This window comes from Burkholderia aenigmatica, assembly GCF_902499175.1.
Taxonomy (GTDB): Bacteria; Pseudomonadota; Gammaproteobacteria; order Burkholderiales; family Burkholderiaceae; genus Burkholderia; species Burkholderia aenigmatica.
Genome location: NZ_CABVQC010000032.1, coordinates 1 through 57,671 on the forward strand (window position 1 = coordinate 1; position 57,671 = coordinate 57,671).

Sequence of the window (57,671 nt, forward strand, 5' to 3'; positions counted from 1 at the left end):
CCCGGCCGCCCGCGCGGCGCCTGCCGCGCCGGCCGACAGGGCCGCCGCGGCGTGCGTCGAAGTGGCGCAAAGCCGGCTTCGGTCAACCGGCCGGGCCGGTTGAACGTTTTACAATGACGGTTGTTCCACGACGTGAGTCTTCATGCGCACTTTCCTTTCCCTCGGCCGCACGCTCGCGCTGGCCGCCGCCGTGCTGGCGCCCGCCGCACACGCGAATAACGTAATTATCCTCAATTCGGCCGAAGCGACGCTTTCCCTGATTGACCAGCAGACCCGCCAGGTCGTCGGCACGATGCCGACCGGCAAGGAACCGCACCACCTGATGGCGACGCCCGACAATTCGTCGCTGATCGTTGCAAATTCGGTCTCGAACAGCCTGATGTTCCTCGATCCGAAGACGGGCAAGCTGCAGCGCACCGTCGAAGGGATCGACGATCCTTACCAGCTCGGCTTCTCGCCCGACCGCAAGTGGTTCGCGGCCGCCGGCCTGCGCCTCGACCGCGTCGACATCTACGGCTACGACGGCCGCGACCTGAAGCTCGTGAAGCGCGTGCCGCTGGAAGTGATGCCGAGCCACCTCGCGTTCACGAAGGACAGCAAGACGCTGCTCGTGTCGCTGCAGGTCTCCGGCGAGATCGCGGCGATCGACCTGCCGACGCAGACGGTCAAGTGGAAGATGAAGGTCGGCAAGGTGCCGGCCGGCCTGTGGCTCACGCCGGACGATAAATACCTGCTCGTCGGCATGACCGGCGCGGATTACGTCGCGGTGGTCGACTGGCGCAACCAGAAGGTCGTCAAGCAGATCTACACCGGCAAGGGCGCGCACAACTTCCGCTCGCTCGCCGACGGCACGCACGTCGCGGTGACGAACCGGGTCGCGAACACGATCAGCATCATCGACGAGAACACGCTCACCAACGTCGGCGACATCACCGGCCTGCTGCCGGGCCCGGACGACATGGAGCTGTCCGCCGACAAGAAGACGCTGTGGGTGACGTTCCGCTTCGCGAAGAAGGTCGGGATCATCGACCTGGCGTCGCGCAAGCTGGTGCAGACGATCGCCGTCGGCCGCTCGCCGCACGGCATCTATTTCTACGACCGCGCGCCGTGGCGCGCCGCGAACGGCGCGTGACGGGCGGGGGAGAGCGATGCTGCACCTGATCGATGCATTCGTATCGGATATCCAGACCTGGCTGTACGTCGACGTCGTGCAGCCGCTCCTCTTCAAGTTCAACCTGATGGACTATGACGAGGACACCTACGACGCGCTGTACTGGGTGATCGTCGGTGCGCTGCAGATGGTGCTGATGTTCGTGCTGCTGCGCCCGCTCGAGGCGCTGCTGCCCGTCGAGCGCTGGACGAGCCGCCGGGCCGTGCGGGTCGACGTGATCTACACGGCGATCGCGAAGCTCGGCATCTACTCGCTGTTCTTCTTCTTCGCGCTGCAGCCGCTGTTCGACAACTTCCAGGCGTGGCTGCGCCTGCACGGCGTCGCGAACCTCAACCTCGACTACCTGTGGCCGGGCGTGACTTCGAAGCCGATCGTCGCGTTCGCGATCTATCTCGTCGTGCTCGATTTCGCCGGCTACTGGTATCACCGCTGGCAGCACAAGTTCGGTATCTGGTGGGAGCTGCACGCCGTACATCACAGCCAGCGCCAGATGTCGTTGTGGTGCGACGACCGCAACCACGTGCTCGACGACGTGATCCAGTCGTGCTTCTTCGCGGCGATCGCGCTCGTGATCGGCGTGACGCCGTCGCAGTTCGTCGTGCTGACCGCGTTCACCAACTTCATGCAGAGCATTCAGCACACGAATGCGCGGCTGCCGTTCGGCTGGCTCGGCGAGCGCCTGCTCGTGAGCCCGATCTTCCACCGGCGCCACCACGCGGTCGGTTATGGCCACGAAGGCACGAAGTACGGCTGCAACTTCGGCGTGCTGTTCCCGTGGTGGGACATGATGTTCGGCACCGCGTCGTGGAACCGCACGGTCGAGCCGACCGGCATCCGCGACCAGGTCGAGGGCGTGTCCTACGGCGAAGGCTTCTGGGCGCAGCACGGCCTCGCGTTCGTGCGGATCTTCCGGCGCCTGTTCCCCGCCAAGCGCGGCGCGGCATCGGCCTGATCCGGCCATTCCCACGTTGAGCGGCTCCCTCACGCGGCCCGCATGTGCTTTGGCGCATGCGGGCCGCGTGGTTTATCCTTTCCCCGTTTTTCTCCGTCGATACAGGCTCGCATGAACGACTTGCTGCGTTCCTTCGTCCGGGCATTGGCGAGCGCACTGCATCCGCGCATGCTGTGGCTCACCCTGATGCCGTTTCTCGTCTCGGCCGTCCTGTGGGGCGTCGTGCTGTGGTTCTCGTGGCAATCGCTGCTGGACCTCGCTCGCGGCGCGCTCGACGGCTTCGTGCTGACCGCCATGCTGTACCGCGCGTTCGACGCGATCGGCATGTCGCAGCTGCATGCAGTCGTCGCGCCGTTCGTGGTCGTGTCGCTCGCGATCCCGTTGATCGTGCTGACCGTGCTGCTGCTGATCGCGACGATTTCGATGCCGGTCGTGATCAAGCACCTGTCGAACCGGCAGTTCGCGGCGCTCGAGTCGAAGCGCGGCGGCACCTTCTTCGGCAGCGTGTTCAATTCGCTGGGGGCGGCGATCGCAGGTGTGATCGTGCTCGTCGTCACCATTCCGCTGTGGCTGATTCCGCCGTTCTTCGCGCTGCTGCCGCCCGTGATCTGGGGCTGGCTCACGTATCGCGTGATGACCTACGACGCGCTTGCCCAGCACGCGAGCCGCGACGAGCGCCGGGCGCTGATCCGCCAGCACCGCTGGCCGCTGATCGGCATCGGCGTCGCGACCGGGCTGCTCGGCACCGTGCCGACCTTCGTGTGGGTATCGTCGGTCTGGATGATGGTGCTGTTTCCGTTCGTCGCGGCGGCCATGATCTGGGTTTACGCTTTCATCCTCGTCTTCTCGGCGCTGTGGTTCGGGCATTACTGCCTGCGCGCGCTGGAGGACCTGCGTGCGAGTTCGCGCGCCACCGCAATCGACATGGGGCAGGCATGAGCATCGGCATCATCATCATCGGCGACGAAATCCTTTCGGGCCGCCGGCAGGACAAGCATCTGGCGAAGGTCATCGAGCTGCTCGGCGCGCGCGGCCTTGCGCTCGACTGGGCCGAATACGTCGGCGACGATCCGGCACGCATTACCGCGACCCTCGCGCGCGCGATCGCATCCGGCGACGTCGTGTTCTCGACGGGCGGGATCGGCGCGACCCCGGACGACCACACGCGCCAGTGCGCGGCCGCCGCGCTCGGCGTGACGCTCGAGCTGCATCCGGACGCGAAGGTGCTGATTTCGGAGCGGATCCGCGAAACGCACACCGATCCGGCCACGCCGGTCGATTTCGAGTCGCCGGAGAACCAGCACCGCTTCAATATGGGCGTGTTCCCGGTGGGCGCGACGATCATCCCGAACGGCTACAACCGGATTCCCGGTTTCTCGGTCGGCGACCTGCACTTCGTGCCGGGCTTCCCGGTGATGGCGTGGCCGATGATCGAATGGGTGCTCGATACGAAGTACGCGCACCTGCATCACGCGACGCCGCATGCGGAGCGCTCGCTGTACGTGTTCGAGCTGCCGGAATCGACGCTCACGCCGCTGATGGAGCGCATCGAGCGCGATTTCCCGGGCGTGCGCGTGTTCAGCTTGCCGAGCGTCGGCGATGCGGAGCGCGGCGGGATCTACGCACGCCGTCACATCGACCTCGGCGTGAAGGGCGAGCCGGAAGCGGTCGCGGCCGCGTACGTGAAGCTGCGCGAAGGCGTGCACCTGCTCGGCGGCGACGTCGTCGAACCCGATACGCCGCGCGCTTGAGCGGCCCGCCAGGCGGCCGTACAAAAGCCACGGGCCGCGCAACGCGGCCCGTCATCGGCATGTCATCGCCCGGCTCGACGATGAGGTTGTCGTCACCGGCGGGAGCGGCGTGCCGTCAGGCGCCGATCCACGGCAGTTTCCGGAAGCACCAGCCTTCGACCGTCTTGCGATGGCCTTCGGCGTCCTTCGCGCCCTCGAAGCCTTCGAGCAGGTCGAACGCCTTCGTGAAGCCGGCCTGCGTGGAGGCCACTGCGGCGAGCTTTGAGCGCGCGGCACTGCGGCACAGGAACAGGATGGGCGTATCGGCCGGGAGGGCCGCCTTCAGTTCGTTGACGAATTCGGCGTTCGGCACGCCGCCCGGGTAGCGCGTCCATTCGAGGTGCAGGTACTGGCCATCGCCGACGAGCGGGCGGCCGATCCAGTCGAGTTCCGCGCGGGTGCGCACGTCGACGAGGCGCGCCGACGGATCGAGCTGCAGCAGTTCGAAGGCCTCGGCGGGCAGCAGCGCCCCGGCGTAGTTGAGCGCGCCTTGTGCGCGGCGTTCGTCGGCCTTCGCGTAAAGCTGGTCGAGCGTACTCATGGCAGGGAGTCTCCTATCGGTCAAACGAACATTCTAGCGCGGCGTCGCGGCACGGATGTCCGTGTGGGGTACGGTGCGCGCACCGTACACGCGTTCACCAAAAGAGTGCAGAATGGCGCGCATGCACCAGAATGATTCTGCGGGCGCGGCGCATTGCGATGATTGCACCATCGCGGTGCCTCTGGCCGGCGGGCGGTGCGAAGCCGGGCCCCGGAATTGCGCAGCACAGCCCCGTCGCGACGAGCGCTGGCGCGATTCGCGCCAATCTTGCGCATAGGTGGCACGGAAGCTGCTTTATAGGATTCGGTCGAATCGGGGCGCGCTGCGCCAAAGCAAGACCCCGGTCAGCTCGATAAACGAGGCGGTTCCCAGTCCGCCGGAATTGTTCAATCAGGAGAAGAGGTTATGAGTAAAACCGTCGCCGACGTCATGCAGCTCGTGAAGGACGAGGACGTCAAGTTTGTCGATTTCCGCTTCACGGATACGCGCGGCAAGGAACAGCACGTGTCGGTGCCGGTTTCGGCGTTTGACGAAGACAAGTTCGAAAGCGGCCATGCATTCGACGGCTCGTCGATCGCCGGCTGGAAGGGCATCGAGGCGTCGGACATGCTGCTCATGCCGGACCCGAACGCTGCCTTCATCGACCCGTTCTATGAAGAGTCGACCCTGGTGCTGACCTGCGACGTGGTCGAGCCGGCCGACGGCAAGGGCTACGAGCGCGACCCGCGTTCGCTCGCGAAGCGCGCGGAAGCGTACCTGAAGAGCACGGGCATCGGCGACACGGCTTTCTTCGGTCCGGAACCGGAATTCTTCATTTTCGACTCGGTCCAGTGGAGCACGGACATGTCGGGTTGCTTCGTGAAGATCAACTCGGAAGAAGCACCGTGGTCGTCGGCCAAGGAATTCGAAGGCGGCAACACGGGCCACCGTCCGGGCACGAAGGGCGGCTACTTCCCGGTCGCACCGGTCGACACGTTCCAGGACATGCGTTCGGAAATGTGCCTGCTGCTCGAACAGCTCGGCATCCCGGTCGAAGTGCACCACCACGAAGTGGCGGGCCAGGGCCAGAACGAAATCGGCACGAAGTTCTCGACGCTGGTCGAGCGCGCCGACTGGACGCAATGGTCGAAGTACATCATCCACAACGTCGCGCACTCGTACGGCAAGACGGCGACGTTCATGCCGAAGCCGATCGTCGGCGACAACGGTTCGGGCATGCACGTTCACCAGTCGATCTGGAAGGACGGCCAGAACCTGTTCGCGGGTAACGGCTACGCCGGCCTGTCGGAACTGGCGCTGTTCTACATCGGCGGCATCATCAAGCACGCCCGTGCACTGAACGCGATCACGAACCCGACGACGAACTCGTACAAGCGTCTGGTCCCGCACTTCGAAGCACCGGTCAAGCTCGCTTACTCGGCGCGCAACCGTTCGGCATCGATCCGCATTCCGCACGTGTCGAACCCGAAGGGCCGCCGTATCGAAACGCGCTTCCCGGATCCGATGGCGAACCCGTACCTGTTGTTCTCGGCACTGATGATGGCAGGCCTCGACGGGATCCAGAACAAGATCCATCCGGGCGAAGCCGCGGACAAGAACCTGTACGACCTGCCGCCGGAAGAGGATGCAAAGATCCCGACCGTCTGCGCAGGCCTCGACCAGGCACTGGAAGCGCTCGACAAGGATCGCGAGTTCCTGACCCGTGGCGGCGTGTTCACGGACAGCATGCTCGACGCGTACCTTGCGCTGAAGGAGCAGGAGCTGGCGAAGTTCCGCATGACGACGCACCCGATCGAGTTCGAGATGTACTACTCGCTGTAATCGGCGATGGCGCTTCGATTCAGCGCCGTCATGCCGGTTCGTTCCCGTCGCGCGGCCTGCGGCGGGAACCGCGGAGTCTGAAAGGGGCGGCGTCCAGCCGTCCCTTTTTTGTTCCGACGAATTTCCTTTTCCGACCCGTTGAGGCGCGACAAGCACGCAGATGGTTCTGAAGAATCTGATCAAGGCGAAAACGGGGCAGCCCGAGCGACAGACGGACGACGAGCGGCTCGCGCGCTCGGGCCTGCTGGCGGGGCTGGAAGCGCTGCCGACGGTCGTGATCGTGCTCGACCGCAAGACGCTGCGGATCGCGTTCGCGAACCCGTCCGCGGAGGCGATGCTCGACATCTCGCGCCGGCAGCTCGCGCAGCGGCCGTGGGGCGAGATTTTTCCGAACGCGAACGAGCTGGCCTCGACGATCACCGCGATCGGCGAGGAACGCTTTCACGCGACGCACCTCGATACCGTGCTCGACCGGCCCGGCCGCGAACCGCTGCATGTGCATGCAATTGTCGGCTTCCTCGAGACCGCGCCCGATTTCGTGCTCGTCGAGCTGTTCGAGAACGAGCGGCAGTCGCGCACCGATCGCGAGGAGCGCATTCACGACCTGACCGCGGTCAACAAGCAACTGATCCGCAACCTCGCGCACGAGATCAAGAATCCGCTCGGCGGGATTCGCGGCGCAGCCCAGCTGCTCGAATTCGAGCTCGGCGAGCGCGAGCGTGGCGAGTTGCGCGAATACACGCAGGTGATCATCAAGGAGTCCGACCGCCTGCAGACGCTCGTCGACCGGTTGCTGGAGCCGCATCGGCATCCGCACATCGTCGGCGACGTGAACATTCATGAAGTATGCGAACGCGTGCGCGCGGTGATGCTCGCGGAATTCCCGCGCGGGCTCACGATCGAGCGCGACTACGACGTGAGCGTGCCGGACCTGCGCGGCGACAAGGAGCAACTGATCCAGGCGCTGCTCAACATCGTGCGCAACGCCGCGCAGGCGCTGCGCGACCGGATCGCGCAGGGCGACGCGAAGATCGAACTGCGCACGCGCATCGCGCGCAAGGTGACGATCGCAAAGCGCCTGTACCGGCTGGCACTGGACTTGCACGTGATCGACAACGGGCCCGGCATTCCGGAAGAAATCCGCGATCGGATCTTCTACCCGCTCGTGTCCGGGCGCGATGACGGCAGCGGCCTCGGCCTGACACTGGCGCAGACGTTCGTGCAGCAGCACGACGGGATGATCGAGGTCGAAAGCCGGCCCGGACGTACCGAATTTCAGATCCTGCTGCCGCTCGACCATTGAGCGGCGGCATGACGATTCACCAGATTTACCAATATCTGACCGACCTATGAAGCCGATCTGGATAGTAGACGACGACCAATCGATCCGCTGGGTGCTTGAAAAGGCGCTCGCCCGGGACAGCTTCGCGACGAAGAGCTTCGCGAACGTGCGTGACGCGCTGGCCGCGCTCGACCACGAGACGCCGCAGGTGCTCGTATCCGATATCCGGATGCCGGGCGGCTCGGGCCTCGAGTTGCTGCAGGCGATGCACGAGCGCCTGCCGGGCCTGCCCGTCATCATCATGACGGCGTTCTCCGATCTCGACAGCGCCGTCGCGGCGTTCCAGGGCGGCGCGTTCGAGTATCTCGCGAAGCCGTTCGACGTCGACAAGGCGGTCGAGCTGATCCGTCGCGCGGTGGAGGAAAGCCTGCGCGGCGGCGCGCCGCAGGACGAGCGCGTGGCCGAGGCGCCCGAGATGCTCGGCCAGGCACCGGCGATGCAGGACATGTTCCGCGCGATCGGCCGCCTGTCGCACTCGGCCGCGACCGTGCTGATCACCGGCGAATCGGGCACCGGCAAGGAGCTCGTCGCGCGTGCGCTGCACCGCCACAGCCCGCGCGCGAACGGGCCGTTCATCGCGCTGAACACCGCGGCGATTCCGAAGGACCTGCTCGAATCCGAGCTGTTCGGCCATGAGCGCGGCGCGTTCACCGGCGCGCAGACCACACGGCAGGGCCGCTTCGAGCAGGCCGAGAACGGCACGCTGTTCCTCGACGAAATCGGCGACATGCCGTTCGACCTGCAGACGCGCCTGTTGCGCGTGCTGTCGGATGGGCAGTTCTACCGTGTCGGCGGGCACAACCCGCTGCGCGCGAACGTGCGCGTGATCGCCGCGACGCACCAGAATCTCGAATCGCGTGTACGGCAGGGGCTGTTCCGCGAGGATCTTTACCACCGGCTCAACGTGATCCGGCTGCGCCTGCCGCCGCTGCGCGAACGCAGCGAGGACATCGCGCTGCTCACGCGCCACTTCCTGCAGAAGAGCGCGCGCGATCTCGGCGTCGAGCCGAAGCGCGTGTCCGACGAAGCGCTGGCTTATCTCACGTCGCTGGCATTTCCCGGCAACGTGCGCCAGCTCGAGAACCTCGCGAACTGGCTGACCGTGATGGCGCCCGCGCAGACGGTCGAGATCAAGGACATGCCGCCCGATCTCGTGCCGGCCGGCGCGCCGGTGGTTGCGATGGGCGACGGTGTCGATGCGCACGGCAGCGGTGGCGACACGGCGCTCGGTGCAGCACCGGTGGTGTCGGCGCCTGTCGCGGCCGCGCCGAACGGCGGTGTGCCGGCCGGCTATCCGCTGTGGGAGCACGGCCTGCGCACCGAGGTTGCACGGCTGTTGCGCGAGAACTCGGCCGACGTGATGGACGAGCTCGCACGCCGCTTCGAGGCGGCCGTGATCCGCGAGGCGCTCGACTTCACGCGCGGCCGCAAGGTCGAGGCCGCGGAGCGGCTCGGCATCGGCCGCAACACGATCACGCGCAAGATCCAGGAACTCCATCTGGAGCCCTGAGCACGATTTGCGGCATGCGCGGGCATCGCGCATGCCGCGATCGGACATAATCGCGGTTTGCATGCCGTTTGCCATTCCGCCTATCCGCAATGTCCGATTCTTTCCGCTGGCCCGCCGGGGCCGACCCGTTCCGTTTCCTCGAAGCGCTCGACAGCAAGCGCGCCCGCACGTGGGTCGACGAGCAGAATGCGCGCACACGTGCCGCGCTGCGTGACGACGACGCGTATCGCGCGCTGACGGCGCGCCTCGCCAAAGCGTACCTGCCGCGCGAACGCCCGGTGATTCCGACCCGCTGGCGCGACTGGGCCTACGACCTGTGGCAGGACGATCTCCATCCGAAGGGGCTGTGGCGCCGCACGCGCTGGGACGACTGGCGCGCGGGCAAACCGGCGTGGGAAACGCTGCTCGACGTCGACGCGCTTGGTGCGGAAGAGGCCGAGTCGTGGGTGTTCGAGCAGGACGCGATCCTGTATCCGGACGGCGATCGCGCGCTGCTGTCGCTGTCGCCGGGCGGTGCCGACGCGGTCGTCGTGCGCGAATTCGATCTCGTCGAACGGCGTTTCGTCGACGGCGGCTTCACGATCGACGAGCCGGGGCATCACACGGTCGGCTGGATCGATCGCGATACCGTCTACGTGAGCTGGGATCGCGGCGAGGCGCATGCGACCGCGGCCGGTTATCCGTATGAAGCGCGGCGCTGGGTGCGTGGCACGGCGCTCGCCGATGCGCCCGTCGTCTTCCGAGGCGAACCCGACGACATCAGCGCGGGCGCGGGATTCGATCCGATCGACAACCGCCACGTCGCGTGGCGCAGCGTCGACTTTTTCGACGCGCATGCGTACCGGCTGACCGACGCGGGCGAGTGGGCGCGCTACGACGTGCCGACCCATGTCGAGGTCTGGTTCTGGGAAGGCTGGCTCGTGCTGGAGCCGCGTCTCGACTGGGATTGCGATGGCGTGCGCCATGCGGGCGGCTCGCTGCTCGCGATTCGCGAGCAGGCGTTCCTGGCCGGGTCGCGCGAACTCACGACGCTGTTCGCGCCGCAACCGTCGACGTCCGCGTGCACGTGGACCCACACGCGCACGACGCTGATCGCGAGCTGGCTCGACGACGTGCACAACCGCACGATGCTGTGGCAGCCGAGCCAGGCCGACGACGGCACGTGGACGTGGGCGGCTCGACCGTTCGAGTGGCCGGGGCCGGCCGATGCGCAGATCGACGTCGAGCCCGTCGAATCGACGCTGAACGACGAGATTTACGTGGACGTCGATACCTATCTCGATCCGCCCGAATGTTGGCTGGCCGATCTTGCCGATCGCGCGGACGATGCGCCATCGCGCCGCGTGCTGCTCGACCGGCCGCCGGTGCAGTTCGACGCGGCCGGGCTCGTCGTGCGCCGCGCGAGCGCGCGCTCGCAAGACGGCACGATGGTGCCGTACACGCTGATCGGGCCGCGCGATGCACTCGACGTGGCCGATGGTGCCGCGCGTGTCGCGCGGCCGTGCCTGCTGTCGGGCTATGGCGGTTTTGCGATCCCGAACCTGCCGGGCTACAGCGATGCGTTCGGTATCGGGTGGCTCGAGCGCGGCGGCGTGATGGCGTTCGCGCACATCCGCGGCGGCGGCGAGTTCGGGCCGCGCTGGCACGTCGATGCGCAGCGCGAACATCGCCAGCGTTCGTTCGACGATTTCATCGCGGTGGCCGAGGATCTGGCCGCGACCGGCGTCACGACCGCCGCGCAGCTCGGCATCGAAGGCGGCAGCAACGGCGGGCTGCTGGTCGCGGCGTGCATGGTGCAGCGCCCGGAGTTGTTCGGCGCGGTGCTCTGCCGCGTACCGCTGCTCGACATGCGGCGCTATCCGAAGCTGCACGCGGGCGCCGCGTGGCTCGACGAATACGGCGACCCGGACGATCCGCACGAAGGCGCGGCGCTGGCCGCGTACTCGCCGTATCACCGTGTGCGCGAAGGCGTCGCGTTTCCGCCGCTACTGCTGACGACGTCGACGCGCGACGACCGTGTGCATCCCGCGCATGCGCGCAAGATGGCCGCGCGCATGCATGCGCTCGGTCATGAACGGGTGTGGTACTGGGAGAACACCGATGGCGGCCACGGCAGCGCCGACGATCTGGAGCGCGCGGAAGCCGACGCGGCGGAATTCGGGTTCCTGTGGGCCCATCTCGGGCCGGCGCCCGCGCGGCGCTGAGCGCGCGCGGGCTGTCCGATCAGCCGACGACCGCGACGACGGGCGTGTGGTCGGACGGCTGTTCCCACGTGCGCGGCGTGCGATCGACTTCGCACGACGTGCACGTCTCGGCGAGTGCCGGCGACAGCAGCACGTGGTCGATGCGCAGCCCCGCGTTGCGACGGAACGCCATCATCCGGTAGTCCCACCACGTGAAGGTCTTCTCCGGCTGTTCGAAGCGGCGGAACGCATCGACGAAGCCGAGTTCGATCAGTTGCGCGAAGTGCGCGCGCTCCTGCGGCGACACGAGATTCTGGCCTTCCCATTTCGCGGGGTCGTGCACGTCGCGGTCTTCCGGCGCGATGTTGTAGTCGCCGAGCAGCGCGAGCTTCGGGTAGCGCTGCAGCTCGGTGCGCAGCCATGCCTGCAGCGCGTCGAGCCATTGCATCTTGTAGACGAACTTGTCGGAGTCGGGCGCCTGGCCGTTCGGGAAATACGCGGACACGATGCGCACGCCGTCGACCGTCGCAGCAACCACGCGCTGCTGCGGATCGTCGAAATCGGGGATGTTGCGCACGACGTCCGCTTCGTCGACGGACAGCGTGTCACGCGCGAGGATCGCGACGCCGTTGTAGGTCTTCTGGCCCGTGAACCAGCTGCGGTAGCCGGCGGCTTCCAGCTCGGCGCGCGGGAATTTCTCGTCCGGCAGCTTCAGTTCCTGCAGGCACAGCACGTCGGTTCCGCTTTGCGCGAGCCAGTCGAGCACATGCTGCTTGCGGACGTTAAGCGAGTTGACGTTCCAGGTGGCGATTTTCATGAACGGGAGTGTGCGTGCGGGGTGAATGCGAAGGCCGCCATCTTACCGCGAGCACGCGATGCGAACGCGCGCATCGTGCGGGGCGGGGAGGCGCCGCGCGCCGCTGTTCCGATGAACGGAGAAGAAATTGTGACAAATGTGTTGACGTGAGTGCTCCCTCACCCTATAATTTATTTCTCTGACGCGGGGTGGAGCAGTCTGGCAGCTCGTCGGGCTCATAACCCGAAGGTCGTAGGTTCAAATCCTACCCCCGCAACCAAGCACACCAGGCGATGTGCAGCGCAAGTGACCGATGCGCGCTTCGTCGACAAGGACCCGGCCCCGTGCCGGGTTTTTTGTTTTCCGGCGCCGAAACGCGATGCGGCGCGCCGCATGCGCGGGCCCGTGCAGATCTGCCGGGCCCTTTCCGATCAGCGCGTGCCGTCGGGCGCCGCGTCCGGTTGCTTATCGGTATCGCGGCTGCGCGCGAAGTCGACCAGATCCTTCGGATACACCAGCCGATCGCGCAGACTGCTGTCGTCGAGCGCCAGCAGATAGGCCGCCGCGGCCGCTTCGACGGCCCAATAGCCGAAATAGATTTTTCTGCCTTTGCCCTTCGCACCGACGTCGAGATGCCCGTCGTGCCACGTTGCGTCAAGCATCGCCGGATACCACGTGTCGAGATAGGCGGCGATGTCGTCGATGCTTTCCGCCTTCGTGTCGCGGTAAAAGCTGAAGACGAGCGGACGATACGGGACGTCGTGGTACCACTGGTCGACATCGAAGCGGCCTTCGAACTCGTACGCAAGCAGGTCTTCGTACAGCGTATCGCGGGCGCGATAGGCGGGATCGAACATCGCGGCGATGCGCGGCAGCAGGTCGCGGCGATGCAGCAGGTAACAGAAACCGATCAGTTGCATCACGGTCTCATAGTCTTCGATGCTGTCGAACCACAGTGGCGGCTGGCGATCGTTTTCCTCGTGCGCGCGGCACGCGTCGGTGCAGCGCTCGTACGCGGCGATCACCGGTTCGAGTGCATCGCGCAGCAGCGTCAGGTCCATGCCGCTCGTGTACATGAGCAGGAAGCGCGGGTAGTAACCGGACACGAGATGGCGTGCGGTCAGCGCCTTCTGTTCGTTTTCGGTGCTGCCCACCGGCGAGATGTTTTCCGACCAGTACGCGACGCGCTCGTCCAGATACGGCTGCAGCCAGTCGAAATAGTCCTCGCTCAGGAATCGCTGGCGCCGCTTCGCACGAAACGCATCGGAGCCGCTGGCGTCGCAGCGCAGGTCGTCGGCCGACAGTCCGCCCGACGCGACGAAATCGTCGTAGGTCGTGTCGCGAGGCGGCTGCTGTCGCGAGAAGTACGCGTGAGACAAGCCGCCGAAGCCGAATCCCCAGACCCAGTCGCCCGGCCCGTTGATCCCGAGCAAATGCCGTACGCCTCGCGCGTCGTTGGCTGCGATGCACGCCTGTATCTGCGTCCAGGTCGCGTGGCAGGATTCGCGCGTGGTCGCGATGAAGTCGTCATCGTCGGACAGCCACGACAACTCGTCGAGATTGGCCGAAAAGCCCGCAGGCTCGCCGTTTTCCGTCAGTCGCGCCGCCTGCTCGCCGAGGTACCGGGCTGCGCCGTCGAGCTGACGTGCCAGCCACGGTGTCTCGCCGCGCCGCGCATGCCGTCCAAGGAAGGTGGAGAGCGTACCCAGCCGCGCCACGGCGGCGTCGGCATCGCTGGTCAGGTTGTCGGTGCCCGCATCGCCGAATACGCGCTGATCGGCGATCGCCGTGCCTCGGGCACCGTCGGCCAGCAGGATGCGCCACAGGGTCGGAAAGTGGTTGTTGGCCTCGGCGACCTGGGTCATGCGCGCGCCGTTGCCCGAGTTGCTCCGAAGATACAGCCATGCGCGATTTCCCATGCGGCGAATCGTCCTGATCAGGTGAGGTAGGGTCGAGGTCGATATCCTAACAAGCGGTTCGGCGCAATGCGTCGCGAACGCTTGGCCGCATGCGTCGAGGTTCGTCCGCCGGCTGGTCGGGAGCGGATCGATCGTGTATGCGGCAGGCCGCGGATTTCAGTGAAGCCGCTGCATCGGTGGCACGTGCCGCGTGCGTGTCAGCGCGCCGCCCACTCGACCGCCGCCTTCGCATGCAGCGCGGTCGTATCGAACACCGGCAGCGGCGAATCGTCCGCGCCGATCAGCAGCGTGATTTCCGTGCAGCCGAGGATCACCGCCTGCGCGCCGCGTTGCGCGAGCGTATCGATGATTCGCACATACGTCGCGCGCGATTCCGGCGAGACGATGCCGTGGCACAGCTCGTCGTAGATGATCCGGTGCGCGTCGTCGCGACCGCTTTCGTCGGGCACGAGCACGTCGAGGCCGAACTTCTCGCGCAGCCGCTCCGCGTAGAACGGCAACTCCATCGTATAGCGCGTGCCGAGCAGCGCGACGCGCTCGACGCCCGCCTCGCGCAGCGCCGAGCCGGTCGGATCGGCGATATGCAGGAATGGCAGCGTCACCGCGGCTTCGATCGCGTCGTGGACGCGATGCATCGTATTGGTCGTCAGCACGACGAGATCGGCGCCGGCCGCTTCGAGCTGTCGCGCGGCGTCGGCCATCCGTTCGCCGAGCGCGGCCCAGTCGTGCGTGCGTTGCAGCGCTTCGATCTCCGCGAAATCGACCGTGACCAGCACGCTCTTCGCATTGTGGTGGCCGCCGTGCAGCGTCTTCGAATGGCGATTGATCATCCGGTAATACTCGGCCGACGATTCCCAGCTCATTCCGCCGATCAGTCCGATCGTCTTCATCCGTCACCTGTGCGTTTCGTGTATTGCGGCTGACGAGTATAGGCGCCGCTGTCCGCGCCCGGCCGGTACGATCCGCGCAAAGCGGGCCGGTACGGCGCCGCCGGGCATGGCCGCACGCGACAGTTGAAACCGGCACTGTGTTTTTGTACAGTATCGGCACCGTGAACCCGACCATCATTCCGCCTGCCGATCCGCACGCGCCGCCGCCGGGCGACGCGCTGCCGCGCATGCGCAAGATCATCCATTGCGATTGCGACTGCTTCTACGCGTCGGTCGAGATGCGCGACGACCCGTCGCTGCGCAACCGGCCGCTCGCGGTCGGCGGCCGGCCCGACCAGCGCGGCGTGATCGCGACCTGCAACTACGAGGCGCGGCGCTACGGTGTGCATTCGGCGATGTCGTCGGCGCTGGCGATGCGCAAGTGTCCGGACCTGCTGATCTTGCCGACCGCGATGGACAAGTACCGCGCGGCGTCGCGGCAGATCATGGCGATCTATCGCGACTACACGCCCGACGTCGAGCCGCTGTCCCTCGACGAGGCGTACCTCGACGTCAGCGGGTCCGAGCGGTGCCAGGGCAGCGCGACGCTGATTGCGCGCGAGATCCGCCAGCGCGTGTACGACACGGTCGGCGTGACCGTGTCGGCCGGCGTCGCGCCGAACAAGTTCATCGCGAAGATCGCGTCCGACTGGAACAAGCCCGACGGGCTGTTCGTCGTGCGGCCGCACGAGATCGACGCGTTCGTCGCGGCGCTGCCGGTGCGCAAGCTGCACGGCGTCGGCAAGGTGACGGCCACGCGGCTCGACCGGCTCGGCATCCAGACCTGCGCGCAGTTGCGCGACTGGCCGCTGATCGACCTGCACCGCGAATTCGGCGCGTTCGGGCGGCGGTTGTACGAACTGTCGCGCGGGATCGACGAGCGGCCCGTGCAGGCCGATCAGGAGCGCAAGTCGGTCAGCGTCGAGACGACCTACGTGACCGACCTGACGACGCTCGAGCAGTGCGCGGAAGAAATCCGCCGGCTCGTCGTGCAACTCGATGCGCGGATTGTGCGGGCGGGTGCCGCGCGGTCGATCCGCAAGCTGTACGTGAAGATCCGCTTCGCCGATTTCCAGCGCACGACGGTCGAGTGCGTGGCCGACGCGACGAATGCGGACACCGCAGTCACACTGCTCGCGAAGGGGCTGCAACGGCGTGCGCAGGCGGTGCGGCTGCTGGGCGTCGGCGTGCGCATCGACGAAGATACGGCCGAGCGCCACGGGCAGTTTTCGCTGTTCGACGACGCATCGCTCGCGCCATAAAAAAGGCACCGCCGAAGCGGTGCCTTTGCTTACGTGCAGCCGAAAGGGCTGGTGGCGCGCTCAGTGCGCGGGCGCGGCCATCCCGTTGTGGCGCAGCAGCGCGTCGATCTGCGGCTCGCGGCCGCGGAACGCCTTGAACGAATCCATCGCCGGGCGGCTGCCGCCGACCTCGAGGATTTCACGGCGATAGCGCGTGCCGGTCGCCGCGTCGAGCACGCTGCCGCTCGCGGCGGCCGCTTCCTCGAATGCCGCATACGCGTCGGCCGACAGCACCTCGGCCCACTTGTAGCTGTAATAGCCGGCCGCGTAGCCGCCCGCGAAGATGTGGCTGAACGTGTTCGGCCAGCGCGAGAACGCGGCTTGCGGGATCACGTGATAGCGTTCGTTGATCTCGCGCGCGAACGCGGTCACGCCGGTGGCGCCCGCCGGGTCGAAGTCGACGTGCAGCAGCATGTCGAACATCGAGAACACGATCTGGCGCAGCGTGCCGAGCCCGCTCTGGAAATTCTTCGCGGCGATCATCTTGTCGAACAGCTCGCGCGGCAGCGCGGCGCCCGTGTCGATGTGCGACGACATCGACGACAGCACGTCCCATTCCCAGCAGAAGTTTTCCATGAACTGCGACGGCAGCTCGACGGCATCCCATTCGACGCCGTTGATGCCCGACACGCCGAGCTCGTCGACGCGCGTGAGCATGTGGTGGAGCCCGTGGCCGAATTCATGGAACAGCGTGATGACTTCGTCGTGCGTGAAGCACGCGGGCTTGCCGCCGACTGGCGCCGAGAAGTTGCAGGTGAGATAGGCGACGGGCGTTTGCACGCTGCTGCCGCGCTTCGCGCGCGAACGCGCGTCGTCCATCCACGCGCCGCCGCGCTTGCCTTCGCGGGCGTACAGGTCGAGATAGAACTGCGCGACGAGCGAGCCGTCGCGATTCTCGACGCGGAAGAAACGCACGTCCTTGTGCCATACCGGCGCGTCGTCCGGCTTGATCTGCACGCCGAACAGCGTCTCGGTGACGGTAAACAGGCCCTTCAGCGCGGCCGGCTCAGGGAAGTATTGCTTGACCTCGTTTTCCGAGAACGCATAGCGCTGCTGGCGCAGCTTTTCGGCCGCGTATGCCACGTCCCACGGCGCGAGTTCGGCGAGGCCGAGTTCCTTCGCGGCGAACGAGCGCAGCTCGTCCCAGTCCTTGTCCGCGTGCGGGCGCGCGCGCGTCGCGAGATCCTCGAGGAACGTGATCACCTGCTGCGGCGATTCGGCCATCTTCGGTGCGAGCGACACTTCGGCGAAGTTGCGGTAGCCGAGCATCTGCGCCTCTTCGCGGCGCAGCTTCAGCGCATCGGTGACGATTGCCGTGTTGTCCCATTCGGCCTTGCCGTCGCCGTACTGCGGCCCGAGTTCCGATGCGCGCGTCGCGTAGGCGCGGTAGAGCGTTTCGCGCAGCGCGCGGTTGTCGGCGTATTGCAGCACCGGGAAGTACGACGGGAAGTGCAGCGTGAATTTCCAGCCTTCCTTGGCGTCTTTTTGCGCGGCTTCACGGGCGGCCTCGATCGCGTCGCCGGGCAGGCCGGCCAGTTCGGCCTCGTCCTGCACGATGTATGCGTACGCGTTGGTCGCGTCGAGCACGTGGTCGGAGAAAGCCTTCGACAGCGCGGCCTGCTGTTCCTGCAGTTCGGCGAAGCGCGGCTTCTGGTCCTCGGGCAGCTCGGCGCCCGACAGGCGGAAATCGCGCAGCGCGTTGTCGAGGATCTTCTTGCGTTCGACGGACAGCGTCGCGTATTCGGCGCTCGCGGCGATCGCCTTGTACTTCTCGTACAGCGCGAGGTTCTGGCCGACGCTCGACCAGAATTCGGTCACGCGCGGCAGGTTCTCGCCGTAGGCGGCCCGCAGTTCGGGCGTATCGGCGACCGCGTTCAGGTGGCCGATGATGCCCCAGGCGCGACCGAGCGGCTCCGTCGCGTGCTCGACCGTCTCGACGATTGCTGCCCAGGTTGCCGGCGTCGCGGCCGCGCTTGCCGTTTCGACCGCGCGGTTGGCGGCATCGAGCAGCGTGTCGAGCGCGGGCGTCACGTGTTCCGGGCGGATCTCGCCGAAGCGGGGCAGGCCCGAGAAATCGAGAAGCGGGTTGGTGTTGGCGCTGGCGGACATAAGACTCCCTGTCTGTTGCCGGATGAACCGGAGTGAAAAGGGTAAGGCGCGCACGGCAACGCGGCGCCCGATATCGACATTATTGGGGCGCATCGCGCGCTTTCCAATCGTTAGTTTCTAACGACGCGATTGACGCAGGGTCGAATGCGGGGTGGGGAGCGCCAGGTGGCGCGACCGGCGCGGTGCGGCCGGCGAGACGCCGGCGCGCGGTTCCGCACGCCGGCTGAACAGGCAGGGGGTTAGGCAGCCGCGTCGGCGGCGCGCTCGGCGGCTTCGATCGTGTTGATCAGCAGCATCGTGATGGTCATCGGGCCGACGCCGCCCGGCACCGGCGTGATGTGGCCGGCCACTTCCTTCACGCCCGCGAAGTCGACGTCGCCGCACAGCTTGCCCGCGTCGTCGCGGTTCATGCCGACGTCGATCACCGTCGCGCCGGGCTTCACCATGTCGGCGGTCAGGATGTTGCGCTTGCCGACCGCGGCAACCACGATGTCGGCCTGCCGCGTGTGCGCGGCGAGGTCGCGCGTCTTGCTGTGGCAGATCGTCACGGTCGCGCCGGCGTCGAGCAGCATCATCGCCATCGGCTTGCCGACGATGTTCGAGCGGCCGATCACGACCGCGTTCGCGCCCTGCAGCGGGATATCGTGCGCCTCGAACATCTTCATCACGCCGTACGGCGTGCACGGGCGGAACAGCGGCTTGCCGGTCATCAGCGCGCCCGCGTTCGCGATGTGGAAGCCGTCGACGTCCTTCTCCGGCGCGATCGCCTCGATCACCTTGTGGCTGTCGATGTGCTTCGGCAGCGGCAGCTGGACGAGGATCCCGTGGATCTTCGGATCACGGTTCAGTTCGTCGATGCGGGCGAGCAGGTCGGCCTCCGACAGCGTGTCCGGGTACGCATCCTTCAGCGAGAAGAAGCCGTTGTCCTCGCACGCCTTGATCTTGTTGCGCACGTAGACTTCGCTGGCCGGGTTGGCGCCGACGAGGATCACCGCGAGGCCGGGCTGGTGGCCGCGCGCGGTCAGTGCGGCGGCGCGTTCGGCGGCCTGGGCGCGCAGGGTCTTCGAGAGGGCGTTGCCGTCGATGAGGAGGGCTGTCATGGTGGTGGGTTCTGCCGGGAAGTTGGAATGCGGGCGTGCGGCGCCCGAGGGGCACCGCAGCAAAGCACGGAATTATACCGTCCGCCTGCCGCCGTCCGACAGCGAATGCACGGGAAGCGTCATGGTTGCGGCGCTCGCGCGCCGGGAAAAACGCCGCCGCGCGAGTGGGCCGCATCGCGCGACGGCGGTGGCGCGGCCCGCCGGGCAGGGCTGCCCGGGCCGCGCGGCAACCAGGCTCAGGCCTGCTTCTTCGACAGTGCGAGGCGCAGCAGGTCGGCCACCGTGTTGACGTTGAGCTTTTCCATGATGTTCGCGCGGTGCGCTTCGACCGTCTTGATGCTGATGCCGAGATCGTCGGCGATCTGCTTGTTCAGGCGGCCCGCGATGATCCGTTCGAGCACCTGCTGCTCGCGCGCGGTCAGCTTCGACAGGCGTTCGCTCGCGGCACGCTGTTCCTGAACGCTCTTGCTTTCGTTTCGGGCCTTGTCGAGCATCCGCTCGACCAGCTTGCGCAGCTCGGCTTCGTCGAACGGTTTCTCGATAAAGTCCATCGCACCCTTTTTCATCGTCGAGACGGCCATCGGCACGTCGCCGTGACCCGTGACGAAGATGATCGGCAGCGCGGCATTGTCGGCAATCAGGCGTTCCTGCAGTTCGAGCCCACTCATGCCCGACATCCGGACGTCGAGGATCAGGCACGCGATCTGGCCGGCCTGCTGCGCAGGCTGGTAGGCATCCAGGAACTGCTCGGCGCTCGAGAAGCATTGCACGCGATAGCCGTTCGCCTCCAGCAGCCAACGCAGCGAGTCCCGTACGGCCTCGTCGTCGTCGACGACAAAGACGGTTTCCTGAGTGGTGGTGACAGGGCTATTCATAGTTCTCCCGTAACAGTATGTGATGCCGATGCCTCGCGCCCCCCTTGGCCGAGATCAGCGGGTTCCCCAATGGGCAGGCTGCAGTGGAACGTTGCGCCGGAAATGCGGCCATCCGGCTCGACGTTGTTGACCACCCACAGACGCCCCCGATGCGATTCGATGATCGAACGGCAGATGTTCAGCCCCATGCCCATGCCATCGGACTTGGTGCTGTAAAACGGTTCGAACAGGCGCTCGGCGGTCGCTTCGTCGACGCCCGGGCCCTGGTCGATCACGCGGATGTCGACGAAGCCCGCCTCGATGTCGGCGATGACGCGGATCACGCCGTCCACCGACGCCGGCTTCACGTCGGCCATGGCTTCGGCCGCGTTCTTCATCAGGTTCACGAGCACCTGCTCGATCAGCACGGGGTCGACATAAATAATAGGCATTCTTGCGAGGATTTCCGTGACGATCCGGATCCTGCGCTTCCTGGCCTCGATTTCGGCGAGCCCGACCGCGTCGGCGACGATGTCCGCGACCCGCGCCGGCTGGCGCTTCGGCTCGCTGCGCTTCACGAATTCGCGGATCCGCTTGACGATCATCCCCGCGCGCAGCGCCTGCTGCGCGGTCTTTTCCAGCGCGGGCTGCAGCGTCTCCGGCGTGCCGCGGCCGCTCTTGACGAGCGCGAGCGTGCCCGAGCAGTAGTTGTTGATCGCGGCGAGCGGCTGGTTCAATTCGTGAGCAATCGACGACGCCATTTCACCCATCGTCATCAATCGGCTCGTGAACTGCAGCTTCTCTTCCTGCTGGTGCGCGAGTTCCTGCGCCTTCTTGCGGGTCGTGATGTCGGTCGCGATCTGCATCTGCGCGAGGTGGCCGTCCACCCACTGGATGTACTGGCGGCGCACCTCGAACCACTTCTGGATGCTCTCGACGTACACCTCTTGCGCATCGGCGGTGCTGCTCGTCAGCGCGGCGGCCGGCAGGCCCGCGAACGCGTCGACCATGTCGATCGAATCGGACGATGCCTGCGCGCGGTCGAAACCGCCGCCCGACAGCTCGAGATGGCCGTCCGGACGAATGCCGAACAGGTGGCGGTAGTAGCGGTTCGCGAACAGCAGCTCGGCCTCGTCGGCGGCTAGTACCGACACCGCGGCGTCGAGGCTTTCGAGCACCGTCGTGAAGCGCTCATGGGCGGCCGCGAGTTCTTCGCGCGCACGCTTCGGCTCGGTGATGTCGGTCATCGACGACATCCAGCCGGTCTGGCGGCCCGAGCTGTCGATCAGCGGCGATACGTACAGGCGCGCATGGAACAGCGTGCCGTTCTTGCGCCGCACGCGCAGCTCGAAGCCCGAGCTCGGCGCCTTGCCGCGCAGCGTCATGTCGAGCTGGCGCTGCATTTCAGGGTAAGCGTCGCGCGGCCAGTACGGGAACGGCGCGACCTTGCCGACGAGGTCGGTCTCGTCCCAGCCCGTCATCCGGCAGAACGCGGGGTTCACGTGCGTGATGCGGCCGTGCATGTCGAGCACGCGCATGCCGATCAGCACCGAGTTTTCCATCGCGCGGCGGAAGAACGCTTCCGCGTACAGCGCCTGCTGCGCCTCGAAACGCTGGCGCGTGTGCTTCCACAGGCTCCAGAGGCTCCACAGCACGAAGCACGACAGGCCTGCCACGAGCCACACGAGCGTGTTGTTGGTCAGGTTCGTGAGCTGCGGGAATGCGTACACGCGCACGGTCAGCCCCTGGCCGGGCGGATCGAGCGGCAGGTCGTAGTGCGAGTCGCGGGGCAGGCGCGGGCGCGTCGACGTGGACGACAGCTCGCGGTTGTTCGCGTCGGTGATCGAGATCTTGTACTTCGACGACAGTTCCTGCGGGATGTCGTGCTTCAGGATGCCTTCGACCGAGAACACCGCGGCGACCGAGCCGAGGTACTCGCGGTCGCCGCGCATCACGGGTGTCTGCAGCGTGATGAAGCCGTTGCCGAAGTCGTCGTAGATCAGCGGCGAATAGGCCTGGCGGCGCGTGCTGCGCGCCTCGTCGTAGGCGCCGCGCACCGCGTCCTGCATCTGCGCTTCGCCGGGCTTGGCGAGCCGCTGGCCGAGCAGCGGCGGATGCACGGTCGGCCAGCGCTGCACGCCGGGCGACGTATACCAGTTCAGGTAGAGGATTTCCGGGTGCGTCTGCATCACGTCCGCGACGGCCATCTGGAACGCGTTCTGGTCGAGTCGACCGGACGCGAGATCGCGCGACAGTGCCTGGAGCTGTTCCTGCGCACCCGTCATCGACAGGCGGATCTGCTGCTGGGCCCACGCGACATTACGGAAAAGGGTGTCTTCCTGCTGCTGCTGTTCGCGGCGATTGAGGCTCCACAGGATGAGGCTCATCACCACCAGGAACACGAGAATCGACAGCAGGGGCGTCAGCAAATAGGAATTGGACCACCACGGTCCGTGGTGCCAACGGGACGGCTGCGACTCCGCCGGCGGGCCCGACGGTCGCGCCGAGCGTGCGAAAAGCCGATCGGTCAACATTGGAGGATTGTAGCGCAGCGCAATACATGGAAAACCTATACCGGATATGTTGAACGGAAACGGATTTGTTCAGCCGTGACGCGCCGGAGAGCCCCGAAATATGGGTGCAGCGCAGCAATATTTCGCATTGCGAGAAAAGATCTCACAATTCGAAAATTTTGTTGCGCAGGCCCGCGCGCGCTCATTACAATCCGTCGGAGCTTGCCCGCAGCCGGTCGCGTCGCGTCGTCTGCACGAGAGCGATCCTCACATTCCAGGACCCAGGAGACGAGAATGTCCGCTGTACCGAACGAAGTGATGAAATATGTCGCCGCCGAACGTGACGACGACCCGCAAGAAACCGTCGAGTGGCTGGAGTCGCTCGATGGCGTGATCTCCTCCGTGGGCACCGGCCGTGCGCATTACCTGATCGAAAAGCAGATCGAGTTCGCCCGCATGCACGGCGAACACCTGCCGTTCTCTGCCAACACCCCGTACATCAACACGATTCCCGTGGCCGCCCAGGCGAAGATCCCGGGCGACCAGGACGTCGAGCACCGCATCCGTTCGTACACGCGCTGGAACGCGCTGGCAATGGTGCTGCGCGCAGGCAAGGACACGAACGTCGGCGGCCACATCGCGTCGTTCGCATCGGCCGCGACGCTCTATGACGTCGGCTACAACCACTTCTGGCACGCAGCGTCCGACCAGCACGGCGGCGATCTCGTATTCGTGCAGGGCCACTCGTCGCCGGGCGTCTACTCGCGCGCGTTCCTGCTCGGCCGCCTGAAGGAAGAGCAGCTCGACAACTTCCGCCAGGAAGTCGACGGCAACGGCATCTCGTCGTATCCGCACCCGTGGCTGATGCCGGATTTCTGGCAGTTCCCGACCGTGTCGATGGGCCTCGGCCCGATCATGGCGATCTACCAGGCCCGCTTCATGAAGTACTTGCAGGCACGTGGCATCGCGAAAACGGAAGGCCGCAAGGTGTGGGCATTCCTCGGCGACGGCGAGACCGACGAACCGGAATCGCTCGGCGCGATCGGGATGGCGAGCCGCGAGAAGCTCGACAACCTCGTGTTCGTGATCAACTGCAACCTGCAGCGTCTCGACGGCCCGGTGCGCGGCAACGGCAAGATCATCCAGGAACTCGAATCGGAGTTCCGCGGCGCCGGCTGGAACGTGATCAAGGTCATCTGGGGCAGCCGCTGGGATGCGCTGTTCGCACGCGACAAGTCGGGCGCGCTGATGCGCCGCATGATGGAAGCCGTCGACGGCGAATACCAGACGTACAAGTCGGAGTCGGGCGCGTTCGTGCGCGAACACTTCTTCAACTCGCCTGAGCTGAAGGCACTCGTCGCCGACTGGTCGGACGACGACATCTGGGCGCTGAACCGTGGCGGCCACGATCCGCACAAGATCTACGCGGCATTCCACGAAGCGACCAACACGAAGGGCGCGCCGACCGTCATCCTCGCGAAGACCATCAAGGGCTACGGGATGGGCGAGTCGGGCCAGGCGATGAACATCACGCACCAGCAGAAGAAGCTGCCGGTCGAGCAACTGAAGAAGTTCCGTGACCAGTTCCGCCTGCCGATCACCGACGAGCAGATCGCCGACGTGCCGTACCTCAAGTTCGAGGAAGGCTCGAAGGAACTCGAATACATGCGCCAGAAGCGCATGGACCTCGGCGGCTACCTGCCGCATCGCCGCGAGAAGGCGACGTCGCTGCCGGTGCCGGCGCTCGACGCGTTCGAGCCGCTGCTGAAGGGCACGGGCGAAGGCCGCGAGATCTCGACGACGATGGCGTTCGTGCGGATCCTGAACATCCTGCTGAAGGACAAGGCGCTCGGCAAGCGCGTCGTGCCGATCGTCCCGGACGAATCGCGTACGTTCGGCATGGAAGGCCTGTTCCGCCAGATCGGTATCTGGAACCAGGAAGGTCAGAAGTACGTGCCGGAAGATTCCGACCAGCTGATGTTCTACAAGGAATCGCAGACCGGCCAGATCCTGCAGGAAGGCATCAACGAAGCGGGCGGCATGTGCGACTGGATCGCGGCGGCGACGTCGTATTCGACGCACGGCGAGATCATGGTGCCGTTCTACATCTTCTATTCGATGTTCGGTTTCCAGCGGATCGGCGACCTGGCATGGGCGGCGGGCGACATGCGCTCGCGCGGCTTCCTGCTCGGCGGCACCGCGGGCCGCACGACGCTGAACGGCGAAGGCCTGCAGCACGAAGACGGTCACTCGCTCCTGTGGGCGGCATCGGTGCCGAACTGCGTGAGCTACGACCCGACGTTCGGCTATGAACTCGCGGTCATCATCCAGGACGGTCTGCGCCGCATGGTGCAGGACCAGGAAGACGTGTACTACTACGTCACGGTGATGAACGAGAACTACGAGCACCCGGCGATTCCGCAGGGCGAGCACGTGGCGGCCGACATCATCAAGGGCATGTACGCGTTCAAGAAGGCCGACGCCGACAAGAAGGCGCCGCGCGTGCAGCTGCTGGGTGCGGGCACGATCTTCAACGAAGTGATCGCCGCTGCCGACCTGCTGAAGAACGACTGGGGCGTCGCGGCCGACCTGTGGAGCGTGCCGAGCTTCACCGAGCTCGCGCGTGAAGGCCACGAGATCGAGCGCTGGAACCTGCTGCATCCGACCGAAGAGCGTCGCCTGTCGCACGTGCAGAAGTGCCTGAAGGACACGCAGGGCCCGGTCATCGCCTCGACCGACTACGTCCGTGCGCTGGTCGACCAGATCCGCGGCCAGATCGATCGCCGCTTCGTCGTGCTGGGCACGGACGGCTTCGGCCGCTCGGATACCCGCGAGAAGCTGCGTCACTTCTTCGAAGTCGACCGTCATTGGGTCACCGTCGCCGCGCTCAACGCGCTGGCCGACGAAGGCACGATCGAGCGCAAGGTGGTCGCGGACGCGATCGCCAAGTACAACCTCGATCCGTCGAAGCCCAACCCGATGACCGTTTAACGCACACGCCGTGTGATGCCGCGCGCCGCCTCCGAGAGGGGCGCGCGTGGCCATGGAGACAGAAACAGATGAGTCAAGCGATCGAAGTGAAGGTGCCGGATATCGGCGATTACAAGGATGTGCCGGTGATCGAGATCGGCGTGAAGGTCGGCGATACCGTCGAACCGGAGCAGTCGCTCGTCACGCTCGAGTCGGACAAGGCGACGATGGACGTGCCGAGCCCGGTAGGCGGCGTCGTGAAGGAAATCAAGGTCAAGGTGGGCGATTCCGTGTCGGAAGGCTCGCTGATCATCCTGCTCGAAGGCGGCGCCGCGGCGCAGGCGAACGGCGCGGCTGCGCCCGCCGCTGCACCGGCTCCGGCGGCAGCGCCCGCACCGGCTGCTGCCGCACCGGCGGCCGCACCGGCTGCAGCCGGCGGCACGCTCGAAGTGAAGGTGCCGGACATCGGCGACTACAAGGATGTGCCGGTGATCGAGATCGGCGTGAAGGTCGGCGACACGGTCGAGAAGGAGCAGTCGCTCGTCACGCTCGAATCGGACAAGGCGACGATGGACGTGCCGAGCCCGGCCGCCGGCGTCGTGAAAGAGATCAAGGTGAAGGTGGGCGATTCGGTGTCGGAAGGCACGCTGATCGTGCTGCTCGACGCGGCAGGCGCAGCGCCCGCCGCAGCCGCCCCGCAGGCGAGCGCACCGGCACCGGCCGCTGCTGTGCCGGCACCTGCCGCTGCACCCGCGAAGGCCGCCCCGGCACCGGCTGCTGCTGCACCGGCTCCGGCCGCTGCACCGTCGGGCGAATACCGCGCGAGCCACGCATCGCCGTCGGTGCGCAAGTTCGCACGCGAACTCGGCGTCGAAGTCGCCCGCGTGCAAGGTTCGGGTCCGAAGGGCCGCATCACGAAGGAAGACGTCACGGGCTTCGTGAAGGGCGTGATGACCGGCCAGCGCGCAGCACCGGTCGCGGCAGCCGCGCCGGCAGGCGGCGGCGAGCTGAACCTCCTGCCGTGGCCGAAGGTCGACTTCTCGAAGTTCGGCCCGTTCGAAGCGAAGCCGCTGTCGCGCATCAAGAAGATCTCGGGCGCGAACCTGCATCGCAACTGGGTGATGATCCCGCACGTCACGAACAACGACGAAGCGGACATCACCGAGCTCGAAGCACTGCGCGTGCAGCTGAACAAGGAGCACGAGAAGGCGGGCGTGAAGTTCACGATGCTCGCGTTCGTGATCAAGGCGGTCGTTGCAGCACTGAAGAAATTCCCGACCTTCAACGCGAGCCTCGACGGCGACAACCTGGTGTTCAAGCAGTACTACCACGTCGGTTTTGCAGCGGATACCCCGAACGGCCTCGTCGTGCCGGTGATCCGCGATGCGGACAAGAAGGGTCTCGTCGATATCGCGAAGGAAATGGCCGAGCTGTCGAAGGCCGCACGCGACGGCAAGCTGAAACCGGACCAGATGCAGGGCGGCTGCTTCTCGATCTCGTCGCTCGGCGGGATCGGTGGCACGAACTTCACGCCGATCATCAACGCGCCGGAAGTGGCGATCCTCGGGTTGTCGCGCGGCCAGATGAAGCCGGTGTGGGACGGCAAGCAATTCGTGCCGCGCCTGACGCTGCCGCTGTCGCTGTCGTATGACCATCGCGTGATCGATGGCGCGGAAGCCGCGCGGTTCAATGCGTATCTCGGTGCGTTGCTCGCGGATTTCCGTCGCATCATTCTTTGATGAGCTGAGGGCTCTCGCAGGGGCGTGGGTTTGCTGTCGGTTATCCACGCCCTGTCGTTGAACCTGCTTTGCTAACGGTTTGCTAGCGTCGTCCCTGCGCGGGGCGGCGGTCACTTTTCTTTGTCTTCCAAAGAAAAGTGACCAAAAGAAAGGCGCGTCCTTGGGCGGACGGCAAAGGTGGTACTGCCCAGGACTCCGTTCTCCAGCCAGGCCATCGTTCAGCGGTTGAGCCCTCTCCCTCTGTCAGCAGCTAAACAAGAAGGGGACGTACATGAGTCTCATCGAAGTCAAGGTTCCGGATATCGGCGATTTCAGCGGCGTCGATGTCATCGAAGTCAACGTGAAACCCGGCGACGTGATCGAAAAAGAGCAGACGCTCATCACGCTCGAATCGGACAAAGCCTCCATGGAAGTGCCCAGCGACGTCGCCGGCACCGTCAAGGAAATCAAGGTCAAAGCTGGCGAGAAAGTCTCGCAAGGCACCGTCATCGCCATCGTCGAAGCAGCAGCAGGCGCCGCCGCACCCGCGAAAGCACCCGAAGCGGCCAAGCCCGCAGCGGCTGCACCCGCACCGGCCGCAGCCGCTCCTGCACCCGCGCCGCAAGCCGGCAGCTACGCCGGCGCAGTGGACATCGAATGCGACATGCTCGTGCTCGGCGCCGGCCCCGGCGGTTACTCGGCCGCGTTCCGCGCTGCCGATCTCGGCATGAAGACGGTGCTCGTCGAACGCTACTCGACGCTCGGCGGCGTGTGCCTGAACGTCGGCTGCATCCCGTCGAAAGCGCTGCTGCATACGTCGCTCGTCGTCGAAGAAGCCGCGGCGCTCGCGTCGCACGGCATCACGTTCGGCAAGCCGGAAGTCGATCTCGACAAGCTGCGCGACTTCAAGGGCGGCGTCGTCAAGAAACTGACGACGGGCCTCGCCGGCATGGCGAAGGCACGCAAGGTCGAAGTCGTCACCGGCGTCGGCGCATTCGTCGATCCGTATCACATGGAAGTGCAGGGCGACGGCGGCAAGAAGGTCGTCAAGTTCAAGCAGGCTATCATCGCCGCAGGCTCGCAGGCCGTTAAGCTGCCGTTCATGCCGGAAGATCCGCGGGTCGTCGATTCGACCGGCGCGCTCGAACTGCGTCAACTGCCGAAGCGCATGCTCGTGATCGGCGGCGGCATCATCGGCCTCGAAATGGCGACGGTGTACTCGACGCTCGGCGCCGAGATCGACGTCGTCGAAATGATGGACGGCCTGATGATGGGCGCGGACCGTGACCTCGTGAAGGTCTGGGAAAAGTACAACGCGAAGCGCTTCGGCAACGTGATGCTGAAGACCAAGACGGTCGGCGCGGAAGCGAAGGAAGACGGCATCTACGTGAAGTTCGAGGGCGAGAAGGCGCCGGCGGAAGCGCAGCGCTACGACCTCGTGCTCGTCGCGGTGGGCCGCAGCCCGAACGGCAAGAAGATCGGTGCCGACCAGGCTGGCGTCGCCGTCACGGATCGCGGTTTCATCGACGTCGACAAGCAGATGCGCACGAACGTCCCGCACATCTTCGCGATCGGCGATATCGTCGGCCAGCCGATGCTCGCGCACAAGGCCGTGCATGAAGGCCACGTCGCAGCGGAAGCCGCGCATGGCGAAAAGGCGTACTTCGACGCCCTGCAGATTCCGTCGGTGGCGTACACCGATCCGGAAGTGGCCTGGGCCGGCAAGACGGAAGACCAGTGCAAGGCCGAAGGCATCAAGTACGGCAAGGCCGTGTTCCCGTGGGCCGCATCGGGCCGCGCGATCGCGAACGGCCGCGATGAAGGCTTCACGAAGCTGATCTTCGATGAGGAAACCCATCGCGTGATCGGCGGCGCGATCGTCGGCCTGAACGCAGGCGACCTGATCAGCGAAGTGTGCCTCGCCGTCGAGATGGGCGCGGACGCGGAAGACATCGGCAAGACGATCCATCCGCACCCGACGCTCGGCGAATCGGTCGGCATGGCCGCCGAACTGTACGAAGGCGTCTGTACCGACCTGCCGCCGCAACGCAAGAAGTAATGCAGCCGGCAAGGCCGGTCAGGTGCCGGCCATGAAAAACGCCGCCGCTCGGGAAACCGGGCGGCGGCGTTTTTATTGGTTCTTGGCCAGGGCAGGGTGGGCTGGCCTATGCCGACGGCGCGGCGGCGGGATCTACTTCGCCGCCCTGACGAATTGCGGAGCGACGCCGATTTTTTCGCCGAGTTGCCTGATGAACGCGTGCAATTCGTCGAGCGGCGCGGCAGCGCCGTGGGGCGGGGGCGTGTCACCCATCGAGACTTCGACTGTGAGGTAGGATTTGTTCGGACTCGATTTCGCCGGCATCACCACGATCAGGTAGCGGTAATGGCTGGTGTTGTGTTCTCCAGCGATCACGTGTTCCTCGGAAATCACCACCGTTCCATTCTTCGTCAACCATGACCGGGCCGCATCCACGATGCCGGCAAACGGTAGCTGGACCGCGTACATTTCCATCGGCCGTGGCGTTCCTGCCGGTTGAGACGTCGTCGCGGGCGGGGCGGCCGTGGCCGGGCCAGGCATCGCAAGCGCCGCGACGGAAATGGCCGTGGCGACGGCGACGGATCTGAGCGTTCTGTACATGAATGAAATGGGACGGCGAAACGTTCTTCTTCGTGGTGGGCATCCGCGATGCCGTGCGACGAAAGAGGCCAATGACCGGCAGGGATTGTCGCCCGATCGCATGTTCTGGCGCCAGAAATAAAAAAGCCGCGCTGGGCGCGGCTTTTTCAGGAGCAGGGGACGCTTACGCGGCCGGCTTGCTCGTACGACGTGCAGCAGCGGCGGTAGCAGCCTTCGTTGCGACGGCAGCAGCGGCGTTGAAGTTCGTTTCAGCGATTTCGACGGCTTGCTTCGTTGCCTTCTGAACCGTTTCGTACGTGGTGTTCGCAGCGTTCAGTGCCGACTTCAGCGCAGCGACAGCCGTTTCCGAACCAGCCGGGGCGTTCTTCGCGACGTTGTCGACGAGTGCCTGGACCTTCTTGTTCTGCTCTTCGAATTGCGCTTCGGCAACCTTCGTGAACTCGGCTTGCGTCGACGATGCGATTTCATACAGGTGACGGCCGTACGACAGCACCTTTTCCGCGACCGGCTGCGACAGGCTGGCTTGCAGCGCGATCAGTTCCTGTGCGTCCTTCACCGACAGCAGGCGCTGTGCGTTTTCCTGGCTCTCGGCCAGCGTCGACTTCACGACCTGCAGGTTGAGTTCGATCAGCTTTTCGACGCCTTCGAACGCCTTGGTCGTCAGACCGAACAGGCTTTCGAGGTTGGCTTTCTGGGCGGCGGCGATTTGCTCGGGGGTCAGCAAGGACATGTCAAGCTCCTGAAAAGCGATCGCGTCGATCGCAGGGGAAAGGGCACTACGCTGGGGAACCTCGGATGCGCGTGCTTTGTGCAACGCAGCAATGAGGCTTATTTTAGGGCAGACAAAACCATTGTCAAGTATTTTTTGTGCGTTGCACAATCATGACAAATTATCGATAAAACAACGAGTTATCGCGTCGATTCGGAATCGGTTTCAGGCGTGTTCCCGGATGGTGCGCACGACCGTGGGGCAGGCGCGGCGCACCATGATCATGCACAGGTAAACCTGACAGGCCTGTGGAACGTTATCCTTCTGTTCCTGTCGAAAAACGCGCCGTTTCGATGCGTGTACCGTGGCGACGTGCCGTCGTCATGGCCGAGACCGGCGCCCCTGGCACCCCGAGCGCCGGATACGTAGTTTCCCCGCTTTAAATCGCCTCCGAAGTGACGTTATCTCAATTAACCGTGTGTAATCGGGAGACGGGTACTGTCGGGCAGCGCATCCCATCAATTTTTTCGATGGGAGCGGGAGGGTTCATTGGTCAGAGGTTGGCCGACCCTTACATTCCGGTTTAACGACGATCGGTAAGTGCCTAATATTGCTCTTTTTTTCAGCTTTAACTACACTTGCGGAAACCTCCCGCCCGCTTTGTCCAGACCCCAATGAAAGCCGAATCGTTTTCACCGCGCAGATTGTTGCAGAGCATGACGCTCGGCACGGCTGTGTCGGTCGCAGTCGCCTTGCTGGCGACCACCGCGACCGTCGCGCCCGCTGACGCCTTTGCCGCCACTGCGAAGACCCAACAAGCCGCCAAGAAAAAGGCTGTCGCTCCTGCTTCGTCCGCGAAGAAGAAGTCTGCCAAGGCCAGCTCCGACAAATCCGCCAAGGTCGCCGCAGCCGATGCGCCGCGCGCGAAGGCATCGCGCAAGCGCGTGACGCTCGCGTCGAACGTGCATGGCGGCCATCACGGCGCAGTTCGCAAGGTCGCGTTCCAGCCGCGCCGGCCGACCGTCGGCCAGGCTTTCGGCCTGCACGACACGCCGGACGCGCTCGCGCTGCGTTCGAGCGTCGCGTACGTCGTCGACCAAAACTCGGGCGAGCCGCTGTTCGACAAGAATTCGCACGCCGTCGTGCCGATCGCGTCGATCTCGAAGCTGATGACCGCAATGGTCGTGCTCGACTCAAAGACGCCGATGACCGACCAGATCGAAGTCACCGACGAAGACCGCGACTACGAGAAGGGCACGGGCTCGCGCCTGTCGGTCGGCTCGGTGCTGTCGCGTGAAGACATGCTGCACATCGCGCTGATGGCGTCGGAAAACCGCGCGGCCGCCGCGCTGTCGCGTTACTACCAGGGTGGCCGCCCGGCGTTCATCGCCGCGATGAACGCGAAGGCGAAGTCGCTCGGCATGACCGACACGCACTTCGAGAATTCGACGGGTCTGTCGAGCTCGAACGTGTCGAGCGCGCGCGACCTCGTGAAGATGGTCAATGCGGCGTACCAGTACCCGATGATTCGTCAGTTCTCGACCGATCGCACCTACGAGGTGTACACGGGCAAGCGCAATCTCGTCTACAACAGCACGAACGCGCTGATCCGCGGCAATGGCTCGTGGGACATCGGTCTGCAGAAGACGGGCTTCATCAACGAAGCGGGCGAATGCCTCGTGATGCAGGCGACGATCCACGGCAAGCCGATGGTGATGGTGCTGCTGGATTCGTTCGGCAAGTATTCGCGCTTCGCCGATGCGGCGCGCCTGCGCAACTGGCTCGATGCCGGCGGCGGCGAGCGCCTGACGGCGGCCAACACGCCGAACGGCGGAACCTGATCGCACGCTGGCGTGGCGGTTCGCTGCCACGCCGATGGCTGAAAAAAAGCCCCGCAATCGCGGGGCTTTTTCATTGGGTGCGCGGGAGCGGCTTACGCCTGCCGCTGCAGCCCGTCTGCGTCCTTCGCGGGCGCCGGCCGGTAGCCGAGCGATTCCGAAATGGTGAGGGCCGTCCGGCTCAACTGGCCGAGCCACGCATCCTGCAGACGATCGGCCGGTGCCGACAGCGACAGGCCCGCGACGAGCTTGCCCGAATCGTCGTAGATGCCGGCCGCGATACAGCGCACGCCGAGCTCCAGCTCCTCGTTGTCGCGCGCGCACGATTGCTGGCGGACGATCGTCAGCTCGCGCTCGAGCTTTGCGATGTCGGTGATGCTGTTCTGCGTATGGCCGGACAGCCCCGTGCGCGTCGCGTAGGCGCGCACGCGCGACGTTTCGTCGGCCGCGAGGAACAGCTTGCCGACCGACGTGAGGTGCAGCGGCGCGCGGCCACCGATCGCGCGGACGACCTGCATTCCCGAACGCTCCGAATACGCACGCTCGATGTAGACGATCTCGTCGCCCTGGCGTACCGACAGGTTCACGGTCTGCCCGGTGAGGCGGTGCAGCTCGCGCATCGGCATCAACGCCGCGTCGCGCACCGACAGGCGCGCCTTCACGAGGTTGCCGAGCTCCAGCAGCCGCATGCCGAGGCGGTAGGTGCCGGGATCGGAGCGGTCGACGAGACGGCAGGTCACCATGTCGTTGAGGATGCGGTGTGCTGTCGACGGGTGCAGCTCCGTCCGCTGCGCAAGTTCCTTCAGGCTGACAGGGTCACTGTGCGCGGCGAGCGCGTCCAGCAGCCGCATCATACGTTCGATCACCTGGATCGACGTTTTGGAATCCGGGGTGGGTTGGCTCATGTCGGGGGAGAAATCGGTTGACGCGTCAAGCGGTGTTGCAACGATTGTATCTCGTATCGTGAAAAAAGCGAACGGCGTTCGAGGAAATCCTCGTTTCGCGCGGTGCGGGCTTGCGCGCGAGCGGCGTTGGTCTTGCCGGCCAAACGGCGGATAATGAGAGCCGTTTTCTCGAAGGAGCACGTATGCGAGTCGGTTTGTTCGTGACCTGCCTGGTCGATCTGATGCGCCCCGAAATCGGTTTTTCGGCGCTCAAGCTGATTCGCGACGCCGGCTACGAGGTGATCGTGCCGCCCGCGCAGACTTGCTGCGGCCAGCCGGCCTACAACTCGGGCGACCGCGCGCTGGCGCGCGATCTCGCGGAAAAGACCTTGCGCGAGTTCGAGCAGTTCGATTACGTCGTCGCGCCGTCGGGGGCATGCGGCGGGATGATTCGCGCGCATTACGGCGACCTGTTCCGTGACGACCCCGAGCTGATGGGGCGCTATACGCGGTTCCAGCAGAAAGTCTACGAACTGACCGATTTCCTGGCGAATGTCGCGAAGGTGTCGCTCGCGCCCGGCGAATTCACGGGGCCCGTCACCTATCACGATTCGTGCTCGGGCCTGCGCGAGCTCGGCGTGAAGGCGCAGCCGCGCGCGCTGCTCGCGCAGCGCGGCATCGCGGTCACCGAGATGAAGGACTGCGAGCACTGCTGCGGCTTCGGCGGCACGTTCGCGGTCAAGTACGGCGACATTTCGGCGGCCATCGCGGACGAGAAATGTGCGAACGTGCGCGCGTCGGGTACGGGCGCCGTCGTGCTCGGCGATCTCGGCTGCATGCTGAACATCGAAGGGCGGTTGCGCCGCACCGGCGACCGCGACACGCGCGTGCTGCACGTCGCGCAGGTGCTGGCGGGCGACGTCTGACGCCCGGTTCCGCTCACTTTTCCCCGATACCGCGATGCAAGTCCAATCGATGCATTTCAAGGCGCGCGCCGGCCAGAAGCTGGCCGACCAGCGCCTGCAGCAGAACCTGAAGAAGCTGTCGACGAAGTTCGTGTCCGCGCGCGCCGATGCGATGACCGCGATCGACTTCCCGGCCACGCGCGCCGCGCTGAAGGCCCGTCGCAACCGCGCGCTGGAGAACCTCGACGTATGGCTCGAGGCGTTCGAGCGCGAGGCGGCGCGGCGCGGCACGACGGTGCTGTTCGCCGAAACGACCGCGGACGCCGCGCGGCTCGTGGCCGACATCGCGCGCCGTCACGACGTGAGGAAGGTCATCAAGACCAAGTCGATGGTGTCGGAGGAAATGCGCCTGAACGCGGTGCTCGCGGAGATGGGCGTGCAGTCGATCGAGACGGATCTCGGCGAATACATCCTGCAGATCAACGACAACGAGCCGCCGAGCCACATCATTGCGCCCGTCGTGCACAAGGACAAGGACGAGATCGCCGACCTGTTCGCGCGCACGCACCATCGCGAGCGGCTCACCGAGATTCCGGACATGACGCGTGAGGCGCGCGAGGTGCTGCGCCCGCATTTCATGTCGGCCGACATGGGCGTGACGGGCGGCAACTTCGTGATCGCCGAGACCGGCTCGGTCGCGATCGTGACGAACGAAGGGAACGAGGGGATGTGCACGGTGATGCCGCGCGTGCATGTGGCGGTGACGGGCATCGAGAAGGTGCTGCCGACGCTCGAGGATCTCGCGACTGCGATGCGCCTGCTGCCGCGTTCCGCGACGGGGCAGAAGACGTCGAACTATTTCTCGCTGCTGACCGGGCCCCGCGGCCCAGGCGACGAGGACGGCCCCGAGCACAACTACGTGGTGCTCGTCGACGGCGGCCGCACCGGGCTGATCGGCGGCGAGTTCCAGGAAATGCTGCGCTGCATCCGTTGCGGCGCTTGCATGAACCATTGTCCGGTTTACCAGAAGGTCGGCGGCCATGCGTACGGCTGGGTCTATCCGGGACCGATGGGGTCGGTGCTGACGCCGAGCTACGTCGGGCTCGACCGCGCGCTCGACCTGCCGCAGGCCGCGACGCTCTGCGGGGAATGCGACAGCGTGTGTCCGGCCGGGATTCCGTTGTCGCATCTGTTGCGCACGCTGCGCGAGAAGCAGGTCGAGCGGCACCTGCGGCCGTGGCGCGAGCGGGCGGCGCTCGCCGCATGGGGCTTCGTCGCGCGCCGGCCGATGTTGTACGCGCTGACGACCAAGCTCGCGGTGCGCATCCTCGAGCGGCTGGGCGGCAACGGCGGCACGCTGCGGCGCCTGCCGATGATGGGCGGCTGGATGGATACGCGCGACATGCCGACACCGACCGGGCGCACGTTCCGCGAGCTGTACGCGGCGTCGCAAAGTCACCTCGGCTGATGACTGTTCATCCGGCGACAACAGTGCGTTCGCTATTTGTATATTTATCTCGATAGGTGCGGTCTATAGAATCCTGTCTGTAGTCCCCGGAATTGGGTTTCGGGGTACGAGGTCAAGGAGGTCCGCATCATGAGAAAGACAATATCGATGTACTGGCCGCTGGCAATCGTCGTCCCGCTGGCTGCGGCTGCCTATCTGCATGCGATGGCCGATGCGCCGTCGCGTGGTCCGCTCGCGGTTCACCAGGCATCCGCCGAACTGGCGCGTGCAGTGTCGTTCGGGCTGGTCGGCGACGCGGCGAAGCCGCTGCCGGCGGCATCCGGCGACGTCGTGCTCGCTGCGCCGAAGGCGCTGTAATGCAGGGCGCCGTCGCTTTGTGCGGCGGCGCGATTTCGGCCGCCTTTGTATAATGGCGTGCTCTTTTCCCACGCGGTCCGCCGCGGCTTTCCGATAGTGCGATGACCCGCGTTTCGATCTGTTTCGTCTGTCTTGGCAACATCTGCCGTTCGCCCACCGCGGAAGGCGTGATGCGGCACCAGGTCGAAGCGGCTGCGCTGGCGGACCGGATCGCGATCGATTCCGCTGGCACCGGCGACTGGCATGTCGGCGAGCCTCCCGATACGCGTGCGCAGGCGGCCGCTCGCGGCCGCGGCTACGACCTGTCGGCGCTGCGCGCACGCCAGGTGAGCGCGGCGGATTTCGAGCGCTTCGACCTGCTGCTCGCGATGGACGAGGCGAATCTCGCGGAATTGCAGCGGCGCTGCCCGTCGCAACATCGCGACAAGGTGCGCCTGCTGATGGAATTCGCGCCGGGCGCGACCGAAACCGAAGTGGCCGATCCCTATTTCGGCGGCGCGCAGGGCTTCGAACAGGTGCTCGATCAGGTCGAACGCGCGTGCGCGGGCCTGCTGGAGACGCTCCGGGCCCGCACGGAGCGCTGATCGCACGGTATTCAGCGGTCTGCGAATACCCTATCAAAAGCATGGATACTTGACTAAATTCGTCAAATATTTATACTTGACCAAAATCGTCAAGATTGCAGTCCCCTAGACACCATGAGACTCACCACCAAAGGCCGTTTCGCCGTCACGGCGATGATTGACTTGGCACTGCGCCAGGAGCAGGGCCCGGTGACGCTTGCAGGCATCAGCCAGCGCCAGCGGATTTCGCTCTCGTATCTCGAACAGCTGTTCGGCAAGCTGCGCAGGCATGAAATCGTCGAATCCGTGCGCGGCCCGGGCGGCGGCTACAACCTCGCGCGTCGCGCGCAGGACGTCACCGTTGCCGACATCATCATCGCGGTCGATGAACCGCTCGATGCCACGCAGTGCGGCGGCAAAGGCACGTGCGACGGCTCGAAGCAGCCCGACGGCCATTGCATGACGCACGAGCTGTGGTCGACGCTGAACCAGAAGATGGTCGAATACCTCGATTCGGTGTCGCTGCAGGATCTCGTCGATCAGCAGCGCGCTCGCGAGGGCGCACCCGCGGTGTTGCGCGACCGGCGCACGCCGGAGCCCGTCGCGGCGCCGGCCGAGCCGGTGCGCACGATGCCGCTCGGCCCGAATTCGGTGTTCAACATCGCGAGTTCGTGAGCGCGAAGGCGCCGCCATACCCCATAACGCACATAGTCCCTGCACAGAATTCCCGGAGCGACAGATGACCCAAGACACTCTCCACCTGCCCATCTACATGGATTACAGCGCGACGACGCCGGTCGACCCGCGCGTGGTCGACAAGATGGTGCCGTACCTGCGCGAGCAGTTCGGTAACCCGGCGTCGCGCAGCCACGCGTATGGCTGGGATGCGGAGCGTGCGGTCGAGGAAGCGCGCGAAAACGTGGCCGCGCTCGTGAACGCGGATCCGCGCGAGATCATCTGGACGTCCGGCGCAACGGAATCGGACAACCTCGCGATCAAGGGTGCCGCGAACTTCTACAAGGGCAAGGGCAAGCACATCATCACGGTGAAGACCGAGCACAAGGCCGTGCTCGATACCTGCCGCGAACTCGAGCGCGACGGTTTCGAAGTCACCTACCTCGACGTGAAGGATGACGGCCTGATCGACCTCGACGTGTTCAAGGCCGCGCTGCGCCCGGACACGATCCTTGTGTCGGTGATGCACGTGAACAACGAGATCGGCGTGATCCAGGACATCGAGACGATCGGTGAAATCTGTCGCGAGAAGGGCATCGTGTTCCACGTCGACGCCGCACAGTCGACCGGCAAGGTCGCGATCGACCTCGCGAAGCTGAAGGTCGACCTGATGTCGTTCTCGGCACACAAGACCTACGGCCCGAAGGGCATCGGCGCGCTGTACGTGCGTCGCAAGCCGCGTGTGCGCATCGAAGCGCAGATGCACGGCGGCGGCCACGAGCGCGGCATGCGTTCGGGCACGCTGGCGACGCACCAGATCGTCGGCATGGGCGAAGCGTTCCGCATCGCACGCGAAGAAATGGCGACGGAAAACGAGCGCGTCCGCATGCTGCGCGACAAGCTGCTGCGCGGCCTGTCGCAGATCGAAGAAACGTACGTGAACGGCGACATGGAGCGCCGTGTCCCGCACAACCTCAACATCAGTTTCAACTTCGTCGAAGGCGAGTCGCTGATCATGGCGATCAAGGACGTGGCGGTGTCGTCGGGCTCCGCATGCACGTCGGCGTCGCTGGAGCCGTCGTACGTGCTGCGTGCGCTTGGCCGCAACGACGAGCTGGCACACAGCTCGATCCGCTTCACGGTCGGCCGCTTCACGACGGAGCAGGAAGTCGATTTCGTGATCAACCTGCTGAACAGCAAGATCGCGAAGCTGCGCGAACTGTCGCCGCTCTGGGAAATGCACCAGGAAGGCATCGATCTGTCGACGATCGAATGGGCCGCACACTGAGCGCCGGATTGAACATACCCGCGGGCGGATTCGCGCACGCAGACGTAACGAGTCAAGGAGTCTGAGTCATGTCTTACAGCAACAAGGTTCTGGATCACTACGAAAACCCGCGCAACGTCGGTTCGTTCGCGAAGGACGACGACACGGTCGGCACGGGCATGGTCGGCGCGCCGGCCTGCGGCGACGTGATGAAGCTGCAGATCCGCGTCGGCGCGGACGGCGTGATCGAAGACGCGAAGTTCAAGACCTACGGTTGCGGTTCGGCGATCGCATCGAGCTCGCTCGTCACCGAATGGGTGAAGGGCAAGACGCTCGACGAAGCCCTGTCGATCAAGAACACGCAGATCGCTGAAGAACTCGCGCTGCCGCCGGTGAAGATTCACTGCTCGATTCTCGCGGAAGACGCGATCAAGGCTGCCGTGGCCGACTACAAGAAGCGTCACGACACCAAGGAAGGCGATCAGGCAGCAGCCTGAGCGGCATCGAGCAGCTTGAGAAGGACCGCGGCGGGCCCCGGTGGCGCGCCGCGGCAAGGACATCATGGCAATTACACTGACCGAAAAAGCAGCACAGCACGTCCAGAAATACCTCGTCCGTCGCGGCAAGGGTGTGGGCCTGCGGCTTGGCGTTCGCACGACCGGGTGCTCGGGGCTCGCGTACAAGCTCGAGTATGTCGACGAGCTGGCTCCCGAGGATCAGGTGTTCGAGAGCCATGGCGTGAAGGTCATCGTCGATCCGAAGAGCCTGGCCTACATCGACGGCACCGAGCTTGATTTCGCACGCGAAGGCCTGAACGAAGGGTTCAAGTTCAACAACCCGAACGTGAAGGACGAGTGCGGCTGCGGCGAATCGTTCCGCGTGTGACCACGCGGATCTCCGCGCGATGCGGGCAAGAGGCGGCACGGGCCGCCTTTTTAATGTGCGGCGTTTGCCGCGCGACGAACCGGAATTGAACGCGACGATGGTCTCGCTGAAAGACAGCCACTTCGACCTGTTTCACCTGCCGGCGCAATTCGCGCTCGACGAGACGGTGCTCGACGCCGCCTACCGGACGGTGCAGACGCAGGTGCATCCGGACCGCTTCGCGGCGGCCGGCGATGCGCAGAAACGCATCGCGATGCAATGGGCAACCCGCGCGAACGAGGCGTACCGTACGCTGCGCGATCCGCTGAAGCGCGCGTCGTATCTGCTGTCGCTGCGCGGCGTCGACATCGGCGCGGAAAACAACACCGCGATGGAGCCGGCGTTCCTGATGCAGCAGATGGAGTGGCGCGAGGGCATCGAGGATGCCGCGGCCGCCCGCAACGTCGACGCGCTCGACACGCTGCTCGCCGAGTTGCGCGAAGAGCGGCGCGTGCGTGTGGAGCGCCTCGGTACGCTGCTCGACAGCGGCGCGGATCAGGCGGCCGCCGAGGCCGTGCGCCAGCTGATGTTCATCGAACGGGTCGCGTCGGAAGTGGGCGCGCAGATCGAGCGCCTCGAAACTTAACCGCGTGCCTTGCGGCACGCGCAGCAAACGGGCCGAGCGCCCGAACGAACCAAGATGGCTTTACTGCAAATTTCCGAACCGGGCATGGCGCCGGCGCCGCATCAGCGGCGACTCGCCGTCGGGATCGATCTCGGCACGACGAATTCGCTCGTCGCGGCCGTGCGCAACAGCGTGCCCGAAGTCCTGCCGGACGAAGCGGGCCGCGTGCTGCTGCCGTCGGTAGTCCGCTATCTCGAGAAGGGCGGCCGCCGCATCGGTCACGAGGCGAAAGAGCAGGCCGCGACCGATCCGCGCAATACGATCGTGTCGGTCAAGCGTTTCATGGGCCGCGGCAAGGCCGAAGTCGAAGGTGCGGCGAACGCACCGTACGAATTCGTCGATGCGCCGGGCATGGTGCAGATTCGTACCATCGACGGCGTGAAGAGCCCGGTCGAAGTGTCGGCCGAGATTCTCGCGACGCTGCGCTATCGCGCGGAAGATTCGCTTGGCGACGACCTGGTCGGTGCAGTGATCACGGTGCCCGCGTATTTCGACGAAGCACAACGCCAGGCGACCAAGGATGCCGCGCGCCTCGCGGGCCTCAACGTGCTGCGCCTGCTGAACGAACCGACCGCCGCGGCGATTGCCTATGGGCTCGACAACGGCGCCGAAGGCCTCTACGCGGTGTACGACCTCGGCGGCGGCACGTTCGACCTGTCGATCCTGAAGCTGACGAAGGGCGTGTTCGAAGTGCTGGCCGCAGGCGGCGATTCCGCGCTCGGCGGCGACGATTTCGACCATGCGCTGTTCGGTCACGTGCTCGCGCAGGCCGGCATCGATGCGAAGACGCTCGCGCCCGAGGACGTGCGCCTGCTGCTCGACCGTGTGCGCGTGTTGAAGGAAGCGCTGTCGTCCGCACCGGATGCGTCGCTCGACGTCACGCTGTCGGGTGGCGCGCATCTCGTACAGACGATCTCGCACGACACGTTCGCGTCGCTCGTCGAGCCGCTCGTGCAGCGCACGCTCACGCCGACCCGCAAGGCGCTGCGCGACGCGCAGGTGACGCCGGCCGACATCAAGGGCGTCGTGCTCGTCGGCGGCGCGACGCGCATGCCGGTGATCCGCGACGCAGTCGCGAAATATTTCGGCCAGCCGCCGCTCGTGAACCTCGATCCGGACCAGGTCGTCGCGCTCGGCGCGGCGATCCAGGCCGATCTGCTCGCGGGCAATCGCGGCACCGGCGACGATTGGCTGCTGCTCGACGTGATTCCGCTGTCGCTCGGTGTCGAGACGATGGGCGGCCTCGTCGAGAAGATCATTCCGCGCAACTCGACGATTCCGATCGCGCGCGCGCAGGAATTCACGACCTTCAAGGACGGCCAGACCGCGATGGCGATCCACGTCGTGCAGGGCGAGCGCGAGCTCGTCGCCGACTGCCGGTCGCTCGCGCGTTTCGAGCTGCGCGGCATTCCGCCGATGACGGCCGGCGCCGCGCGCATTCGCGTGACCTACCAGGTCGACGCGGACGGCCTGCTGTCGGTGTTCGCTCGCGAGCAGCTGTCGGGCGTCGAGGCCTCGGTCGTCGTGAAGCCGTCGTACGGTCTTGCCGACGACGACATCGCGAAGATGCTCGAGGACAGTTTCAAGACCGCCGAAATCGACATGCGCGCCCGCGCGCTGCGCGAGGCGCAAGTCGAGGCCGAGCGGATGCTCGAGGCGACGCAGGCTGCGCTGGCGGCCGACGGCGAACTGCTCGACGCGGACGAACGCACGCAAGTCGACACGCTGGCCGCGGCGCTGCGCGCGGTGGCCCAAGGCGACGACACGAACGCGATCGAAGCGGCGACCAAGGTGCTGGCCGACGGCACCGACGAATTCGCGGCGCGCCGGATGGACAAGAGCATCAAGCGCGCGCTGTCGGGCCGCCGGCTCGACGAGATCTGAACTCACGCACTGCGCATCGGCCGGCGACGGCCCGCGCGATAATGAACCGTGCGGCGCCTGGCGCCGCACCCTGACTGACGGAACGGACATGCCTCAACTGGTGGTGCTGCCTCACGTCGAACTGTGCCCGGATGGCGCAGTGATCGACGCGACGCCCGGCAAGAGTATCTGCGACAACCTGCTCGAACACGGGATCGAGATCGAGCATGCATGCGAGAAGTCGTGCGCGTGCACGACGTGCCACGTGGTGATCCGCGAAGGCTTCAACGATCTGACGCCGTCCGAAGAGGACGAGGACGATCTGCTGGACAAGGCGTGGGGCCTCGAGCCGACGTCGCGCCTGTCGTGCCAGGCGATCGTGACGGAAGATTCGGACCTGGTGGTCGAGATCCCGAAGTACTCGATCAACCACGCGAAGGAAAACCACTGACAGGAACCGGAGGCAGGCGATGAAATGGACCGATTCGCGTGAAATAGCCATTGCGCTGGCGGACAAGCACCCCGACATCGACCCGCAGCGGATCAACTTTGTCGACTTGCGCCAGTGGGTGCTCGAACTCGATGGCTTCAACGACGATCCGACGCACTCCGGCGAGAAGATCCTCGAAGCGATCCAGGCGCACTGGATCGACGAATCGGACTTCGACGACGAGGACTGAACACCGCGTGCGCCGTAACGGCGCAGACGGTTGGCAATGAAAACGGCTCGTGAGCAATCGCTCACGAGCCGTTTTCATTTTCTGTCGCGGTTGCCCGCGTGCGTGACGCGGGCAGGGGAGTCACGCGATTACGCGCCCACCAGCGTCCCGTTCTCGATCCGCACGCGCTGGCCCTGGCCGAACGGCGGCTGCTGGTTGTGGTACGTGAACGTGCGCGTCGCGCCGCTCTCCATCTGCACTTGCACCTGGTAGTCGGTTTCCGCGCGCACCTGCTTTTCGACCTGGTTGCCGGCCAGGCCGCCACCCAGTGCGCCGATGATCGTCATTGCGGTGCGGCCGTTGCCGTGGCCGAACTGGTTGCCCAGCAGGCCGCCCGCCGCGGCGCCGCCGACCGCGCCGATGCCCGAGCTCTGGCCGGGCGTGCGGATCGGCGTAACCGCGACGACCGTACCGCAGCTCTGGCAGTAGGTCTGCGCGGGTGCCGATGGCTGCTGTGCGTATTGCGGCGGCTGCGGTGCCGTGGTGTGGCGGCGGTGCGGCGCAGCCGGGCGCGGCGCGGGTTTCGGCTCGGCCTGCGCGACGGCGGCCTTCTGCTGCGCGGCAGCCTGTTCGGCCGCCTGCTGCTGGGCCTGCGCGGCGAGCGCGGCGCTGGCAGCGGCGGCGGTATCGACGGCCGGCTGCGATGCGATCAGCGCGGCCTGGGTCTGGCCGTTCTGTTCGTTGCTGCTGCTGGCCTTCGGGAACACGCCCGTGATCGCGGCCGTCGCCGCGAGGCTGGCGACGATGACGGCGCCGGCGGCGGTGGCGATGAGCGGGTGGAGGCGTTGCTTTTGCGGCGTGGTCTGATTCTGGTTGTCCATTTTTTTCTCCGATGTCGATCCGGATCGGCACATCGGTGCCGGGCCGGACCCCACGCTCGGGAGCGAGCAGACTTGGCGTTCCTGCGCCTCGTTCTGGTCCCGTGGTCATGCGTGGTGACGCAAGAGGAGTGTCATCCACCGGCTCGCGGCGCACCGTATCAAGGTGTAACGAATTGCAGCGGGGCGCAGGCGGTCGTTACGGGGAAAACCCGAAGAAGGCCGTTACGACGAGGGGATAAAACGGGGGAGGATCGAAACCCGGCGGACGCCGGTTGGCGGGATTTACGCGTCGTTACAAAGCTGACGCGTGCGCGCCGCAGGGCGCGGCGCACACGCGGGCGCGGCGATCAGTCTTCGCGGCGCAGATGCGGGAACAGCAGCACGTCGCGGATCGTCGGGCTGTCGGTCAGCAGCATCACGAGACGGTCGATGCCGATCCCGCAGCCGCCGGTCGGAGGCATCCCGTATTCGAGCGCGCGGATGTAGTCGGCGTCGAAGAACATCGCTTCCTCGTCGCCCGCATCCTTCTGCTCGACCTGCTTCTTGAAGCGTGCGGCCTGGTCTTCCGGATCGTTCAGCTCCGAGAAGCCGTTCGCGATTTCGCGGCCGGTCATGAACAGCTCGAAACGCTCGGTGATGCCCGGCACCGTATCCGATGCGCGTGCGAGCGGCGACACCTCGACCGGGTAGTCGATGATGAAGGTCGGCTCCCACAGCTGCGCTTCGGCCGTTTCCTCGAACAGCGCGAGCTGCAGTGCGCCGATGCCGGCGTTCAGGAACGCCGGCTGCGACACGTCGACGCCGAAGCGCTTCAGTTCGGTGCGCAGGAACGCGTCGTCCGACAGCTGGCCGTCGGTGTAGTCCGGTGCGTATTTCTGGATCGCCTGCGTGATCGTCAGGCGGTGGAACGGCTTCGCGAGGTCGAGCTCGCGGCCCTGGTACTGGATCGTCGCGGTGCCGAGCGCATCGATCGCCGCCTGGCGGATCAGTTGCTCGGTGAAGTCCATCAGCCAGCGGTAATCGGTGTACGCGGCGTAGAACTCCATCATCGTGAATTCCGGGTTGTGACGCGGCGACACGCCTTCATTCCGGAAATTGCGGTTGATCTCGAACACGCGTTCGAAGCCGCCGACGATCAGGCGCTTCAGGTACAGCTCCGGCGCGATGCGCAGGAACATCTGCATGTCGAGCGCATTGTGATGCGTGACGAACGGCTTCGCGGCCGCGCCGCCCGGGATCGGGTGCAGCATCGGCGTTTCGACTTCCATGAACTCGGCGTTGTCCATGAACTTGCGGATCGACGCGATCGTCTTGGTGCGGGCACGGAACGTGTCGCGCGTTTCCGGCGTGACGATCAGGTCGACGTAGCGCTGGCGGTAGCGCATTTCCTGGTCGGACAGGCCGTGGAACTTGTCCGGCAGCGGGCGCAGCGCCTTCGACAGCAGGCGCAGTTCCTTGCACTGGACCGACAGCTCGCCCTTGTTGGTGCGGAACAGCACGCCGCGCGCGGCGACGATGTCGCCGAGGTCCCACTTCTTGAATGCGTCGTAGGTTTCCGCGCCGACGTCGTTCGGCGTCACGAAGAACTGGATCTGGCCCGAACCGTCCTGCACCGTCGCGAAGCTCGCCTTGCCCATCACGCGCTTGAGCATCATGCGGCCGGCGACCGACACCTCGACCGGGTTCGCTTCGAGCGCGGCCTTGTCCGAGTCGGCGAACTTCGCCTGCAGGTCGGCTGCGTGGTGCTCGGGCCGGAAGTCGTTCGGGTAGGCGACGCCTTGCTCGCGCAGGGCGCGCAGCTTCTCGCGGCGCTCGGCGATGATCTGGTTTTCGTCCGCCGTGACGGCGGGCTGCGTTTGGGTCGGTTCGGTCATGATGGTCGGAATTCGGAGTGGGTGCGGCAACGCAAACGGGAAGGGCAAGGGGGCGCGACCCGGCAGGGCCGCGCCGCGGCGCTTACACGCCCTGTTTGAGGCTCGCGCTGATGAAGTCGTCGAGGTCGCCGTCGAGGACAGCTCGCGTGTTGCTCATTTCGACGTTCGTGCGCAGGTCCTTCACGCGGCTCTGGTCGAGCACGTACGAACGGATCTGGTGGCCCCAGCCCACATCGGTCTTGCTCGATTCGAGCTTGTCCTGTTCGGCCTGGCGCTTGCGCATTTCAACTTCGTACAGGCGCGATTTCAGCATCGCCATCGCTTCTGCGCGGTTGCGGTGCTGCGAGCGGTCGTTCTGGCACTGCACGACGATACCGGTCGGCATGTGCGTGATCCGCACCGCGGAGTCGGTCTTGTTGATGTGCTGACCGCCCGCGCCCGATGCGCGGTACGTGTCGATGCGCAGGTCGGCCGGGTTGATCTCGACTTCGATCGAGTCGTCGATTTCCGGATACACGAACACCGACGAGAACGACGTGTGGCGGCCGCCCGACGAGTCGAACGGCGACTTGCGCACGAGGCGGTGAATGCCCGTTTCGGTGCGCAGGAAGCCGTAGGCGTATTCGCCCGAGACCTTGACCGTCGCGTTCTTGATGCCGGCGACGTCGCCGTCGGACTCTTCGAGCACTTCGGCCTTGAAGCCCTTGCGTTCGCAGTAGCGCAGGTACTGGCGCAGCAGCATCGACGCCCAGTCGCACGCCTCGGTACCGCCGGCGCCGGCCTGGATGTCGATGAAGCAGTTGTTCGGGTCGGCCGGGTTCGAGAACATCCGGCGGAACTCGATGTCGCCCACGCGTGCCTCGAGCTTCGCGGCGTCTTCTTCCGACGCGACGAGGGTGTCCTCGTCGCCTTCCTCGCGGGCCAGCTCGAACAGGTCGAGCGCGTCGCGCAGGTCGCTATCGAGCGCGGTCAGCGTCGTGACGACGCCCTCGAGCAGCTTCTTCTCGCGACCGAGCGCCTGGGCGTTCTTCGAATCGTTCCAGACGTTCGGGTCTTCGAGTTCCTTGTTGACTTCGGTCAGACGCGCAGCTTTGGCGTCGTAGTCAAAGATACCCCCGAAGCTCGCCCGCGCGGTTGCGCAGGTCGAGCAGGGAGCTTTCGATCGCGTTGAGACGTTCCGCTTCCATGATCGTTCGCTATTCTTGCTTCGTAAAAAAGCGGAATTATAGCCGATCGGCAGGGTTGCCCGGTGACGCAAACGGTGCTCGCACGCGTGCCGCGGCCCCGTCCGGCGCGGCGTGCGTGCAGCGGCGGGTATCGCGGGCCGGGCGGCCCACGCTCAGCCGGCCGCGTGCTCGACGATCAGCTGGACGCGCGTGACGCCATTCCACGTGTCGGCGACGAGGCGGTACGCGACCAGCGCGCTCTCCGGCAGCGGCTCCGTGTGGTTGAACCAGATCGCGCTGAAACGCTGGCGGCCGCGCGCCAGCTGCAGCTTCAGATGCTTTTCCTTCACGAGCGACTGGGACACGACGTCGAATTCGCCCGAGAAAAGCGGGGCCGGAAAGCCTTGCCCCCAGACGGCCTCGTCGAGCAGTCCGACGAACTGCGGCGTGAAGTACGCGTCCTCGAGTTCGCCGTCGGTTTCGATCACGCGGGCGAGCGCGTCGTCGGACAACCATTCTCGCGCGACGGCCTCGAACGCGGCGGCAAAGCGCGGCACGTTCTCGGTGTCGAGCGTGAGGCCGGCCGCCATCGCATGGCCGCCGAACGCGACGATCAGGTCCGGTTCGCGTTTCGACACGAGGTCGAGCGCGTCGCGCAGGTGGAAGCCGGGAATCGAGCGGCCCGACCCCTTGACCCGCTTGCCTTCGTCGTCCGCGTGCGCGAACGTGAACGACGGGCGGTGGAATTTTTCCTTGAGCCGGCCGGCGACGATGCCGATCACGCCCTGGTGCCACTCGGGGTTGAAGAGGGTGATCGTGCATGCGTCGGCCGGATCGACGTCGGCGAGATCGGCGAGCGCCTGCTGCTGCATGCCGGCCTCGATCTCGCGGCGCTCGCGGTTCATCACGTCGAGCTGCTGCGCGAGATCCCATGCGCGGCCGATGTCGTCGGTGATCAGGCACTCGATCCCGAGCGACATGTCGGAGAGCCGCCCGGCGGCGTTCAGACGCGGGCCGAGGCCGAAGCCGAGGTCGAAGCCCGACGCCGTGCGTGCTTCACGTGCGGCGGCGCGGAACAGCGCGGCGATGCCCGGCTGCATGCGGCCGTTGCGGATCCGCTGCAGCCCCTGTGCGACGAGCACGCGGTTGTTGCCGTCGAGCCGCACGACGTCGGCGACGGTGCCGAGCGCGACGAGGTCGAGCAGGCCGTCGAGGCGCGGCTCGGCTTCCTTGCTCGCGAAGGCGCCGCGGCGGCGCAGCTCGGCGCGCAGCGCGAGCAGCACGTAGAACATCACGCCGACGCCCGCGAGGTGCTTGCTCGGGAACACGCAGCCGGGCTGGTTCGGGTTGACGATCGCGCGTGCGGCGGGCAGCGCGTCGCCGGGCAGGTGATGGTCGGTCACGAGCACGTCGATGCCGCGCGCGTTCGCGGCTTCGACGCCCGCGACACTCGCGATCCCGTTGTCGACGGTGATCAGCAGGTCGGGCTTGCGCGCGGCCGCGAGTTCGACGATCTCGGGCGTGAGGCCGTAGCCGTATTCGAAGCGGTTCGGCACCAGGTAGTCGATCTGCGCGCCGAACATCCGCAGGCCGCGCACCGCGACCGCGCAGGCGGTCGCGCCGTCGCAGTCGTAGTCGGCGACGACCAGCAGGCGCCGCTTGTCGGCGATCGCGTCGGCGAGCAGCGACGCCGCGTCGGCGCAGCCTTTCAGCTCGGTGGGCGGAACGAGGCGCGCCAGCGCGGTCTCGATGTCGGCGGGGGACTGCACGCCGCGCGACGCGTACAGGCGCGCAAGGACGGGGTGCAGGCCGTGGCGCGCGAGCACTTCGGCGTCGGCGGGCGCGACGGGGCGGGTAACGATCCGGGTCATACGGGGTCTGCTTGTTATTCGAACAGGGAGGCCAGCGCGCGGCGGCGCCAGAACTTGCGCAGGTCGCCGCGCGTCGCGTGCAGCGTCACGGAACTCGTGTCGCCGCACAGCGTGAAATCGACGCTCGCGAGCTCGCCGGATTGCAGCGCGGCGAGGGCCGGCGCGAACCAGTCGCGCTCGAGCGCGGCGAGTCCGTCGTGCCAGCGCGCCCAATCCTGCTCGATGAACGGGGTGGTCAGCGCCGGCAGTTCGACGAGCGTCGCGCCGTCGGCGGCGGGCAGCGTGCCGAACGCGGCCGGCAACGCCCCGGCATCGGCTTGCGCGGCGCGCGCGAGGCCGAGCGCCGCGGGCGATGCGGACAGCACGCGCGCGAACGGCTTGCCGACCGGCTTCAGCGTGCCCTGCGCATGGAACCAGATCGAATTGACGGCCGGTAGGCCACGCGCCTCGCGGGCTTCGTTGACCGGATGCTGGAACCACGCCATCTGCACTTCGTTCTGCAGCTTCATCCACATCCGCGAGCGTTCGCCCGTATGGGCCTCGTGCGGCAGCCAGATCTCGATGTTGCGGCCGCTCGCGCGCAGCGGCGCGGCGCCGGCGAGCCGGGCAAGCTGCTCGCTCGACAAATACCAGCGTGACGGGTTCGGCGCTTCGAGCCGGACGCCGAGCTCCTCGATCAGCGGCCGCGCGACCGCGAGCAGCGCGGCTGCGTCACCGTCGGCGAGCGCGAGGGCGGCCGGATCGACGAGCACCAGGTGATCGTGCGCGATTTCGACGTGGACCGGCTCGACGCAGGCCCACGCGTGGGCGCCGGGGTCGCCGCCGTCTGCCAGCAGCATGTAGGGCGCGAGCGGTGCCTCGTCCGCGGCGTTGCCCTGGGTCGCGCCGAACTGGCGGGCCAGCCAGCGCTCGTGCGGCAGCGTGCGCTGGAAGTCTTCACCCGCCACGCGCTCGACGAGGCTGGCGCGGGCGAGCAACTTTTCGAGCGCGGGGCTGTCCAGCGTGTGCAGGGACGAGGCCGCATCGGCCGCCGACGGCAGCGCGAACGGAACGAGAAAATGGAGGCGTCGGTCGTGCATGATGGTGCGCATTGTATGGCAAACTGCGCGCGTGATCGGGCCGGCTGACGGCCCGTTCGCGTCCGGCGGCCGTTTTTCGACCGTGCCCGGGCCGGTGGCCGCCACCGGGCGGCGGTCCGGCCGCGGGGCGTCTCCCCGCCGTAACCAGCAGAAAGGATTCGCTTGAAACTTCCGTACGAATGGCAGATCGGCTGGCGCTACACGCGCGCCGGCAAACGCACGACCGGTAACGGCTTCATTTCCTTCATCGCGCTCGTGTCGATGCTCGGGATCGCGCTCGGCGTTGCGGCGCTGATCGTCGTGCTGTCGGTGATGAACGGCTTCCAGAAGGAAGTGCGCGACCGCATGCTGTCGGTGCTTGCGCACGTCGAGGTGTTCTCGCCGACGGGCTCGATGCCCGACTGGCAACTGACCGCGCAGGAAGCGCGCCGCAATCCGTCGGTGATCGGCGCGGCGCCGTACGTCGATGCGCAGGCGCTGCTCACCCGCCAGGATGCGGTGAGCGGCGTGATGCTGCGCGGCGTCGAGCCGACGCTCGAGCCGCAGGTGTCGGACATCGGCAAGGACATGAAGGCAGGCCAGCTCGGCGCGCTCGTGCCGGGCCAGTTCGGCATCGTGCTCGGCGATGCGCTCGCCGGCAACCTCGGTGTGACGGTCGGCGACAAGGTCACGCTGGTCGCGCCGGAAGGGTCGATCACGCCGGCCGGCATGATGCCGCGGCTGAAGCAGTTCACGGTCGTCGGCGTGTTCGAGTCCGGGCACTACGAATACGACAGCACGCTCGCGATGATCAACATCCGCGACGCCGAGGCGCTGTTCCGGATGTCCGCGCCGACCGGCGTGCGGCTGCGGCTGAAGGACATGCAGAAGGCGCCGGACGTGGCGGTCGAGCTGTCGCATACGCTGTCGGGCAGCCTGTACATCCGCGACTGGACCCAGCAGAACAAGACGTGGTTCTCGGCCGTGCAGATCGAGAAGCGGATGATGTTCATCATCCTTACGCTGATCATCGCGGTGGCCGCGTTCAACCTCGTGTCGTCGCTGGTGATGACGGTGACCAACAAGCAGGCCGACATCGCGATCCTGCGTACGCTCGGCGCGCAGCCGGGGTCGATCATGAAGATCTTCGTCGTGCAGGGCGTGACGATCGGCTTCGTCGGCACGGCGTCGGGCGTCGCGCTCGGCTGCCTGATCGCGTGGAGCATCCCGTGGCTGATCCCGATGATCGAGCACCTGTTCGGCGTGCAGTTCCTGCCGCCGTCCGTGTACTTCATCAGCGAGCTGCCGTCCGAACTCGTCGCGAGCGATGTGATCCGGATCGGGCTGATCGCGTTCGCGCTGTCGGCCGTTGCGACGCTCTATCCGAGCTGGCGCGGCGCGAAGGTGAAGCCGGCGGAGGCGCTTCGCTATGAATGATCGCGCGACCGCATTCGCGGATGCAAAACAACACAACAGACAGGATTCGGCAGGTATGCAGGAATACGTGCTTCAGGCGCGCGGGATCACGAAGGCGTTCGTGCAGGGCGGCTTCAACGTGCAGGTGCTCAACAATACCGAACTGACGGTGCGGCGCGGCGAGAAGCTCGCGGTCGTCGGTGCGTCGGGTTCCGGCAAGAGCACGCTGCTGCACGTGCTGGGCGGGCTCGACGAGCCGAGCGCGGGCGAGGTGTCGCTGCTCGGCAAGCCGTTTACGCAGCTCGCCGAGCGCGAGCGCAACGAATTGCGCAACCGTGCGCTCGGCTTCGTCTATCAGTTTCATCACCTGCTGCCCGAGTTCACCGCGCTCGACAACGTCGCGATGCCGCTGCGCATCCGCCGGATGACGACCGAGGACGCGCGCGAGCAGGCCCAGACGATGCTCGAGCGCGTCGGTCTGGGCCCGCGTGCCAAGCACCGTCCGGGCGAACTGTCGGGTGGCGAGCGGCAGCGCGTCGCGATCGCGCGCGCGCTGGTCACGAAGCCCGCGTGCGTGCTCGCCGACGAGCCGACCGGCAACCTCGACGGCACGACGGCCGACACGGTGTTCAACCTGATGCTCGAACTGTCCGAGACGCTCGAAACGAGCTTCGTGATCGTCACGCACGATCCCGATCTCGCCGCGCGCTGCGACCGCATCATGCGGCTGCGTGACGGCGTGCTGTACGAGGAGCCGGCGCTGCCGGTGTAAGAAGCGAACGCGCTTGGCCTGCTGCCGGGGTCGTCCCGGTGCGGTGCCAGGGTGCAGGACTGCTGCCATGTGGATCGATACGCACTGCCATCTCGATGCCGCCGAGTTCGACGCCGACCGCGACGCGGTCGCGCACGCGGCGCGCGCGGCCGGCGTGTCGCGCATCGTGATCCCGAGCGTCGGGCGCGACAACTTCACGACGGTGCGCGAGCTCGCGCAACGCACGCCGGGCGCGGTCTATGCACTCGGCATCCATCCGATGTATACGCCGCGCGCACGGGACGAGGATCTCGACCTGCTGCGCATGGAGATCGAGGCGAGCCTCGACGATCCGCGCTTCGTCGCGATCGGCGAGATCGGTCTCGACTATTTCGTGCCGGGGCTCGACGAAGACCGGCAGCAGTTCTTCTACCAGGGGCAACTCAAGCTCGCGCGCGAATTCGATCTGCCCGTGCTGTGTCACGTGCGCAAGTCGCAGGATCGCGTGCTGGCCGGGCTGCGCCGGTTCGGCGTGCGGCGCGGCATCGCGCATGCGTTCAACGGCAGTTTCCAGCAGGCCGAAGCGTATCTCGCGCAAGGACTGCATCTCGGCTTCGGCGGCAACGTGACCTTCACGCGCGCGCTGCAGATCCGCCGGCTCGCCACGGAGTTGCCGCTCGACGCGCTCGTCGTCGAGACCGACGCGCCCGACATCGCGCCCGAATGGGCGTACAAATCCCGCAACACGCCCGACCAGGTGCCGCGCATCGGCGATGTACTCGCCGAACTGCGCGGGCTCGACGCCGGCGCAGTGTCCCTATGCACTTCGGCTAACGCGCTCGCCGCGCTGCCGCGACTCGCACTTTCGTCCGCATAATCGTTGCCGGAAGGCGCCGCATTCGCCATGGCGGCGCCGGGTGGACGAGGAGGTGCGATGCGCGTGTGGTGGATCGCGTTCGCGTTCGGCGTGGTCGTGCTGCAGCGGCAGGCGGCGTTGCCGGGTGCGTTCGCATGGACGATCGGTGCAGCCGTGCTCGCGGGCTGCGCGGTGCTGGGCGCGTGGCGCATGCGCCGCAGGCGCACGCGGTCGACCGTCGCGTTCGGATGGATGCTGTGCGCGCTCGCGGCCTGCGTCGCGGGGTTCGGCTACGCGGCCGCGCGGGCCGAATGGCGGCTGGACGACAGCCTGCCCGTCGAGTGGGAAGGGCGCGACATCGTCGTGACCGGTGTGATTCGGGGGCTGCCCGTGATCGACGAGACAAGTGCGAGGCTGCTGTTCGCCGTCGAGTCGAACGATGCGGGGCTGGCTCGTTTTCCGCCGTTGATCCGGCTGTCGTGGCGCGCGTATGGCGCATCGGCGACACGCGATCCACCTCCCGATCTGCGTGCCGCACAGCGCTGGCGTTTCGTCGTGCGTCTGAAGCGCCCGCATGCCGAGGCCAATCCCGGCGTGCGTGACGGCGAGGCGGCGTGGCTTGCCGCAGGTATTCGCGCGATCGGCTATGTCAGCGCGCCCAGGCGGGCGGTATTGCTCGATGTGCACGCATCAGGATGGCGTGCTTCGATCGATCGGCTGCGCGATGCGCTGCGCTCGCGTATCGCCGAGGCGCTCGGCAGCGACGCCAGTCATCGCGGCATCGTCGCCGCACTCGCGATCGGGGATCAGTCGGGCATTGGCGACGACGACTGGCGCGTGCTGCGCAGCACGGGCACGAGCCACCTGGTCGCGATCTCCGGCCTGCATGTCGGGCTCGTCGGCGCGATCGCGGGCGGACTCGTGTCGATGGTCTGGCGCCGCCTGCGCTGGCGCGCACGGGCCGCGACGCTCATGTTGCCGGCGCCGTACGCCGCCGCGCTCGCCGCACTCACCGCCGCGGCCGGATATGCGGCGCTCGCCGGTTTCAACGTACCGGCGCAGCGCGCGTGGTGGATGATCGCGGCCGGCGGCATCGCGTATCTGGCCGGGCGCAGCGTACCGACTTCCGCGGTGCTGTGCGCGGCACTCGGCGGCGTGTTGGTTGCGGATCCGTGGGCGGTGCTGTCGGCCGGGTTCTGGCTGTCGTTCGGGGCGGTTGCCGTGATCCTGATGGCCGTCGCCGGTTGGCGTGGCGTGCGTGAGCCCGATGCGGAACGCGAGGAGGGCGATGGCACGGCCGGCTTGTCGAGCCGGTTGCGTGCGTGGGGGGCACGCGCCGGGCGCCGTATTGCCGAGGCCACGCGCGTGCAGTACGCGGTGACGATCGGTCTCGCGCCGCTGACGGCCGCATGGTTCGCGCAGATCTCCCTGTCGGGCCCGTTCGGCAATGCGTTTGCGATTCCGTGGGTCAGCTCGGTCGTGACGCCGGTCGTGCTGGCCGGCATCGCGCTGCCGGCGCCGTTCGATGCGTATGCATTCCGGCTTGCGCACGCGGCGCTCGAACCGATGATGACGTTGCTCGGGCACCTCGCCGACTGGCCGGCCGGCGTGTTCTGGTTGCGCATGCCCGACTGGCCGGCGCTGGTGCTGGCCTGTGTGGGCGTCGCATGGGCGCTGATGCCGCGCGGCTGGCCGTTGCGCTGGGCGGCACCGCTCACGTGGCTGCCGCTCGTCGCGCCGGCAGCCGATACGCCGCCGCCGGGCGGTTTCCGGCTGACCGTGCTCGACGTCGGGCAGGGCGCGTCGGTGCTGGTGGAGACCGCGCGGCGCACTGTGCTGTTCGATGCGGGGCCGGGCGCGGAGTCGACTCATGCCGGCGCGCGGATCGTTGCGCCGGCACTGCGTGCGCGTGGCATCGCGGTGATCGATTCGCTCGTACTCAGTCACGCGGATGCCGATCACGCGGGCGGTGCGCCAGCCGTCTATGCGGCAGCCGACGTACGACAGTTGCTGGCCGGCATTGCGCCGAACAGCCGGCTGTGGCGCGACGCGGCAGCCGCCGGCGTCGCCGACCGGCTGCCGTGTGTGGCCGGGCAGCACTGGACCTGGGACGGCGTCGCGTTCACGATGCTGTGGCCGCAGGGCGGCCCGGGTGCGGGTACCTCGAACGGGCAGTCGTGCGTGCTGCGCATCGACGCGGGCGACACGTCCGCACTGCTGACGGGCGACATCGAGGCGCGCGCCGAACGCCGGCTCGTGGACGCTGCGCGCGACGCGCTGGCCGCGCAGATCCTGGTCGTTCCGCACCACGGCAGCCGCACGTCGTCGGTCGAGCCTTTCCTCGATTCGGTCGGGCCGCGCGTCGCGGTATTTCCTGTAGGCTATCGCAATCGTTTCGGGCATCCGCACCGGACGGTTCTCGCCCGTTACGAGGCGCGCGGGATTCCGCTGCCGCGCACCGATCGCGACGGTGCCGTGCGGTTCGACGTCGCACCGGCCGACGGCGGGTTTGCCTTCGAGCGTTATCGCGACGTTCGGCGACGGTACTGGATGGATCGGTGATCGCGGCGAGGGCCGGCGTAGCGAGAAGGAAGGCCCGGGACCCGCGCATCATGTCGAAGCATGGGCCCGGCAGAACACGAAGCAGAGGGCCGGGGCTGACCCCGGTCGACCGCGAAGCATGGGGCGGGAGTAAGCGCTAAAGCACCAACTCCCGCCGACAAAGGAGACATCGGCGTTTGAAGGACATCCTCCATTTCTCGCACGCGAACGGCTTCCCGGCGTCGACGTACCGGACGATCTTCGCCGAACTGGCCGACGACTACGAGCTGCGCTACATCGAACGGATCGGCCACGACCGCCGCTACCCGGTGACGCGCGACTGGCCGCATCTCGTCGAGCAACTGCTCGACGACATCGGCAGCCGCTACGAGCGTCCCGTCTGGCTCGTCGGTCATTCGCTCGGCGGCTACCTGTCGCTGATGGCCGCGCTGAAGAAGCCGCAATGGGTGCGCGGCGTCGTGATGATCGATTCGCCGATCATCGCGGGCTGGCGCGCCGGCGCATTGCGTGCAAGCCAGTGGGCGGGGCTCGACGAGCGGCTGTCGCCGGCCGCCGCGACGCGCAACCGGCGCACGCGGTGGGTGAGCCGCGACGACGTCTGGCGGCATTTCCGCGAGAAGCCGGCGTTCGCCCGCTGGGACGAACGGATGCTGGCGGACTACATCGACTACGGGATTCCGCAGGCCGGTGCCGACGGCGAGCGGGCGCTCGCGTTCGACCGGCAGGTCGAATACCTGATCTACCGGACCCTGCCGCACACGCTCGGCCCGCGGCTCGCGCACGGCGCGCCGGTGCCGCTCGGTTTTCTCGCCGGCACGCGTTCGCGCGAGGTGCGCCAGGTCGGGCTCAATGCGACGCGCCGCGCGGCGCGCGGTCGCGTCGAATGGCTGGAAGGCAGCCACCTGTTCCCGATGGAGCGGCCGCTCGAGACCGCCCGCGCATTGCAGCGGATGCTGAATTCGCTGAAGGCGGTGGAGGGCGATGTGACGCAGGGCGGTGCCCCGCTCGCGAAGCGCGCCTGACGCACGGTTGGGCGGCCGGGGCGCGCCTGCGATGCGCGCGGTTGCGCCGGCGCGCATGGCTGGTGCGGGTCGGCGCGAAAGGGCGCGATCATCGAGTCAATTGCTGAGAGAAGGGCGGGCTTTACGGTATAATCCGTTTTTCCCGCGAGCATCCAGCGATGACCAAATATGTTTTCGTCACCGGCGGCGTAGTTTCTTCCCTTGGCAAGGGTATTGCCGCCGCTTCCCTCGCCGCGATCCTCGAATCGCGCGGTCTGAAAGTCACCCTCCTCAAACTCGATCCCTACATCAACGTCGACCCCGGCACGATGAGCCCGTTCCAGCACGGCGAAGTGTTCGTGACGGAAGATGGAGCGGAGACGGACCTCGACCTCGGCCACTATGAGCGCTTCATCAGCACGAAGATGCGCAAGGCCAACAACTTCACGACCGGCCAGATCTACGAATCGGTGATCCGCAAGGAACGCCGCGGCGACTATCTCGGCAAGACCGTGCAGGTCATTCCGCACATCACGAACGAAATCCAGGCGTTCGTCGAGCGCGGGGCCGCGTCGGCCACCTGCGGTGAGCCGGATGTCGCGATCGTCGAGATCGGCGGCACGGTCGGTGACATCGAATCGCTGCCGTTCCTCGAAGCCGCGCGCCAGATGAGCCTGCGCCTCGGCCGCAACAGCGCGTGCTTCGTGCACCTGACGCTGGTGCCGTACGTCGCGACGGCCGGCGAGCTGAAGACGAAGCCGACCCAGCACAGCGTGCAGAAGCTGCGCGAGATCGGCATCCTGCCGCACGTGCTGCTGTGCCGTGCGGACCGCCGCATTCCGGACGACGAATCGAAGAAGATCTCGATGTTCTCGAACGTGCCGGAAGACGCCGTGATCTCGGTGTGGGACGCCGACAGCATCTACAAGATTCCGCAGATGCTGCACGACCAGGGCCTCGACCGCATCATCTGCGAGGAACTGAAGCTGTCGCCGAAGGACGCCGACCTGAGCATGTGGTCGGAACTCGTCGAGAAGCTCGAGAACCCGAAGCACGAAGTGACGATCGGCATGGTCGGCAAGTATGTCGATCTGACCGAATCGTACAAGTCGCTGATCGAGGCGCTGCGCCACGCATCGCTGCACACGTCGACCAAGGTCAACATCGAATACATCGACTCGGAAGAGATCGAGACGAACGGTGTCGACAGCCTGAAGCACCTCGACGCCGTGCTGGTGCCGGGCGGTTTCGGCCGTCGCGGCACGGAAGGCAAGATCGCGGCGATCCGCTATGCGCGTGAAGCCAAGGTGCCGTATCTCGGCATCTGCCTCGGCATGCAGC

Annotated in this window: 47 protein-coding genes and 1 tRNA gene (1 of these 48 running past the window's edge); 32 read left to right on the forward strand and 16 right to left on the reverse strand. The window is 66.4% G+C overall.

What is annotated here, in order from left to right:
- Positions 1-142: 142 nt before the first annotated feature.
- From BDO18943_RS22485 to BDO18943_RS22500, 4 genes are all read left to right on the forward strand, one after another.
- The gene (locus BDO18943_RS22485) at positions 143-1,132 is read left to right on the forward strand and encodes a YVTN family beta-propeller repeat protein (RefSeq protein WP_027786950.1); all 990 of its coding nucleotides are present in this window, start codon (positions 143-145) and stop codon (positions 1,130-1,132) included.
- Between the two features lie 16 nt (positions 1,133-1,148).
- Positions 1,149-2,123, forward strand: coding sequence for a sterol desaturase family protein (locus BDO18943_RS22490; protein WP_175024102.1), 975 nt, complete (start codon positions 1,149-1,151; stop codon positions 2,121-2,123).
- A gap of 111 nt (positions 2,124-2,234) precedes the next feature.
- Positions 2,235-3,062 carry an EI24 domain-containing protein gene (locus BDO18943_RS22495; RefSeq protein WP_043190402.1) on the forward strand — a complete coding sequence of 276 codons (828 nt, stop codon included), beginning with the start codon at positions 2,235-2,237 and terminating at the stop codon, positions 3,060-3,062.
- Complete coding sequence (locus tag BDO18943_RS22500; protein WP_175024103.1) at positions 3,059-3,874, forward strand: competence/damage-inducible protein A; 816 nt, start codon at positions 3,059-3,061, stop codon at positions 3,872-3,874. The genes BDO18943_RS22495 and BDO18943_RS22500 overlap by 4 nt, the downstream gene beginning before the upstream one ends.
- A 115-nt stretch (positions 3,875-3,989) precedes the next feature.
- On the opposite strand, the gene BDO18943_RS22505 is transcribed toward BDO18943_RS22500, so the two are convergent.
- Positions 3,990-4,454, reverse strand: coding sequence for a rhodanese-like domain-containing protein (locus tag BDO18943_RS22505; RefSeq protein ID WP_043190398.1), 465 nt, complete (start codon positions 4,452-4,454; stop codon positions 3,990-3,992).
- A 405-nt stretch (positions 4,455-4,859) separates the two neighbouring features.
- Here BDO18943_RS22505 and glnA point away from each other — a divergent pair, with 405 nt between their 5' ends.
- The 4 genes from glnA to BDO18943_RS22525 all read left to right on the forward strand — a co-directional run bounded on the left by glnA (position 4,860) and on the right by BDO18943_RS22525 (position 11,331).
- Positions 4,860-6,275, forward strand: coding sequence for a type I glutamate--ammonia ligase (gene glnA, locus BDO18943_RS22510; protein WP_043190396.1), 1,416 nt, complete (start codon positions 4,860-4,862; stop codon positions 6,273-6,275).
- A 160-nt stretch (positions 6,276-6,435) separates the two neighbouring features.
- Positions 6,436-7,578 (forward strand): nitrogen regulation protein NR(II), encoded by a 1,143-nt coding sequence (glnL, locus tag BDO18943_RS22515; RefSeq protein WP_122945802.1) that lies wholly within the window; start codon positions 6,436-6,438, stop codon positions 7,576-7,578.
- A 46-nt stretch (positions 7,579-7,624) separates the two neighbouring features.
- Entirely contained in the window at positions 7,625-9,127 is a 1,503-nt protein-coding gene (gene ntrC, locus BDO18943_RS22520) for a nitrogen regulation protein NR(I) (RefSeq protein WP_175024104.1), read from the forward strand.
- Positions 9,128-9,216: 89 nt separating this feature from the next.
- Entirely contained in the window at positions 9,217-11,331 is a 2,115-nt protein-coding gene (locus BDO18943_RS22525) for a prolyl oligopeptidase family serine peptidase (RefSeq protein WP_175024105.1), read from the forward strand.
- A gap of 19 nt (positions 11,332-11,350) precedes the next feature.
- Here the strand turns inward: BDO18943_RS22525 and xth are convergent, their stop codons facing one another.
- The gene (xth, locus tag BDO18943_RS22530) at positions 11,351-12,127 is read right to left on the reverse strand and encodes an exodeoxyribonuclease III (RefSeq protein WP_175024106.1); all 777 of its coding nucleotides are present in this window, start codon (positions 12,125-12,127) and stop codon (positions 11,351-11,353) included.
- Positions 12,128-12,309: 182 nt separating this feature from the next.
- Between xth and BDO18943_RS22535 the strand changes: the two genes are divergently transcribed.
- Positions 12,310-12,386: transfer RNA gene (locus tag BDO18943_RS22535), tRNA-Met, on the forward strand.
- Between the two features lie 151 nt (positions 12,387-12,537).
- On the opposite strand, the gene BDO18943_RS22540 is transcribed toward BDO18943_RS22535, so the two are convergent.
- Positions 12,538-14,025 carry a PoNe immunity protein domain-containing protein gene (locus tag BDO18943_RS22540; RefSeq protein WP_235996161.1) on the reverse strand — a complete coding sequence of 496 codons (1,488 nt, stop codon included), beginning with the start codon at positions 14,023-14,025 and terminating at the stop codon, positions 12,538-12,540.
- A gap of 197 nt (positions 14,026-14,222) precedes the next feature.
- Entirely contained in the window at positions 14,223-14,915 is a 693-nt protein-coding gene (locus BDO18943_RS22545; RefSeq protein ID WP_175024107.1) for an aspartate/glutamate racemase family protein, read from the reverse strand.
- 137 nt (positions 14,916-15,052) lie between these two features.
- Between BDO18943_RS22545 and dinB the strand changes: the two genes are divergently transcribed.
- The gene (dinB, locus tag BDO18943_RS22550; protein ID WP_175024108.1) at positions 15,053-16,216 is read left to right on the forward strand and encodes a DNA polymerase IV; all 1,164 of its coding nucleotides are present in this window, start codon (positions 15,053-15,055) and stop codon (positions 16,214-16,216) included.
- Between the two features lie 60 nt (positions 16,217-16,276).
- Here the strand turns inward: dinB and BDO18943_RS22555 are convergent, their stop codons facing one another.
- From BDO18943_RS22555 to fixL, 4 genes are all read right to left on the reverse strand, one after another.
- Entirely contained in the window at positions 16,277-18,364 is a 2,088-nt protein-coding gene (locus BDO18943_RS22555) for a M3 family metallopeptidase (RefSeq protein WP_175024109.1), read from the reverse strand.
- A gap of 239 nt (positions 18,365-18,603) precedes the next feature.
- Positions 18,604-19,464, reverse strand: a complete 861-nt coding sequence (folD, locus tag BDO18943_RS22560) for a bifunctional methylenetetrahydrofolate dehydrogenase/methenyltetrahydrofolate cyclohydrolase FolD (protein WP_122945796.1) — start codon at positions 19,462-19,464, stop codon at positions 18,604-18,606.
- Between the two features lie 236 nt (positions 19,465-19,700).
- Positions 19,701-20,339 (reverse strand): oxygen response regulator transcription factor FixJ, encoded by a 639-nt coding sequence (gene fixJ / locus BDO18943_RS22565; protein ID WP_043190376.1) that lies wholly within the window; start codon positions 20,337-20,339, stop codon positions 19,701-19,703.
- Complete coding sequence (gene fixL / locus BDO18943_RS22570; protein WP_175024110.1) at positions 20,336-22,852, reverse strand: oxygen sensor histidine kinase FixL; 2,517 nt, start codon at positions 22,850-22,852, stop codon at positions 20,336-20,338. The genes fixJ and fixL overlap by 4 nt, the downstream gene beginning before the upstream one ends.
- A gap of 273 nt (positions 22,853-23,125) precedes the next feature.
- Here fixL and aceE point away from each other — a divergent pair, with 273 nt between their 5' ends.
- From aceE to lpdA, 3 genes are all read left to right on the forward strand, one after another.
- Positions 23,126-25,822, forward strand: coding sequence for a pyruvate dehydrogenase (acetyl-transferring), homodimeric type (gene aceE, locus BDO18943_RS22575; protein ID WP_043190370.1), 2,697 nt, complete (start codon positions 23,126-23,128; stop codon positions 25,820-25,822).
- 68 nt (positions 25,823-25,890) lie between these two features.
- Positions 25,891-27,540 (forward strand): dihydrolipoyllysine-residue acetyltransferase, encoded by a 1,650-nt coding sequence (aceF, locus tag BDO18943_RS22580; RefSeq protein WP_175024111.1) that lies wholly within the window; start codon positions 25,891-25,893, stop codon positions 27,538-27,540.
- Between the two features lie 271 nt (positions 27,541-27,811).
- Positions 27,812-29,578, forward strand: coding sequence for a dihydrolipoyl dehydrogenase (gene lpdA, locus BDO18943_RS22585; RefSeq protein ID WP_175024112.1), 1,767 nt, complete (start codon positions 27,812-27,814; stop codon positions 29,576-29,578).
- Positions 29,579-29,710: 132 nt separating this feature from the next.
- On the opposite strand, the gene BDO18943_RS22590 is transcribed toward lpdA, so the two are convergent.
- Together BDO18943_RS22590 and BDO18943_RS22595 are read right to left on the reverse strand one after the other, a co-directional pair.
- On the reverse strand, positions 29,711-30,157 hold the full coding sequence (locus BDO18943_RS22590; protein WP_235996162.1) for a hypothetical protein: 447 nt from the start codon (positions 30,155-30,157) through the stop codon (positions 29,711-29,713).
- Positions 30,158-30,320: 163 nt separating this feature from the next.
- Complete coding sequence (locus BDO18943_RS22595) at positions 30,321-30,887, reverse strand: phasin family protein (RefSeq protein WP_043190358.1); 567 nt, start codon at positions 30,885-30,887, stop codon at positions 30,321-30,323.
- Between the two features lie 653 nt (positions 30,888-31,540).
- Here BDO18943_RS22595 and pbpG point away from each other — a divergent pair.
- Positions 31,541-32,707: a D-alanyl-D-alanine endopeptidase gene (gene pbpG, locus BDO18943_RS22600; RefSeq protein WP_122945791.1), complete on the forward strand. Its 1,167-nt coding sequence runs from the start codon at positions 31,541-31,543 to the stop codon at positions 32,705-32,707.
- A gap of 92 nt (positions 32,708-32,799) precedes the next feature.
- On the opposite strand, the gene BDO18943_RS22605 is transcribed toward pbpG, so the two are convergent.
- Complete coding sequence (locus BDO18943_RS22605) at positions 32,800-33,609, reverse strand: IclR family transcriptional regulator (RefSeq protein WP_034183553.1); 810 nt, start codon at positions 33,607-33,609, stop codon at positions 32,800-32,802.
- A 182-nt stretch (positions 33,610-33,791) separates the two neighbouring features.
- On the opposite strand from BDO18943_RS22605, the gene BDO18943_RS22610 reads away from it, so the two are divergent.
- The 12 genes from BDO18943_RS22610 (at position 33,792) to iscX (ending at position 42,915) form a co-directional block, all read left to right on the forward strand.
- The gene (locus BDO18943_RS22610; protein ID WP_175024113.1) at positions 33,792-34,514 is read left to right on the forward strand and encodes a (Fe-S)-binding protein; all 723 of its coding nucleotides are present in this window, start codon (positions 33,792-33,794) and stop codon (positions 34,512-34,514) included.
- Between the two features lie 34 nt (positions 34,515-34,548).
- Positions 34,549-35,961 (forward strand): lactate utilization protein B, encoded by a 1,413-nt coding sequence (locus tag BDO18943_RS22615; protein WP_175024114.1) that lies wholly within the window; start codon positions 34,549-34,551, stop codon positions 35,959-35,961.
- 129 nt (positions 35,962-36,090) lie between these two features.
- The gene (locus BDO18943_RS22620) at positions 36,091-36,318 is read left to right on the forward strand and encodes a hypothetical protein (protein WP_043190346.1); all 228 of its coding nucleotides are present in this window, start codon (positions 36,091-36,093) and stop codon (positions 36,316-36,318) included.
- A gap of 101 nt (positions 36,319-36,419) precedes the next feature.
- Positions 36,420-36,902: a low molecular weight protein-tyrosine-phosphatase gene (locus tag BDO18943_RS22625; protein ID WP_043190343.1), complete on the forward strand. Its 483-nt coding sequence runs from the start codon at positions 36,420-36,422 to the stop codon at positions 36,900-36,902.
- Between the two features lie 114 nt (positions 36,903-37,016).
- Positions 37,017-37,556: a Fe-S cluster assembly transcriptional regulator IscR gene (gene iscR / locus BDO18943_RS22630; protein WP_009691731.1), complete on the forward strand. Its 540-nt coding sequence runs from the start codon at positions 37,017-37,019 to the stop codon at positions 37,554-37,556.
- 64 nt (positions 37,557-37,620) lie between these two features.
- Positions 37,621-38,844, forward strand: coding sequence for an IscS subfamily cysteine desulfurase (locus BDO18943_RS22635; protein WP_043190335.1), 1,224 nt, complete (start codon positions 37,621-37,623; stop codon positions 38,842-38,844).
- Between the two features lie 68 nt (positions 38,845-38,912).
- The gene (gene iscU, locus BDO18943_RS22640; protein WP_006481982.1) at positions 38,913-39,320 is read left to right on the forward strand and encodes a Fe-S cluster assembly scaffold IscU; all 408 of its coding nucleotides are present in this window, start codon (positions 38,913-38,915) and stop codon (positions 39,318-39,320) included.
- Positions 39,321-39,384: 64 nt separating this feature from the next.
- A complete protein-coding gene (gene iscA / locus BDO18943_RS22645; protein ID WP_014896627.1) occupies positions 39,385-39,708 on the forward strand; it encodes an iron-sulfur cluster assembly protein IscA in 324 nt (107 codons plus the stop codon).
- A 97-nt stretch (positions 39,709-39,805) separates the two neighbouring features.
- Complete coding sequence (hscB, locus tag BDO18943_RS22650; protein ID WP_175024139.1) at positions 39,806-40,333, forward strand: Fe-S protein assembly co-chaperone HscB; 528 nt, start codon at positions 39,806-39,808, stop codon at positions 40,331-40,333.
- A gap of 54 nt (positions 40,334-40,387) precedes the next feature.
- Positions 40,388-42,256 carry a Fe-S protein assembly chaperone HscA gene (gene hscA, locus BDO18943_RS22655; protein ID WP_175024115.1) on the forward strand — a complete coding sequence of 623 codons (1,869 nt, stop codon included), beginning with the start codon at positions 40,388-40,390 and terminating at the stop codon, positions 42,254-42,256.
- 88 nt (positions 42,257-42,344) lie between these two features.
- Positions 42,345-42,686 (forward strand): ISC system 2Fe-2S type ferredoxin, encoded by a 342-nt coding sequence (gene fdx, locus BDO18943_RS22660; RefSeq protein ID WP_043190328.1) that lies wholly within the window; start codon positions 42,345-42,347, stop codon positions 42,684-42,686.
- A 19-nt stretch (positions 42,687-42,705) separates the two neighbouring features.
- Positions 42,706-42,915 (forward strand): Fe-S cluster assembly protein IscX, encoded by a 210-nt coding sequence (gene iscX, locus BDO18943_RS22665; protein ID WP_011352557.1) that lies wholly within the window; start codon positions 42,706-42,708, stop codon positions 42,913-42,915.
- 128 nt (positions 42,916-43,043) lie between these two features.
- Here the strand turns inward: iscX and BDO18943_RS22670 are convergent, their stop codons facing one another.
- From BDO18943_RS22670 to BDO18943_RS22690, 5 genes are all read right to left on the reverse strand, one after another.
- Positions 43,044-43,775: a glycine zipper 2TM domain-containing protein gene (locus BDO18943_RS22670; RefSeq protein ID WP_043190323.1), complete on the reverse strand. Its 732-nt coding sequence runs from the start codon at positions 43,773-43,775 to the stop codon at positions 43,044-43,046.
- 347 nt (positions 43,776-44,122) lie between these two features.
- Positions 44,123-45,649 carry a lysine--tRNA ligase gene (gene lysS, locus BDO18943_RS22675; RefSeq protein ID WP_043190322.1) on the reverse strand — a complete coding sequence of 509 codons (1,527 nt, stop codon included), beginning with the start codon at positions 45,647-45,649 and terminating at the stop codon, positions 44,123-44,125.
- 82 nt (positions 45,650-45,731) lie between these two features.
- Positions 45,732-46,836 (reverse strand): peptide chain release factor 2 gene (gene prfB / locus BDO18943_RS22680; protein ID WP_105392842.1). Its coding sequence is split into 2 segments (ribosomal slippage): positions 45,732-46,754 and positions 46,756-46,836, totalling 1,104 coding nucleotides; the frame shifts between segments, so codons are not numbered across the junction.
- A 152-nt stretch (positions 46,837-46,988) separates the two neighbouring features.
- Complete coding sequence (gene recJ, locus BDO18943_RS22685) at positions 46,989-48,686, reverse strand: single-stranded-DNA-specific exonuclease RecJ (protein WP_043190319.1); 1,698 nt, start codon at positions 48,684-48,686, stop codon at positions 46,989-46,991.
- A 14-nt stretch (positions 48,687-48,700) separates the two neighbouring features.
- A complete protein-coding gene (locus BDO18943_RS22690; RefSeq protein WP_235996163.1) occupies positions 48,701-49,765 on the reverse strand; it encodes a regulator in 1,065 nt (354 codons plus the stop codon).
- Between the two features lie 162 nt (positions 49,766-49,927).
- Between BDO18943_RS22690 and BDO18943_RS22695 the strand changes: the two genes are divergently transcribed.
- The 6 genes from BDO18943_RS22695 to BDO18943_RS22720 form a co-directional block, all read left to right on the forward strand.
- Positions 49,928-51,181, forward strand: a complete 1,254-nt coding sequence (locus tag BDO18943_RS22695; RefSeq protein ID WP_124585185.1) for a lipoprotein-releasing ABC transporter permease subunit — start codon at positions 49,928-49,930, stop codon at positions 51,179-51,181.
- Positions 51,174-51,932, forward strand: a complete 759-nt coding sequence (gene lolD, locus BDO18943_RS22700) for a lipoprotein-releasing ABC transporter ATP-binding protein LolD (RefSeq protein ID WP_374101773.1) — start codon at positions 51,174-51,176, stop codon at positions 51,930-51,932. The genes BDO18943_RS22695 and lolD overlap by 8 nt, the downstream gene beginning before the upstream one ends.
- 67 nt (positions 51,933-51,999) lie before the next feature.
- Positions 52,000-52,788 (forward strand): TatD family hydrolase, encoded by a 789-nt coding sequence (locus tag BDO18943_RS22705; RefSeq protein WP_043190311.1) that lies wholly within the window; start codon positions 52,000-52,002, stop codon positions 52,786-52,788.
- 57 nt (positions 52,789-52,845) lie between these two features.
- Positions 52,846-55,329, forward strand: a complete 2,484-nt coding sequence (locus BDO18943_RS22710) for a DNA internalization-related competence protein ComEC/Rec2 (RefSeq protein WP_175024118.1) — start codon at positions 52,846-52,848, stop codon at positions 55,327-55,329.
- 176 nt (positions 55,330-55,505) lie between these two features.
- Entirely contained in the window at positions 55,506-56,351 is an 846-nt protein-coding gene (locus tag BDO18943_RS22715; RefSeq protein WP_175024119.1) for an alpha/beta fold hydrolase, read from the forward strand.
- A 158-nt stretch (positions 56,352-56,509) separates the two neighbouring features.
- Positions 56,510-57,671, forward strand: partial view of a CTP synthase gene (locus BDO18943_RS22720; RefSeq protein ID WP_175024120.1) — the 5' portion only. It continues 491 nt past the right edge of the window; the window shows 1,162 of its 1,653 coding nt (coding positions 1-1,162); the start codon lies at positions 56,510-56,512; its stop codon lies off the right edge, out of view.

Bases quoted from the DNA above. Each gene is read 5' to 3' on its own strand.
- BDO18943_RS22485 (WP_027786950.1), top strand. From the start codon at position 143: ATGCGCACTTTCCTTTCCCTCGGCCGCACGCTCGCGCTGGCCGCCGCC.
- BDO18943_RS22490 (WP_175024102.1), top strand. From the start codon at position 1,149: ATGCTGCACCTGATCGATGCATTCGTATCGGATATCCAGACCTGGCTG.
- BDO18943_RS22495 (WP_043190402.1), top strand. From the start codon at position 2,235: ATGAACGACTTGCTGCGTTCCTTCGTCCGGGCATTGGCGAGCGCACTG.
- BDO18943_RS22500 (WP_175024103.1), top strand. From the start codon at position 3,059: ATGAGCATCGGCATCATCATCATCGGCGACGAAATCCTTTCGGGCCGC.
- BDO18943_RS22505 (WP_043190398.1), bottom strand. From the start codon at position 4,454: ATGAGTACGCTCGACCAGCTTTACGCGAAGGCCGACGAACGCCGCGCA.
- glnA (WP_043190396.1), top strand. From the start codon at position 4,860: ATGAGTAAAACCGTCGCCGACGTCATGCAGCTCGTGAAGGACGAGGAC.
- glnL (WP_122945802.1), top strand. From the start codon at position 6,436: ATGGTTCTGAAGAATCTGATCAAGGCGAAAACGGGGCAGCCCGAGCGA.
- ntrC (WP_175024104.1), top strand. From the start codon at position 7,625: ATGAAGCCGATCTGGATAGTAGACGACGACCAATCGATCCGCTGGGTG.
- BDO18943_RS22525 (WP_175024105.1), top strand. From the start codon at position 9,217: ATGTCCGATTCTTTCCGCTGGCCCGCCGGGGCCGACCCGTTCCGTTTC.
- xth (WP_175024106.1), bottom strand. From the start codon at position 12,127: ATGAAAATCGCCACCTGGAACGTCAACTCGCTTAACGTCCGCAAGCAG.
- BDO18943_RS22540 (WP_235996161.1), bottom strand. From the start codon at position 14,025: ATGGGAAATCGCGCATGGCTGTATCTTCGGAGCAACTCGGGCAACGGC.
- BDO18943_RS22545 (WP_175024107.1), bottom strand. From the start codon at position 14,915: ATGAAGACGATCGGACTGATCGGCGGAATGAGCTGGGAATCGTCGGCC.
- BDO18943_RS22555 (WP_175024109.1), bottom strand. From the start codon at position 18,364: ATGTCCGCCAGCGCCAACACCAACCCGCTTCTCGATTTCTCGGGCCTG.
- folD (WP_122945796.1), bottom strand. From the start codon at position 19,464: ATGACAGCCCTCCTCATCGACGGCAACGCCCTCTCGAAGACCCTGCGC.
- fixJ (WP_043190376.1), bottom strand. From the start codon at position 20,339: ATGAATAGCCCTGTCACCACCACTCAGGAAACCGTCTTTGTCGTCGAC.
- fixL (WP_175024110.1), bottom strand. From the start codon at position 22,852: ATGTTGACCGATCGGCTTTTCGCACGCTCGGCGCGACCGTCGGGCCCG.
- aceE (WP_043190370.1), top strand. From the start codon at position 23,126: ATGTCCGCTGTACCGAACGAAGTGATGAAATATGTCGCCGCCGAACGT.
- aceF (WP_175024111.1), top strand. From the start codon at position 25,891: ATGAGTCAAGCGATCGAAGTGAAGGTGCCGGATATCGGCGATTACAAG.
- lpdA (WP_175024112.1), top strand. From the start codon at position 27,812: ATGAGTCTCATCGAAGTCAAGGTTCCGGATATCGGCGATTTCAGCGGC.
- BDO18943_RS22590 (WP_235996162.1), bottom strand. From the start codon at position 30,157: ATGTACAGAACGCTCAGATCCGTCGCCGTCGCCACGGCCATTTCCGTC.
- BDO18943_RS22595 (WP_043190358.1), bottom strand. From the start codon at position 30,887: ATGTCCTTGCTGACCCCCGAGCAAATCGCCGCCGCCCAGAAAGCCAAC.
- pbpG (WP_122945791.1), top strand. From the start codon at position 31,541: ATGAAAGCCGAATCGTTTTCACCGCGCAGATTGTTGCAGAGCATGACG.
- BDO18943_RS22605 (WP_034183553.1), bottom strand. From the start codon at position 33,609: ATGAGCCAACCCACCCCGGATTCCAAAACGTCGATCCAGGTGATCGAA.
- BDO18943_RS22610 (WP_175024113.1), top strand. From the start codon at position 33,792: ATGCGAGTCGGTTTGTTCGTGACCTGCCTGGTCGATCTGATGCGCCCC.
- BDO18943_RS22615 (WP_175024114.1), top strand. From the start codon at position 34,549: ATGCAAGTCCAATCGATGCATTTCAAGGCGCGCGCCGGCCAGAAGCTG.
- BDO18943_RS22620 (WP_043190346.1), top strand. From the start codon at position 36,091: ATGAGAAAGACAATATCGATGTACTGGCCGCTGGCAATCGTCGTCCCG.
- BDO18943_RS22625 (WP_043190343.1), top strand. From the start codon at position 36,420: ATGACCCGCGTTTCGATCTGTTTCGTCTGTCTTGGCAACATCTGCCGT.
- iscR (WP_009691731.1), top strand. From the start codon at position 37,017: ATGAGACTCACCACCAAAGGCCGTTTCGCCGTCACGGCGATGATTGAC.
- BDO18943_RS22635 (WP_043190335.1), top strand. From the start codon at position 37,621: ATGACCCAAGACACTCTCCACCTGCCCATCTACATGGATTACAGCGCG.
- iscU (WP_006481982.1), top strand. From the start codon at position 38,913: ATGTCTTACAGCAACAAGGTTCTGGATCACTACGAAAACCCGCGCAAC.
- iscA (WP_014896627.1), top strand. From the start codon at position 39,385: ATGGCAATTACACTGACCGAAAAAGCAGCACAGCACGTCCAGAAATAC.
- hscB (WP_175024139.1), top strand. From the start codon at position 39,806: ATGGTCTCGCTGAAAGACAGCCACTTCGACCTGTTTCACCTGCCGGCG.
- hscA (WP_175024115.1), top strand. From the start codon at position 40,388: ATGGCTTTACTGCAAATTTCCGAACCGGGCATGGCGCCGGCGCCGCAT.
- fdx (WP_043190328.1), top strand. From the start codon at position 42,345: ATGCCTCAACTGGTGGTGCTGCCTCACGTCGAACTGTGCCCGGATGGC.
- iscX (WP_011352557.1), top strand. From the start codon at position 42,706: ATGAAATGGACCGATTCGCGTGAAATAGCCATTGCGCTGGCGGACAAG.
- BDO18943_RS22670 (WP_043190323.1), bottom strand. From the start codon at position 43,775: ATGGACAACCAGAATCAGACCACGCCGCAAAAGCAACGCCTCCACCCG.
- lysS (WP_043190322.1), bottom strand. From the start codon at position 45,649: ATGACCGAACCGACCCAAACGCAGCCCGCCGTCACGGCGGACGAAAAC.
- recJ (WP_043190319.1), bottom strand. From the start codon at position 48,686: ATGACCCGGATCGTTACCCGCCCCGTCGCGCCCGCCGACGCCGAAGTG.
- BDO18943_RS22690 (WP_235996163.1), bottom strand. From the start codon at position 49,765: ATGCACGACCGACGCCTCCATTTTCTCGTTCCGTTCGCGCTGCCGTCG.
- lolD (WP_374101773.1), top strand. From the start codon at position 51,174: ATGAATGATCGCGCGACCGCATTCGCGGATGCAAAACAACACAACAGA.
- BDO18943_RS22705 (WP_043190311.1), top strand. From the start codon at position 52,000: ATGTGGATCGATACGCACTGCCATCTCGATGCCGCCGAGTTCGACGCC.
- BDO18943_RS22710 (WP_175024118.1), top strand. From the start codon at position 52,846: ATGCGCGTGTGGTGGATCGCGTTCGCGTTCGGCGTGGTCGTGCTGCAG.